The organism is Kitasatospora sp. NPDC094015 (genome assembly GCF_040304075.1).
Classification (GTDB): Bacteria; Actinomycetota; Actinomycetes; order Streptomycetales; family Streptomycetaceae; genus Kitasatospora.
In genome coordinates this window covers 1-55,899 of record NZ_JBEOUL010000034.1, presented here as the reverse complement: position 1 = coordinate 55,899, position 55,899 = coordinate 1, and the positions used below count along the sequence as shown (strand labels likewise).

Genomic DNA, 55,899 nt, shown 5'->3' with positions numbered 1-55,899 from the left:
TCCGCAAGGAGGCCCAGCAGATCATGGACGACCTGTGGGGCATCGGCGCCCGGGCCATCCTGGTGACCAACATCCACGCCTGCCGTCTCTGACCGCACCCGACCACCCGGGCGGGGGCCCCGACGGCCCCCGCCCGCCCCTCTGGAGCACCACGTGTCCACCGCCGCCGCCCCCCTCCCCGTCACCTGGGCCCCCCGCCGCACCCGGGCCGTGCTGCTGCCGATGTGCGCGGTCCTGGTCACCGTCTTCACCGTGATGGCCTTCGCCCTGCCGGCCAACTGGCACCTCAACGACCGGGTGGCCATGGTGGTGAGCGGCCTGCTGTTCGCCGGTGTCGCCCTGATGCTGGCCCGGCCCCGGGTGAGCGCCGACGCCGACGGCGTCACGGTGGTCAACTTCGTCCGCAGCCGCCGGCTGGCCTGGGCCGAGATCGTCCGGGTCAACTTCCGGGCCGGCGACCCCTGGGTGACGCTGGATCTGGCCGACGGAACCGCGCTGGCCGCGGTCGGCATCCAGGCCGGCGGCGGCCGCGAGCGCGCCATCGCGGCCGCCCGCACGCTGCGCGACCTGGTGGAGCAGCGGCACGCCGGCTGACCGTTCGGCGTGCCGTCCCGGGCGGCCGTAACAAGATCCCTACACTCGTTCGGGTATCGTCTACGCTGGTAAAGCCGGGGCAAAGCCACCGGCGCCACGAGCCCATCCCGACCAGAGGAGTGACACCTCCCCTCGATGGACGATCCGTCCGGTAGTCCCAGCGCCGCCTCTCTCCCGACCCACGGCAGGAAGGCGGCGGCCCAGTGACCTCCGCCTGGCTCATGCTCGGCGCCGCCGTGCTGCTCATCCTCGCCAACGGCCTGTTCGTCGCCGCCGAGTTCGCCTTCGTCACCGTGGAACGCAGTGAGGTCGAGCGGGCCGCGGCCGACGGCGACCGCCGCGCGGCCGGCCTGCTCAAGGCCCTGCGCCGGCTCTCCTTCGAGCTCTCCGGCGCCCAGCTCGGCATCACCGTCACCTCCCTGGTGGTCGGCATGCTCGCCGAGCCCGCGCTCTCCGAACTGCTCACCCCGGTGCTGACCGCCGTCGGCATCCCCGACTCCGCCGCCCGCGGGGTCGCGCTGATCTCCGGCCTGGTGCTCGCCACCGTGGTCCAGATGGTGATCGGCGAGCTGGTCCCGAAGAACTGGGCGATCGCCCGCCCGATCCAGGTCGCGTACGCCGTGGTCGGCCCCCAGCGGGTCTTCTCGACCGTCTGCCGCCCCCTGATCACCGTGCTCAACGGCGCGGCCGACAAGGTGGTCCGGGCGATCGGCCTGGAGCCCCAGGAGGAGCTGGGCCACGCCCGCACCCCGGCCGAACTGGTCGCGCTCGCCCGGCACTCGGCCCGGGCCGGGGCGATAGACGAGGAGTCGGCGACCCTGTTCGTCAAGACCCTCGGCCTCGGCCAGCTGACCGCGGAGAGCGTGATGACCCCCCGGGTCGCCGTCTCCGCACTCCAGCGCGACGCCACCGCCGCCGACGTGGTCAACCTGACCCGCGCCACCGGCCTGTCCCGCTTCCCGGTCTACGGCGACAGCCTGGACGAGGTGATCAGCACCGTCACGCTCAAGGACGCGCTCGCCGTCCCGGCCGAGCACCGCGCCGCCACCCGGGTCGCCGGCATCGGCGTCCCGCCGCTGCTGGTGCCCGAGACGCTCCCCGCCGAGCGGCTGCTCGACCTGCTGCGCCGCCAGCAGCCGATGGCCATCGTGGTCGACGAGTACGGCGGCACCGCCGGCGTCGTCACCATCGAGGACATCGTCGAGGAGGTGGTCGGCGAGGTGCAGGACGAGCACGACCCGGCCGACGTCCCCGAGCTGCGCCCGCTGCCCGCCGTCGGCGGCCTGCCGGTCTGGGAGGCCGACGGCCGGGCCCGGACCGACCAGCTGGAGAGCATCGGCCTGCACGCCCCCGAGGGCCCGTACGAGACCCTCGGCGGCCTGCTCGCCGATCTGCTCGGCAAGCTTCCCGAGGTCGGTGAGCAGGCCACCCTGCCGGGCTGGCGGCTGACCGTGCTCGCGGTCGAACGCCACCGCACCAGCCGGGTGGAGATCCGGCGCACCCGAGACGACCGGTACGACGAGGACCAGACCCGATGACCGTGCTCCTGCTGGCCGCCTCGCTCCTGCTGCTGCTCGGCAACGCCTTCTTCGTCGGCGCCGAGTTCGCCGTCATCTCGGTCCGGCGCAGCCAGATCGAGCCGCTCGCCGAGGCCGGCGACCGGCGCGCCCGGACGGTGCTGCACGCGCTGTCCAACGTCTCCGCCATGCTCGCCGCCGCCCAACTGGGCATCACGGTCTGCTCGCTGCTGCTCGGCGCGCTCGCCGAGCCGACCATCGCCGACCTGGTCGAGGGCCCGTTCCACGCGATCGGCGTGCCGGAGTCGCTGATGCACCCGCTCAGCTACGCGCTGGCGCTGGCGCTGGTGGTCTTCCTGCACATGGTGCTGGGCGAGATGGTGCCCAAGAACATCGCCCTGGCCGGCCCGGAGAAGGCCGCGCTCTGGCTGGGCCCGCCGCTGGACCGGCTGGCCCGGCTGCTGGGCCCGGTGATCCGCTTCCTGAACGCCTTCGCCAACGGGGTGCTGCGGCTGTTCAAGGTGCAGGGCCGTGATGAGGTGGCCTCGGTGTACACCACCGAGCAGCTGCTCCTGCTGCTCACCGACTCCCAGGAGGCGGGTCTGCTCGACCGCAGCCGTCAGGAGCGGCTGGAGGACGCCCTGGAGCTCGGCCACCGGCCGATCACCGAGGTCCTGCTCGCGCCCGACCAGCTGGTCACGGTCGCCACCGGGGTCACCGCCCGGGAGATCGAGCGGCTCGCCGTCCGCACCGGCTTCTCCCGCTTCCCGCTGGTGGACCCGGACGGGACGGTCCGCGGCTACCTGCACGTCAAGGACGTCCTGGAGGTCGAGGACCCGGACCTCCCGGTGCCGGCCCGGCTCTGGCGCCCGGTCACCGTGCTGCGCGGCGGGCTCCCGCTGGACGACGCCCTGGGCGCGATGCGGCGGGCCGCCACCCACCTGGCCGTGGTGGTCGACGCCGACGGCCGCCAGCTCGGCCTGGTCGCCCTGGAGGACGTCCTGGAGGAGCTGGTCGGCGAGGTCCACGACCCGGACCACCGCCGCCCGGCGGCACCCCGCTCCTGAACGTTGCCTCCCCCCGGGGTTCGAACCCCGGGGGGAGGCAACGCCTGCCACGGCGGGCCCGGCGCTACTCGCCCCGCCCGTCGATCAGCTCCCCGTACGCCTGCAGCAGGTCCGGCAGCCGCAGCGCCGCCAGGTCCTCCCGGCTCGGCGGCTCGCCCTGCGCGGAGAGCCGCAGGTCGCGGTAGGCGCAGGACTTCTCGTACAGCGTCCGCACGAACCGCCCGTTGCCCAGCTCGTCGATCCAGCCCTCGCCGACCACGTGGCCGCAGATCGAGGCGAGCTCCTCGGCCGCGTCCTGGTCCCAGCTGTCGCCGTCGGCGGCGGCCAGCGTGCGGCCGATCTCGGTCAGCTCGGCCGGCCGGTAGCTGGGGAAGTCCACCCGGCTGGTGAAGCGGGAGTTGAGCCCGGGGTTGGCGGCCAGCAGCCGGTTCATCCCGGCCGGGTAGCCGGCCAGGATCACCACCAGCCGGTCCCGGTTGTCCTCGGCCCGCTTGAGCAGCACCTGGAGCGCCTCGTCGCCGTACGCGTCGCCCTTGGTGTACCCGGAGTTGGAGAGGCTGTAGGCCTCGTCGATGAAGAGCACCCCGTCCAGTGCGGAGTCGATCAGCTCGTTCGCCTTCACCGCCGTCTGGCCCAGGAACTCGCCGACCAGGTCGGCCCGTTGGGCCTCCACCAGATGGTCGCCGGAGAGCAGCCCGAGCGCGTGGAAGACCCGGCCGAGGATCCTGGCCACCGTGGTCTTGCCGGTGCCGGAGGGGCCGGAGAAGACGAAGTGACGTTTCGGCGGCTGGACCGGCAGGCCCTGGTCGGCTCTCAGCCGGGCCATCCGCAACTGCGCCGACAGTGCCCGGACCTGGCGCTTGACCGGCTCCAGCCCCACCATCCGCTCCAGCGCCGCGAGCGCCTCGTCCAACTGGCCCTGGTCGCTCGGCAGCAGGCTCGCGGCCGGGGGGTAGGCCAGGCCCGCCGGTGCGGCCTGCGGCTCGGCGGCCGTGCGCGACGGCCGGTCGACCGGCTGCCCGCCGGCGCACTGCTCCCCGCCGGCGCCGCTGCCGCCGCCGAGGGGTGCGCCGGACCGCTCGATCAGCGGTCCGCCGGCCGGCTCCGGACCGACCTCGCCGCCCGGCCCGGTCGTGACCCCGTCCGCCGGCCCGGGGGCGGGGTCCGGACCGCGATCCGGGCCGGGGCCCGCGCCGAGGTCCGCGCGGAGGTCCGGCCCGCCGGCCGCCGGCCCCGGGGCGAACTCGGCGTCGGGCAGCGCCGGTTCGAGCACCGCCCGGTCCGCCTCGGTGACCAGCAGCGCGTCCAGCACCCCGTCCGAGGCGATCGCCGCCAGCCGCGCCGAGGTGTCCATGAACGCCGGATCGGCCCGGTGCACCGCCCGGTACAGCGGCAGCGCCGCGGCGCTGCGCCCGGCGCCCTCGTAGGCCCGCGCCAGCCAGTACCGCAGCTCCTTGCGCTGCGGCTGCTCGGAGCGGCAGCGGGCCAGCGAGGTGGCGAGCGGTGCCTGCGCCTGCGCGCACATGTCGAGCCGGACCCGGGCCATGCCGCCGAACAGCCCGGCCTCGATGCCGAGCACCGGATCGTCCAGCAGCCGGTCGGTGTCCCGGATCAGCTGCTCCCAGTCCTTCACCAGGTAGGACCGGCAGGCGTGCAGGAACCGTACCGAGGCGTCCAGCTCGGGCGGCGGGCACTCGGCCAGGGCCCGGTCCAGCTCGGTCAGGTGCCGGCCGTCCAGCCAGTGCGAGGCGTGCGCCAGCAGCAGGTCGCGGGTGTCCTCCAGGACCGGCTGCACCCACCAGCCCAGCCAGTACCAGGAGCTGAGCGGACGGCGGTGGAGCCGGCGCTGCTCGCCGAAGCGGTCCTGGTGCCGGTACATCGCGAGCAGCGCCCCGGAGGTGTCGCTGCGCAGCGCGTGCAGCCCGAGCCAGGCGTCCGCCATCGCCGGGTCGAGTTCGACGGCGGTGCGGAACTCCTCCTCGGCGCGGGCGTAGGAGCCGGCCGCGTAGGCGTCCGTGGCGCGCAGCCAGGCGCGGTCGGCCTGCCGGCCGGGTTCGGTACCGCCGGAACCGATGTCGGACGTCTCCACCGCCACTCACGCCCCCCGCCGAGTGCATCGAGGCCAAGTCGGTCGACGAGCGGCAGGCACCACCCGTCCGTCCGCAACCCCCTGGGCGCCTGCGCGCCTGACTGGAATCGTACCGGCGCAGCGCTGATCCGGAAGGGTGCGGCACCGCTTCAAATCCGCGCGGTGGCCGGGCCGTTGGCCGGTGCCACCGGCGGAGCGGGCGGCAGCGGCGGGGGAGTGGCCCGGCGTCGGCGGGGGAGTGGCCGGGCGGCGGCGGGCCCGCGGCGTTGCGCGGGCGGGGCGTGCTGGGACGGCGAACGGCACCTCCGGCTCACGGGGGAACAAGCCGGAGGTGCCGAGTCTGATGTTGCGGGCTCAACTATCTCCCGCGTGAAGTGAACCTAAGTCCTGGCGACACCCCAGGTCAAGGCCGCTGCGCGGGGTCACCGAGGGTGCCGCGGACGATCCGTCCGGTGACCCCGTCGACCAGCAGATCGGCGTACGGCCGGCTCGGATCGGCGGCGAAGTGCGCCTCCTCTGCGCGGGCCCAGCCGGCCCAGAAGCCGGCCAGTTCCGGGCCGTCCCGCAGCTCGCCGCGGGCCCGGGCGGCGGCCGCGTCCAGGTCCATCCAGATCAGCCGGCTCAGCACCGGGCGCACCTCGACGCGGCCCGCGCCGACGCCCTCCAGCAGCACCACCGGCGCCGGCTCCACCCGGCGGACGGTCGCGAACCGGCGCAGCGTCCAGTCGTAGACCCGGTACTCGGCCGTCCGGCCGGCCGCCAGCGGCTCCAGCACCTGTCGGCGCAGCCGTCCGACCCAGCCGAACGGCTCCTCGTGGGTGGCCAGGTCGTCCAGGTGCACCACGGGGGCGCCGCCGAGGGCGCCCGCCAGGCGGCCCGCGAAGGTGGTCTTGCCGGAGCCCGCGTGCCCGTCCACGGCGACCAGCCGCACCGGCCCGAGCGAGGGCGCCCGTGCCCGAAGCACGGCCGCCAGGTCCGCCGGCCCGGCGGCGTCCTGCTCGTCCGGGGTGCGCGGAAGGTCGGTCACCAGCTCACTCTAGGTCCCCGTCCGGGCGGTGACCGAGCCGTAACAGTGACTGGTCAGGCCGATATCGGGCATACTCGCTTCGCCGCGCCTGTGTGAACGACCGTTCACATCGGTCGGTGACGGTCCACCCGACCCGTCAGCCCCGTACCGGGCCCGCCACACCTGGGCCCGCCCGATCGAGGAGACGCAGCCATGAGCGCCGTATCCGCCAAGCCCGTGGACCGTCAGCTGCCCAGCGAGGAGGCCCGCGAGCTGCTCGGGCTGACCCGGGAGCTGGTGCACAACGAGGTCGCCCCGCACGCCGCCGCCGACGAGGCCGGCGACCGCTTCCCGCGCGAGGTGTTCCGCACCCTCGGCCGGGCCGGCCTGCTCTCCCTCCCGTACGGCGAGCAGTACGGCGGCGGCGACCAGCCGTACGAGGTCTACCTCCAGGTGCTGGAGGAGCTGGCGGCGGGCTGGCTGGCGGTCGGCCTCGGCGTCAGCGTGCACACGCTCTCCTGCCACGCGCTGGCCGTGTTCGGCACCGACGAGCAGCGCGACCGCTGGCTGCCGGGGATGCTGAGCGGCGAGCAGCTCGGCGCCTACTGCCTCTCCGAGCCGCAGTCCGGCTCCGACGCGGCCTCGCTGCGCACCCGGGCGGTGCTCGACGGCGAGGAGTACGTGGTCAGCGGCACCAAGGCGTGGATCACCCACGGCGGGCACGCCGACTTCTACAGCTCGATGGTGCGCACCGGTGAGGACGGCGCCCGCGGGATCAGCTGCCTGCTGGTGCCGGGCGGCGCGGCCGGCCTGTCGGCGGCCCCGCCGGAGCACAAGATGGGCATGCGCTCCTCGCCGACCGCGCAGCTGCACTTCGACGGCGTCCGGGTGGCCCGCGAGCGGCTGATCGGCGAGCTGGGGCAGGGCTTCCAGATCGCGCTGGCCGCCCTCGACTCGGGCCGGCTGGGCATCGCCGCCTGCGCGATCGGCGTCGCCCAGGCGGCGCTGGACCTGGCGGTGGACTACGCGGGCACCCGGCAGCAGTTCGGCCGGCCGATCGCGGACTTCCAGGGGCTGTCCTTCATGCTCGCCGACATGGCGACCCAGATCGAGGCCGGTCGGGCGCTGTACCTGTCGGCCGCCCGCCTCAAGGACGCCGGCCGGGCCTTCTCGAAGGAGGCGGCGATGGCGAAGCTGTTCTGCACCGACGCCGCCATGCGGGTCACCACCGACGCCGTGCAGGTGCTCGGCGGCTACGGCTACACCCAGGACTACCCGGCCGAGCGCTACATGCGCGAGGCCAAGGTGCTGCAGATCGTCGAGGGCACCAACCAGGTCCAGCGCCTGGTGATCGGCCGGCACCTGACCGGTCGCTGACGCGCCGCCGCGGGGCGGCGCGGGCCCTTCGACCGGGTCAGCGCCGCCCCGAGGTCCGCTGCGCGGGGACCGGCGGGGTGTGCTCGGCGGTGCGCCGGGGGCCGGCGTGCGAGAACGGCTGGGTGCGCCAGTCCAGCTCGGCGGGCAGGGCGAGCAGCGCGGCCAGGTCGGGCCCGCCGTGCTCGGGGGTGTCGCACTCCGCCAGGTCGTCGGCCGGGGCGCCGGAGCCGGCGCAGACCGCGGGCGAGAACGGGTGCCAGGCGGTCGGCAGCACGGCGTGCAGCGGCAGCCGCTCCTCGTCGCCCACCAGGGCGATCGGACGGTCGCAGGACGGGCAGTGCACCCGGACGATCTCCCAGGTCTCCGCGTCGCCCGGGTCCGCCCCCGGGGTGGGGCCGAACTCGGCGTAGCCGTCCTCCTCGGTGCGTTCGTCCGCGGCGCTGTGCGAGCGCTGGTCAGTAGCAGGCATCGGGATCCCCCTCGGATCGGGCCGGCCGCGGGTGAAGCCCGGGCCAACAGCAGCACTTCCCGCCGACGGGCCGTCATAACCCTGCAGGTCGGCGCACGATGATGCACGCGGTGTGTCCTTCGCCACATTCGCCCGGCATGTGCCTCCCGCACCGCGCCGGTTCGGTACGGGCGCCCGCCCGCGCGCCGCAGGTGGGGCGCCGGCGGGCCGTCCGCGGGGCGCGTGAGCTGCGGGCTCGGCGGGAGCCGCCCCGGGGCGCTAGGTTTGCGCCTTGTGGAGGATCTCGACCAGCGCATCGTCCAGCTGCTTCTCGAAGACGGCCGGATGAGCTACACGGACCTGGGCAAGGCCACCGGCCTGTCCACCTCGGCGGTGCACCAGCGGGTGCGCCGGCTCGAGCAGCGGGGGGTGATCCGCGGCTACACGGCGATCGTCGACGCCCAGGCCGTCGACCTGGCGTTGACCGCGTTCATCTCGGTCAAACCGTTCGACCCCAGCGCCCCGGACGACACCCCGGACCGCCTGATCGGGCTGCCCGAGATCGAGGCCTGCCACAGCGTGGCGGGCGACGAGAACTACATCCTCAAGGTCAGGGTGCCCGGCCCGGGCGACCTGGAGGACCTGCTGGCCAGGATCAGGTCGGCGGCCGGCGTCTCCACCCGCACCACGGTGGTCCTGTCCACCCCGTACGAGGCCCGCCCCCCGAAGCTCTGAGCCGGATCGGTCGGGTGCAGACTTGGGCCATGACCGAACGCACCAACCGCACCGTCCTGCTCCGCGGCGGCAACGTCTACAGCCCCGCCGACCCGTTCGCCACCGCGATGCTGGTGGAGGGCGAGCAGATCGCCTGGGTGGGCAGCGACGGCGCCGCCGAGGCGTACGCGGGCACCGCCGACGAGGTGGTGGAGCTGGCGGGTGCGCTGGTCACCCCGGCCTTCGTCGACGCCCACGTGCACGCCACCTCGGCCGGCCTCGCGCTCACCGGACTGGACCTGACCGGCTGCGGGAGCCTGGCCGAGGCGCTGGCGCGGATCGCCGCCTTCGCCGCCGGCTCGCCCGCCGGCGTGCTGATCGGCCACGGCTGGGACGAGACCGGCTGGCCCGAGGGCCGGCCGCCGACGCTCGCCGAGCTGGACGGCGCCGCCGGCGGCGCCGCGCTCTACCTGTCGCGCACCGACGTGCACTCGGCGCTGGCCACCAGCGCCCTGCGCGGGCTCACCGAGGGCCTGGGGCAGCTCCCCGGGTACCACCCCGAGGCGCCGCTCAGCCGCGACGCCCACCACGCCGTGCGGGCCGCCGCGCTCGCCCACCTGTCGGCCGAGCAGCGCCGCACCGCGCAGCGGGCCACCCTGGCCCGGGCCGCCGAGCTGGGCATCGGCGCCCTGCACGAGTGCGCCGGCCCGCAGATCTCCTCCGAGCAGGACCTGACCGCCCTGCTGGAGCTGGCCGCCACGACCGAGGGCCCCGAGGTCTTCGGCTACTGGGGCGAGCTGGGCGGCATCGAGACCGCCCGCCGGCTGGGCGCGGTCGGCGCCGGCGGCGACCTGTTCGTGGACGGCGCCCTCGGGTCGCACACCGCCTGCCTGCACACCCCCTACGCCGACGCGGCGCACACCGGCGCCGCCTACCTGACGGCCGAGCAGATCGCCGACCACGTCGCCGCCTGCACCGAGGCCGGCCTGCAGGCCGGCTTCCACGCCATCGGGGACGCCGCCGTCGCCGCCGTGCTGGAGGGCGTCCGGGCCGCCGCCGACCGGGTCGGCACGGCCCGGGTGAAGGCCGCCCGGCACCGCGTCGAGCACGCCGAGTCGCTGGACGACAAGGCCGTCGCCGCCTTCGTCGAGCTCGGCCTCACCGCCTCCGTCCAGCCCGCCTTCGACGCCGCCTGGGGCGGCCCGGACGGCATGTACGCCCAGCGCCTGGGCGCCGAGCGGGCGGCCGGCCTCAACCCGTTCGCCGCGCTGCTGCGGGCCGGCGTGCCGCTGGCCTTCGGCTCGGACGCGCCGGTCACCGCGCTCGACCCCTGGGGCACCGTCCGGGCCGCCGCCTTCCACCGCACCCCCGGGCACCGGATCTCGGTCCGGGCCGCCTTCACCGCGCACACCCGCGGCGGCTGGCGGGCGCTCGGCCGCGACCAGGACGGCGTGCTGGTGCCCGGCGCGGTCGCCAGCTTCGCGGTCTGGGACGCCGCCGAACTCGTCGTCCAGGCCCCCGACGACCGGGTGGCCGGCTGGTCCACCGACCCCCGCTCCGGCACCCCCGGCCTGCCCGACCTCACCCCCGGCCGGCCGCTGCCGGTCTGCCTGCGCACGGTGGTGCGCGGCCGCACGGTGCACCTGGCCTGAGCCGGGGCGCGGGCGCCGCGCGTGACCTGGGACACCCCGTGAGCCGGGCGGATACTGATGCGAGGTACCTTCGTCGGACGGCTCTCGATCGTGGGCGGCCGGATCGAGCGGACGGACCGACCAGAGAGGTGGTGCGCAGGTGGCACTGCCCGTGCAGCAGGAGCAGCCGGTGGACGAGACGGCGGACGAAGGCCCGAGGCGCCCCGAGCGCCCGGGGCGCCTCGCCCGGATCCGCGCCGGCCTGCCCCGGACCGGCCTGGCGGTGCTCGCCGGCCTGCTGCTGGCCGCCTCCTTCCCGCCGTACGACCTGTGGCCGCTGTCGATCCTCGCGGTGGCGGCCCTCTCGCTGCTCACCCGCGGCCGGACGTTCCGTCAGGGCGCCTGGACCGGGTTCGCGCTCGGGCTGCCGTTCTTCCTGACCCTGCTCTCCTGGCTGCGGGTGATCGGCTGGGACGCCACCGTCGGCCTCTCGGTCGTCGAGGCGCTCTTCGTCGCCCTGCTGGGCGGCGCGCTCGCGCTCACCTCCCGGCTGCCGCTGTGGCCGCTCTGGGCGGCCTGCCTGTGGGTGACCCAGGAGTGGGCCCGCGACCGGCTGCCGCTCGGCGGCTTCCCCTGGGGCCGGCTGGCCTTCGCCAACACCGCCAGCCCGTTCACCCCGGTGGCCGCGCTCGGCGGGGCCCCGCTGGTGACCTTCGTGGTGGCGCTCTGCGGCGCCCTGCTGGCCTGGGCGGCGCTGCGGCTGCGCCGCGGCCCGCACCGCTCGTTCCCGGTCGCGGCGATGGGCGCCGGCGCCGCGCTGGTGGCCCTGCTCGCCGGCTACCTGGTCCCGGTGCCGACCGCCGCCGACGACACCGTCAAGGTGGCCCTGGTGCAGGGCAACGTCGCCCAGCCGGGCATGGACTTCCTCGGCCGCCCGATGATGGTGCTCAACAACCACGCCGCCGAGACCGAGAAGCTCGCCGCCGACATCGCGGCCGGCAAGGTCCCGCGCCCCGACGTGGTGATCTGGCCGGAGAACTCCTCCGACCTGGACCCGTACACCGACCCGGCCGCCTACGCCCGGATCGACGAGGCCGTCCGCAGCGTGGGCGTGCCCACCCTGGTCGGCGCGCTGGTGGACGGCCCGGACGCGCAGCACGTGCAGAACAACGGGATCGTCTGGGACCCGGCGCTCGGGCCCGGTGCCTCGTACACCAAGCAGCACCCGGTCCCGTTCGGCGAGTACGTGCCCTTCCGGGCCGAGCTGTCCAAGGTGATCGCCCGGCTCCAGCGGGTCGCCCGGGACTTCTACCCCGGCACCCACAACGGCGTGATGCAGCTCGGCCCGGCCCGGATCGGCGACGTGATCTGCTTCGAGGTGGCCTACGACGAGATCGTCCGCGACACCGTGAACGACGGCGGCCGGGTGCTGGTGGTGCAGACCAACAACGCCACCTACGCCCGCAGCGGGCAGCCCGAGCAGCAGCTCGCGATGTCCAGGCTGCGCGCGGTCGAGCACGGCCGCGCGGTGCTGATCGCCGCCACCAGCGGGATCAGCGCGGTGATCGCCCCGGACGGTTCGGTGGTCTCGCGCACCGAGGAGCTCACCCCGGCCGTGCTCAACGCGGTGGTGCCGCTGCGCGACGGGACGACGGTGGCCGACCGGCTCGGTGCCGCGCCCGAGTGGACGCTGGCCGTCGCCGGCCTGCTGGCCTGCGGCTTCGCGGCCGCCGGCGGGCTGCGGCGGCGGCGCTCGGGCGGCGGGTCCGGAACATCCCCCGCGTCCGAGCCGTTGACCACACAGGTGCCGTAGCCGCGGCCGGAGTCCGCCGGCGGTGCACAGCAGAGCACCCCGATGGAGTGGATTCGTACCGTGGCCCAGACAACCGACCAGGTCCGCCCGGCCCGCCGGGGCCGAGTGCGGCGCCTGCTGCCGCTCGCCGTCGTCGCCTGGCTGCTGCTGGAGATCTGGCTGCTGACCGTGGTGGCCGGCCTGGTGGGCTGGTTCGCCGTGCTGGTGCTGCTGGTCGCCGGGGTCTTCCTCGGCGGCTCGCTGATCAAGCGGGCCGGCCGCAAGGCCTTCTCGGCGGCCGTCGAGCAGAGCCGCGACCCGCGCCCCGCGCAGGCGCAGACCGGCACCAGCCTGACCGTGCTGGCCGGCGTGCTGCTGATCCTGCCCGGCTTCCTGTCCGACCTGTTCGGGCTGAGCCTGCTGTTCCCGCCGACCAGGGCGCTCTGGCGGGCGCTCGGCCGCCGCACGGCCGGCCGGGTGCTGAACTCCACCGCTCCGGCGGGCGCCGCCCCGTTCGCGGACGCGCTGCGGCTGCAGGAGCAGCTGCGCATCCACCGGCCCGACGGCAAGGTGATCCAGGGCGAGGTGGTCGACCACCCGCAGCCCGGCGCCGACGGCCCGGACACCGCCTACCGCCCGCCGCTGGCACACTGACGCGCCGGGACGACCGGCCTTGAGGCAGCACCGTGGCCTCCCGCTGGGCGCCGTCCGGCCGGGGGCCTCTGCGCGCCGACCGGCCGGGGGCAGCCGCAGACATCATGAGGAAGGGCCCCGGGCTGGTAGCCCGGGGCCCTTCCTCATGGCCCTTCCGCCGTGGCGGAGAACCGGTTATGCACTCTTGCGGGTGTCTCGCGGGTGGATCGCGAGGTTCATCCCGCCGGACCGCAGGACGGCCAGCCGCTCGGCCAGCACCTCCTCCAGCTCCTCCCTGGTCCGACGCTCCATCAGCATGTCCCAATGGGTGCGCGTCGGCTTGGTCTTCTTCTCCTCCGGCTCATCACCGTCGAGAAGCATGGCTTCCTGGCCGCAGAACCGGCACTCCCAGATCGAGGGGATCTCCGCCTCGACGGAGAAGGGAACCTCGAACCGGTGTCCGTTCTGACATGCATACTCGACGGTCTGGCGGGGAGCCAGATCGATGCCGCGGTCGGTCTCGTAGCTGGTCGCCCCGAGTCGCGTGCCGCGGAGAGCTCGCTCGCTCATGAATCGTGCCTCCCGGGCTTCTGGCCCACAGGACTAGTGGTCGCTGTCTTCGTCGTTCGGTCCAACGCTCGGCCGCCGACGAAGATTCCCGTCCCGGGACGGGCGTCGCCTGTCGTGCCGCCCCTGTTTGTACCCATCGCCGCCCGATTTGTCACATCTGAGCGGTGATATCACCCTGTGTGTCACATCTTGTACACATTGCGACCGCATGGTCGATGCGCGGACAGCCTACCGTCATGCGCTTGATGCTCGCTTGGTCATGACGCTCCGACCCGGTCGAACCGGCCCTTCCACGGGCCGGTTCACCAGGCCGGACCGGGCTGGAGCGGCTGCGGTTCCTTGGTCAGCTCGACCGCTGCGGCGGTCGCCACCGGCTCGGCCGCGGCCACCGGCGTCACCGGCACCACCACCGGCTGCACGGCCGACTCACCGGCCATCGACCGGTCCGCCCCGGGAGGCTCCGCCACGAGGTCCGCCACGAGGTCCGGTACGGGCTGCGCCGGGGCCGGCGCCTCCGTCCGGGTGTCGCGGTGCGGCAGCAGGGCGATCACCGCGTCCCGCAGCTGCGGGGCGGCCTCCTCGTCCAGCGGGTCCACGGTGGTCGGCACCTGGAGCCGGACCGGTGCGCCGGCGCCGATCCGGGCGTAGCCGCGGCCGGGCGGGGTCTGTGCGGCCGGCGCGATGTCCAGCGGTCCGCCCAGCGCGGCCGCGGCCGCGTCGGGGGTGGTCGGGCCGAGCACCACCCGGGCCCGGCAGGTCGAGCGGACGGTCGTCGAGACCCGGTCCCGCGCCTCGACGTCATCGGCGAAGACCACCGTGATCCGGGCCGCCCGGCCGTGCCGCAGCGGGATCTCCAGCAGGTCCTGGGGGTCGGTCCGGCCCTCGGCCTGGGCCAGCTCGGACAGCTCGGTGGGGTGGTCCAGCATCAGCCACAGCGGCCGGGTGACGTCCTCCGGCGCGGCGATGCCGTGGTGCCGGGAGGCGTTCAGCACGGTCAGCCGGCGCTCGGTCTCCTTCGCCACCCACTCCAGCGCGGCCTGCGCGCCGTGCAGGCTGGTCTCCACCGTGTGCACGCCCGGCCGGTTGACCAGGCAGGCGTGCTCGCCGGTGCCGGCGCCGTCGATCACCACCAGGTCGCCGTGCGGGAGTGCCTGCAGGGCGATCGACCGCAGCAGCGAGGAGGTGCCGGTGCCGGCCGCGCCGAGCACCAGCAGGTGCGGTTCGGCGGAGCGCGGGCCGGTGCGCCAGACCACCGGCGGCTGCTGGGCCGCGGCGCCGCCCTGGACCACCGGGATGGCGAGGTGGCTGCTGTCGCTGTCGGTGAAGCCGAGCACGATCTCGCCGGGGGAGGTGACGAAGCGCTGCGCCGCGATGTCGGTGGCCAGCGGGGCGAGGGCGGTGACCTTGAGCCGGTTGGACTCCTCGTCCCAGTCGAACCGGTACTCGCGGGCCCGCCCGGCCTTGCCCTGCAGCACCTGCTCGATCCGGGCCCGGGCGGCCGGCTCGGTGTCGGTGAAGTACACCGGGTAGGACAGCTCCAGCGAGGTCAGCCGGCCCTCGGTGTCGAACTCCCAGGCGTGGAAGGCGTCCTTGGGCTCGCCCTCGGGCCGGTAGAGCGAGCCCAGCTCCTCGGGGCCGGCCAGGTAGGGGGTGAGCGCCGCGTACAGTGCGGCGAGCTTGAGCTCGGCGACGTCCGGGGCGGGCGCGGCGCCGGCGGCCTTGGGCTGGCGGCCGACCCAGGCGGCGCTGGCCATCAGCGCGGCCACCGCGAGCAGCACGCCGTGCGGCAGCAGTGCGATGCCGAGCAGGGCGGCCGCGGTGAGGAAGAGGGTGGGCCCGCGGCGGTCCTTCGGGGTGGCCGCCCAGCGGGCCTTGGCCCAGTCGGCGTGGCGGCGCAGCCCGCGCCCGATCAGGGCGAGCGGGGCGAACATGTCGGCGGCGTGGTCGCCGGCCGTGCGGGCGAGATCGCGACCCCGGCTGAGGTGGCGGGTGACTGGCATGGTGGGACTCCCCGGGCGGTGGGACGGCGGGTGGCGGTTGGCAGCAGGCCCGGGGCGGTGGGATCCGCGCCCGGGCCGTCCCTGAAGGAGCTGCGGCTCAGAACTTCAGGCCGCCGATGAGGCTGGCCAGGCTCGCGCCGCCGGCCTGGATGCTCGGGGCGATCGAGGAGCCGGCGATGTAGAAGCCGAGGAGCGCGCACACGATGGCGTGCGAGACCTTCAGGCCGTCCCGTCGGAAGAAGAGGAAGGCGATGGTGCCGAACAGGACGATGCCGGAGATGGAGAGGATCACGGGTCTGCTCCTCGGAGAGGGGGGACAGGTGGTTGCAGAAAGTGCCCTAATCGTGACAAAAAGTAATAGATGATGGTGCGTGGCAAACGGGTGGATCTTGCCGGGGCGGGCCGGTCGACTGTGTACGTCCTGGGTCCGCGGACCGTGCAAAAGGCCTCCCCGCCCGGCCCGGCCCGGTTCCGCCGCGTGCGGAAATTCGCTCGAACGGATGCGTGACCGCTCGGCCCCCGGCTCGTCCGCTACGGTGCCTGGTGCAGCCCCACGCGCCCATCCGCAGGTCCTCCACGAAAGGTCCCTCATGGCCGACTCCGCACCCCAGCCGCCCGACGCGCCCGACGCCGAGGTGATCGCGCTGGCCGGGAAGCTGTTCGACGCGGCCCGTACCGGCGACAGCGCGCTGCTGGCCGCCTACCTCGACGCGGGCGCCCCGGCCGACCTCGGCAACGACCGGGGCGACACCCTGGTGATGCTGGCCGCCTACCACGGCCACGCCGACACCGTCCGGGTGCTGCTCGAGCGCGGCGCCGACCCGAACCGCGCCAACGACCGCGGCCAGACCCCGCTGGCCGGCGCCGTCTTCAAGGGCGAGGCCGCGGTGATCGACGCCCTGCTGGCCGGCGCAGCCGACCCGCTGGCCGGTGCGCCGTCCGCACTGGAGACCGCCCGGATGTTCGGCAAGGACGACCTGGTGGCCCGCTTCGACCCGCGCTGACCGGCTCCGCTTAGGCTTGGTCACCATGGAGATACGCACCACCGGGTACGGCCATCCGGACGCCGTGAGGCTGTCGGCGGAGGTCCAGCAGGAGTACGTGCGCCGCTACGGCGACATGGACCAGACCTCGATCCACCCCGACCACTTCGACCCGCCGTTCGGCCTGTTCGTGGTCGCCTACCTGGACGGGGAGCCGGCCGCCTGCGGCGGCTGGCGGGTGAACGAGAAGGACGAGGAGGGGCTCGGCGAGGGCGACGCCGAGCTCAAGCGGATGTACGTGGTGCCCACCGCGCGCGGCCGCGGGCTGGCCCGGGGCGTGCTGCGCCATCTGGAGCAGGCCGCGCTCTCCGCCGGGCGGACCAGGCTGGTGCTGGAGACCGGCAACAAGCAGCCCGAGGCGATCGCGCTCTACGCCTCCGAGGGCTACCTGCCGATCGTCAAGTTCGGCTACTACAAGGACCACCCGGACAGCATCTGCCTGGGCAAGTCCCTGGTCCCGGCCGGGTCCTGACACCGTTCGGCGGCCGGCCGGGCACCCGCTGCGGGGCCCGGCCGGCCGCCGCCGTCACGTCAGGGGGCGTCCGCCGGGGCGGCCCCGACCGGCTGCCGCGGCGGGCCGGGGCGGGAGAGCGCGCTCGGCCACCACATGTGCCGGTCGAGGTCGATGGTCAGTGCGGTGACCAGCACCGACCGCACCACCAGGGTGTCCAGCAGGACGCCGAGCGCCACCGCGAAGCCGATCTCGGCGAACCCGACCACCGGCAGCGTGCCCAGCACCGCGAAGGTGCTGGCCAGGATCAGGCCGGCCGAGGTGATCACCCCGCCGGTGGCGGCCAGCCCGGCGATCGCCCCCTGCCGGGTGCCGCGGTGCGCCGACTCCTCGCGCACCCGGGTCATCAGGAAGATGTTGTAGTCGATGCCCAGCGCGACCAGGAAGACGAACACGAACAGCGGGAACGCGTTGTCCTGGCCGTCGAAGTGGAAGACGTGCGCGAAGAAGAAGGCGCTGATGCCCATCGCCGCCGCGTAGGACAGCACCACCGTCGCGATCAGCACCAGCGGGGCGGTCACCGCCCGCAGCAGCAGGGCCAGGATCACCAGCACCACGCCCAGCACCAGCGGGATGATCGTCCGGTTGTCGGCCGAGGCGGCCCGGCCGGCGTCCAGGATGACGGCGGTGCTGCCGCCGACCTTGGCGTCGGCGCCCGGCACCGCGTGGACCGCGTCGCGGACCCGGTCCACGGTGTCCTTGGCGGCCTGGCTGTCCGGTGGATCGGCCAGGGTGGCCTGGAAGGTGGCCAGGGCGTCGTGCACCGTCACCGGGGTGGTTCCGGCGATCCCCGGGGTGGCGGCGGCGACCACCCGGACGGCCTCCGCCCGGTCGGCCGCGCTGATCACGGTGAGCGGCGCACCGGTGCCGCCCGGGAAGTGCTCGGTGAGCACCTGCTGCCCGACCACCGAGTCCGGTGTGCCGGTGAAGGTGCCGGCCGTGGACAGGCCGCTGGCGTTCAGCGAGACCAGCCCGATGCAGCAGGCGCCGAGCGCCAGCGCGGTGCCGATCCAGACCTTGCGGGGCTTGCGGTCGATCCAGGCGCCGACATGCGCCCAGCGGCCGGTCCTGGTCGGCTCCGGCGTCCCGTACCCGGGCTTGACCGGCCAGAACACCCAGCGGCCGCAGATCACCAGCAGCGCCGGCAGCAGGGTCAGCATCGCGACCAGGGCGATCAGGACGCCGATCGCGCAGACCGGGCCGAGGCCCCGGGTGGAGTTCATCTCCGCCACCAGCAGGCAGAGCATCGAGGCGACCACCGTGGCGGAGCTGGCCAGGATGGCCGGCCCGGCGCGGTGCAGGGCGTACGCCATCGCCTCGTGCCGGTCCTCGTGCCGGCGCAGCTCCTCGCGGTAGCGCGCGGTGAGCAGCAGTGCGTAGTCGGTGCCGGCGCCCAGCACCAGCACGATCAGGATGCCGGCGCTCTGCGCGTTCACGGTCAGGCCCGCGTGGTCGGCCAGCAGGTAGATCACCGCCTGGGCGACGAACAGCGCCACGCCGGCCGACAGCAGCGGCAGCAGCCACAGGGTGGGGCTGCGGTAGGTGAGCAGCAGCAGGATGATCACCACCGCCACGGTGGCGAACAGCAGCGTGCCGTCGATCCCGGCGAACGCCTCGGCCTGGTCGGCGCCGATCCCGGCCGGGCCGGTGACGTGGGTGGCCATGCCGTTGCTACCGTCGGCGGCGGTCGTCCGCATGTCGTCCACCGCGTCGCGCAGGTCGTTCCAGCCGGTGCTGCCGACCTCGACCGGCACCACGGTCTGCATCGCCTCACCGTCGGCGGACAGCTGAGGCCCGATCACCCGGCCGGCCACGTGCGGCAGGGTGGCGAACGAGGCGGCGTCCCGGGCGGCCTTGGCCTGGTCGGCGGCGCTCACCCCGCCCGGACGCTCGTAGACCACCACCGCCTGGGCGGTGTCGACCGGTTGGAAGGTCCGCTGCTCGACCAGCACCTGGGTGGACTCGGCGCTCCCGGGCAGCCAGCTGGAGGCCTCGTTATCCTCGGCGTCCGTCAGCTTGCCGGCGAGCGGACCGGCCACCACCAGCAGGATCACCCACAGCCCCAGCACGATCCACTTGCTGCGGCGCCCGCACGGCAGCGCCGCCAGCCTTCCGGTCGGACTCATCGGGCGCTCCCACGGGATCCGGCGACGGGCATCCGTCTCAGCGTGCCATCGGGCCCCGCAGGCGGCAGCTCGAGCCGGCGGGCTCCGTGACGGGGTGGGGGCACGTCGCCGCAGGCGGGCCGGGCTCCGGTGGCGGGAACCGGTGGCGGCCGGGAGGGTGAGCGGCGGGAGGGCCACCACCAGGAAGGACGAAGATGCCCGAGATCACCACCGCGTACGCGACCGGCACGCCGTGCTGGATCGACCTGACCGCCGCCGACCAGCAGGCGGCACTCGACTTCTACCGCGACCTCTTCGGCTGGCAGGGGGAGATCGGGCCGCCGGAGCTCGGCGGCTACGCCGTGTGCAGCCTGAACGGCCGTGCGGTGGGCGGGATCGGTCCGCAGATGGCGCCCGAGGGCATGCCCGAGCCGCCCGTCGCCTGGACCACCTACCTGGCCTGCACCGACGCGGACGCGGTCGCGAGCGCGGTCGCCGCGGCCGGCGGCACGGTGCTGATGCCGGTGATGGACATCCCCGGCACCGGCCGGATGCTGATGGCGGCCGATCCCGCCGGAGCGGTGTTCGGGGTCTGGCAGCCGGCCGACTTCATCGGCGCCCAGGTGACCGGCGAGCACGGCGCGCTGGTCTGGAACGAGCTGCACACCGCCGACCCGACGGCCGTCGCGCCCTTCTACCGGGCCGTGTTCGGCGCCGAGATCGGGCTGATGGAGGGCATGGACGACTACTTCGCGGTCAACGTCGGCGGCCGCGCGGTCGGCGGGGCGACCCGGCTGGACAACGACCCGCCCGGCACCCCCGCGCACTGGCTGACCTACTTCGCCGTGGACGACGTCGACTCCACGGTCGACGCCCTGGTCAAGCGGCAGGGCTCGGTGCTGGCGCCGCCGTTCGACATGCCGGCCGGGCGGATGGCGGTGGTCGCCGACCCGCAGGGCGCGGCCTTCGCGGTGCTCAAGCCGCAGCCGATGTAACCGGGCCCGCGCCGCCCGGCGCCGACCGGGCGCACGTCGACCGCGACGCGCGCCCGGTCGGCGCTCATGTCCGACCGTCCGTGTGCCGACAACGCCAGGAGAAGGTGAAGGAGGATCATGCTCTGGCTCTACATCGGTCTCGGCCTCTCCGGCGGTGCACTCGCCGTCTTTCTCCTGGCCGCCCGGGCGGGCAGCCGCAGTGAGGAGGACGGGGGCTGATCCGGCCCGGCCGGCGGCGGGGCGGGCCCGCCGCCGGCCCCTTCCCCTGGCGGATGGCCAGGAGTCTCGTGCACCAGGGGAGTTCGGCGCAGCTCGGTCGCCCGTCCTCCCCTCCCGCCCCTCGGAGGGGAGAACTCATGTCCGGGACACCGCGTTCCACCCGATGCGCCGCCGTCGTCGGTCCGGTCCGCCGGGTCGCCGCGGTGGCTGCGGTGCTGTCGGTGTTCGCGCTCGCCGGGTGCGGGGGCGGCTCCGATGCGGGATCGGGTGCCACGGCCGGTACGGCGGGGTCGACCACCGACCTCGGCGCGTCACCGCAGGCGGAGGGATCCGGGGGCGGGCCGCAGGAGCAGCGGAGCGAGGCGGGCGGCAACCCGGGCGGGTTCAAGGCGGCGGGCCAGGTCTCGGCGACCGGCAGCGGGCTGTGGCCGGAGGTGCGAATCGAGCTGTCGAGTTCGACGGGGGCGAGCTTCACGGCGACCGTCCAGGAGGTCCGGGACTGTGCCACCGGGAGGTACTCGTCAGGGGATGTACGGAGGGTCGCTGTGGTGAACGGGCACAGCCCGGAGGCCGCCAGCTTCCAGCTGGGCGGTTCGCCGGCGCCGAGCGGCACGCTCGGCCCGTTCTGCATCAGCGTCACGATCGCGGGTGAGACGCACGCCCTCACCGCCCCGGGCTCGGTCGTCGTTTCCGGGACGCCGACGGACGGCGGGGGCCCGTCCCGCTCCGGCAGCAGCTCCCCGGACAGCCCGGCCCCGGGCGGGGGCAGCTCCGGGAGCGCCGGCGCCGGCAGCCGATCGCCCGCCCGGTCCGAGCCGGCGAGTCCCCGCTGACCACGGACGCCCCGGAGCCGGACGCCGCTGCTGCGGACCCCGAGCCGCCGGGGCCACCAGGACCGCCGCCCGGCCGGAGCTGGAGCGGCTGGATCGGCCTGCTCGCGTCCTGGATCGCGCCGACCACGTTCCTCACGGCCCTGCTGTTCTTCTTCGGCTACGCGTACACCGACTCGCTCTACCACTACTTCGGCGTGGACGCCGCGACCCTCGGCTTCTCCACCCAGGAACTGCTGCTGCGCAGTTCGCCCGTCCTCTACCTGCCCGCCGGCGTGCTGCTCTGCGTGGGCCTGCTGGTCGTCGCCGGGTACCACCTGATGGCCCGGACGGTGTGCGGGCGCCCGGAGGGCTGTCGGGCCGTGCGGCGGGCCTGCCGGCTGGCGGTGGTACCGGCGGTGCTGCTGCTGGTGCTGGGCCTCCTGGCCGGCTTCGAGGTGATCGACGCCGGCCCGACGGGCACACCGCTGCTGATCGGCGGGGCGCTGCTGCTCGTGGTGCTGGCCAGGCTGCTGGCGGTCCGGGCGGCCGGTGCGCCGTACCCGCTGACGGGGGAGCGGGCGGCGCTGGGCATCGGCGTGGCGCTGATCGTGCTCTGCTCGTTCTGGGCCGCCGCCGGCATCGCCCACCGCAAGGGGACGGCCGACGCCCGATGGCTGGCGGGCCACCTCACCCTGCGTCCGGCGGTGGTGCTCGACACCACGGAACGGCTGTACCTCCAGTGGCCCGGCGTCGAGGAGCGAGCCCTCCCGGACGCCGGCGCGGGCCAGCGCTTCCGCTACCGCTACCGCGGCGTACGCCTGCTGGCCCAGGCCGGCGACCGGATGTTCCTCATCCCCCGCGACTGGACCTGGGAGGACGGCAACGTCCTGGTCCTCCCGATGGACACCGCCGTCCGGATCACCTTCCACCCGGGCTGACGGCCCGCCGAGGGTCCGGCAGCCCGACGGCTCCCGCCCGCAGCAGCGCGGGTGGGAGCCGTCGGGAGCACCGATCAGAGCAGGGTGGACCAGTAGTACCAGAAGCGGTTCAGTACCAGGAGGGCGATGCCCAGGTACCAGAGGGCCGGGACCACCCAGTGCCAGCGGGCCACCGCGGGCCACCAGCGGGGGGCCGGGAGGATGCCGGTGCGCATGGTGTGCAGGGTGGTGTACCAGAACAGCGGGAGCACCACGGCCCAGACCACCATGCAGTACGGGCAGAGCGCGCCGATCTCGTACAGGGCCTGGTCGATCAGCCAGACCACGAAGCCGAGGCCGAACAGGGTGCCGGCCTGCAGGCCGAGCCAGAACCAGCGGCGGTAGGCCGCTCCCGCCAGCAGGCCCGCGCCGACCGCCGCCAGGGCGGCGAACGCGGCCAGGCCGATCAGCGAGTTGGGGAAGCCGAAGGCCTCGGCCTGCCCGGTGCGCATGATCGAACCGCAGCTGATGATCGGGTTGATGTTGCAGCTGGGCCGGTAGTCCGGGTTTTTCAGCAGCCGGATCTTGTCGATGGTCAGCACGGCCGAGGCGGCCAGTCCGAGCAGGCCGCCGACGAGCAGCAGCCAGCCGTACCGGCGCCCCGCGCCGACCGGGGCGGGAGCGGTCATCGGGTCAGCCGCCGATCGACTGCTTGACCAGCGCCTTGAACTGGTCGCCGGTCAGCGGTCCGCTCTGGTTGAAGACGTTGAGCGCCTTGTCGTCCAGCTTCAGGGTCGGCGTGCCCTGCACCCCGCTGCTGTTGAACGCGCTCGCCACCTTGGCCGCCCACGGCCGGTAGGTGCCCTCGGTGACGGCCTTGGTGAAGGCCTCGGTCTTCAGGCCCGGCACCTGGTCGGCGAGCTGGAGGATCCGGTTGACGTCGCCGAAGCCGTCCTCGCGCTCGTCCGGCTGGTTGGCGTACAGCACGTCGTGGAACTGCTTGAACTTGTCGACGCCCTCGTTCAGCGCCGCCCCGGCCGCGGCCAGCGCCGTCTTCGAGCCCTTGCCGCCGAGGTTGTTGTCCAGGAACGCGGCCAGGTGGTACTCGATCTTGTAGGTGCCGTCGTCGGCCAGCTGCTGCACGGTGCTGCCGGCCGAGGTCTCCAGGTTCTTGCAGATCGGGCAGCGGAAGTCCTCGTACACCTTCAGGGTGTGCGGGGCGTCGGCCTTGCCGTACACCACCACGGTGCCGTCCGGGCCGGAGGCGTTGGCCGGCACCACCAGCGCGCCGCCGGCGCCCGGCGCGGCGCCGTCCGCGGCGCTCTTGCCGGTGCCGACGGCGAGGGCCACGGCGCCGCCGACCACGGCGAGGGCGCCGACGACCGAGACGCCGACGATCACGCGGCGGCGGACGGCGGCGCTGCGGGCCTCCTGCAGCTTCGCCTGCTTCATGCGGTCACGGGGGGAGAGGGGGGTCTGCTGGTTGCTGCTCATGATGGTCCGTCGACTCCTGGTGCACGGCATGCCGCGCGGACACGCGCCGGGCATGCGGGAAGGGTGGGGTGGCCTGCGGGCCGGCCGGACCCTCCGGGGGAGGAGTCGTCAGCCGGCGAGCACCAGGGCCGGCGGACCGCGCCGCGGCGCGGGGGTGAGTACCAGCTGGGCCGTCCGCACCAAGGGGCGCTCGGCCTGCGGGGCGGGTACCAGGGCGGGCGGGCAGCCGGGCAGCGGGCTGCCGGCCAGCAGCGCCCGCCACGGGGCGGGCAGCAGGGCGCGCACGGCGCGCAGCGCCTCGCCGAGGCCGGTCAGCGCCCGGTCGCCGAGCCGCAGCCAGGCGGCGGCGGCCAGCGCGAGGCCGACGTGGACCAGCAGCACCAGCAGCTTGACCCAGCCGCCGGAGTGGCCCGACCAGTCGGTCAGCAGCGAACTGCCGCCGACCGAGCCGCCGCCGCAGACCAGCAGGTCCATGCTGTGCCCGGGGGCGGCGGTGGCACAGGTGTCCTGGCCCAGGTTGAACGCGGTGTTCAGCAGCAGTTCGACCGGGACCAGCACGGCCGCGATCTGCGGGAAGCTCCGCCGGGTGCCCGTCAGGACGATCGCCAGCAGGAAGACGGCCGCGGAGGCGGCCAGGACCAGGCTGAGCGGAAGCGCCCGCCCGGTCAGGACGACCTGGCCCAGGGCGGCGAGCGGCACGGCGAGCGCGGTGAACACCGCTGCCCGCAGGGCCCTGCTCGCCTGGTTCTGGGTCATGGTTCCGGAGTATGTCATGGGTGACGGGCCCGCCGGGAGGGTGTTGCGGACCCGGTCCGGCCACCCCGCGCCACCCGGGGCGGGACGGCCGGGGAGGCCCGGAGCCGTACGGGCGCAAGGGCGGGCGGCCGGTCCGTACGGGCCTGCCGGGTGGCACGGACGGGGTGCGCCCGGCCGGGCGGCTGTGTCGAGCCTCACCGGCCGCGGGCGGCGGCCGTCACCCGTGGGAGTGGCTCCCGGCGGAACCCCCGGCCGGGGGTGCGGACCGCTCGGGACAATCGGCCGATGGACACGTTGCCGGTGACCGGGTGGCTGCCACTGCCGCAGCCGCCGGATCTGTCGCAGCTGGTGCACCGGCTGCACCTGCCGCACTTACCGTGGCCACCGCACGGCCGTCCCCCGGCACCGCCGCCGGGCACGGACCGGCCCTGCCCACCGGTCGTACCCCCGCCGACCGCATCACCACCCCCGCCGCCCGCCTCGCCGTCGCCCGATGCCTCGCCCGCGCCCCCGACGGCGGAGAGCCACGCCGCCGACCCGGGTGCGCCCGGAGCCACCCCACCGGCCCGTACGGCGACCCCGGCCCACCCGGCCGCCCCCGCCGCCCCGCCCGCTCGCGGGAGCGCCACGGCCGTACCGGTCGGGTCCTCCCAGCCCCCGCCCCAGCCCCCGCCCCCGCCGCCCGGCCCGCTGCCGCCCGTCGCGGCGGCCGCCCCCGGGAGCACCGCCGTGGCCGTGCTGCCGCCCCCGGCCGCCCCGGGCCAGGCGCCCGCCCTCGACCCGGGGCTGTGGGCCGCCGTCCTCCTGATCACCGTGCTCATCCCGGCGGCGATCGCCGCCCTCGCCCTCCCCCTGCACGCACCCCGGAGCCGCAGTTGAACCTGTTCGCCTTCGTCGGCGCCGCCGCCGCGATGATCGTCGCCCTCGCCGCCCTGGCCGTCGGCCACCGGCTGCGCCCCGTGATCGCCGAGGGCGAGGTGCCGCCCGACCCGCATCCCGTGCTGTCCACCATCGGCTCCGGCCTGCTCTCCGGGTTCGTGCTGCTCACCGGCTTCCTGGTGGCCACCGGCTGGGCGGCCCGCAGCACCCACGTCCTGCCGCCGGTGGGCCTGTACGCCGCGGACATCTGCGCCGGCATCGCCGTCCTGCTGTACCCGGCGCTGGCCGGGCTGCCGGTGACCGCCCGGCACATCACCGCGGTCTGCTTCTTCGGAGCCCTGGTCGGTTACACCCTCGCGGCGGCCATCCAGCTCCGGCCCTGAGCGCCCCCGCGGGCATACCCTGGACGCTCCCGGACGGACGGACGGAGGGAGCGCAGGCCGTGCCGCACCCCGCAGGACCGGCGGACCGGACCATCGGCGCCGTGCTGACGGCCCGGATCACCGAGCAGCGCGCCCGGTTGGTGGCGCTCGCGGCCGACGCCCGCGCCGAGCAGCCCGACGCGGTGCACCAGCTGCGGATCACCTGCCGGCGGCTGCGGGCCACCCTGCGGGTCTTCCGGGCGGCCCTCCCCGAGGACGCGGCCGAGGTGGCCGCCGAGCTGGCCTGGCTGGGCGGCGCGCTCGCCCGGGCCAGGGACGTCGAGGTGCTCGCCGACCGGCTGCTCGGCCAGGCCCGCGGGAGCTCCCGGCGGACGCCGGGCGACGCGAGGTGGTGGCAGATCTGGCCGAGTGGGCGCACGAGCAGGGGCTGCTCGGCGGCATCGAGGTGCGCGCTGCCCTCGACGGCCCGCGCTTCGCCGCGCTGCCCGTCGCTCTCGCCGACCTCGTCGCCCTCGCAGCCGCCGCACCGGCCGGCCGGGCGGGCCGCCCCGCCGGCCCGGAGCTGGACCGGGCGGTGCGGCGGGAGTACCGCCGCACCGCCCGCCGGGTGCGGGCCGCCGAGTCCGCGGCCCCCGGAGCCGCGACCGAGCACGCCCTGCACGAGGCCCGCAAGGCCGCGAAACGCGCGCGCTACACCGGCGAGACGGCCGGCCCCGGCGCGGCCCGGTTCACCGCCCGGATGAAGTCCGTCCAGGACGTGCTCGGCCGCCACCAGGACGCGGTCGTCACCGGCCACGCCGTCCGCGCGCTCTCCGACGGCGGCTTCGGCTACGGGGTGCTGTACGGACGGCAGTTCGCCGCGGCCGAGCGGGCCCGTGAGGAGTTCCCCGCGGTCTGGCGGCGGGTGGCCGGGGCGGCCTGAGGCCGCGTCACCGCAGACCCACCCGTCACACCAGCGGCGGTAGCGGCTGCGCCTCGGCGCCGGACGCCGGCGCCTCCGCCGCGCTACGCCGCGGATACTTTGCGCACCTAGCGTCGCGGCCGGTGCCGAACTCCTACTCGAATCCGGGGGACTTCAAGTGATGAGTGTGCACGAAACCACCGTCCAGGACGCGCTGAGCCTGCTGCGCACCGCAGCCGGCCGGATCGGCCTGCTGAGCCACCGGCAGCGCGAGGTACTCGCCCTGCTGCTGGGCGACCTGTCGAACCGTCAGGTCGCCGAACGGCTCAGCATCACCGAGCGGACCGCCAAGGCGCACGTCGCGGCGCTGATGGAGCGCCTCGGGGTGGACTCCCGGCTCCAGCTCGCCCAGGTGGCCCTGGTCGACCGGCTGGCGGTGCCGTCCGGGGCCCCGGTGCGGGAACTGTCCCCGCGGACAATGTCGCCCACCCTCGACGCCGCCTAGATTTGGCCTCGGCCGACCTGGCCCGGTGGCCGAGCAACCGACCGCCGGGCCTTTCAGGGCGGGGAGTTGAGACCCCCGCCGGGGCCATCCCATCGATGCCAGTCGACGGACAACCCGGAGGATACCTCGTGAACCTCAAGCGTGCTTTCGCCACCGTCGCCCTTCTCGCCACCACCGCCGGCGTGGGTCTCGCCACGGCCGGCACTGCCTCGGCCGACGGCCGGGTCACCTGTGGCGTCGGGAACGCCTGCCTGTACTACAACTCGCCGTCGTACGGCTACGGGGCGCACTTCACCCAGAACGGCAGCATCTCCAACTACCAGAACAGCTACTTCAGCGGTGGCGGCGCGGGCAACGGTCTCGTGGTGAAGAACCACACCGCGTACGTGGACAACTGGAACCAGAGCTGCGGGATCACCGAGTACGAGTTCAGCACCGGCAACGGCGGCCGCTCGGACTACATCCCGGTCTACGGCGACGGCGTCCTGACCGTGACCAAGAACAACAACGCCGCCGGTCACTTCTGCTGACACCGGCACCCGAGGCCGGGGGCGGCCGTCGACCGCCGCCCCCGGCCCCGCCAGCCGTGCCCGGCCGCATCCGCGCGCCGGATCGAACCCCAGGCCGGAGGGAGTTCCCAGCTGTGTCAACTCGTCGACGTACCAAGGGTGGTGCGGTGGCGGCCGCCGCCGTCCTGCTGGCGGTGGGCGCGCTCGCCGCCTGCTCCGCCGACCGGCAGGACGCCGGGGCGGACGCCCGGGCCGCCGGCTCGGCCGCACCCCTGCCGCCGCCGCCGATCGGCGCCGTCCCGGTGCTCGCCGCGGACGTGGCGAACCGGGCGCTGCCGATCGACCCGTACCTGCTCAACCGTGACCAGCGCGGCCAACTGGAGGCCGCGGTACGGATGGTGACCGAGCACTGCATGGCCGGGTTCGGCTTCGGCTACCACGTGCCGGCCGGCATCGACACCGGGTTCACGCCCGCCACCCGGACGGCCAACCGCTACCTGGTCAGCGATCCGGCGTTCGCCGCCCAGTACGGCTACCACGCCAAGGCGCAGCCGCCCGTGCCGCCCCGGGCCGATCCGCCCACCGGCGCGATGGCCGTGGCGCTGAGCGGCAGCACCGACCCGGGCGTCAAGCCCGGCTCCCAGGGCGCCCCCGGCGGGCAGGACATCAACGGCCGGACCGTCCCGCGCGGCGGCTGCGTCGGCGAGGCGCTGGACCGGACCGGGGCGTCCGCGCAGAACGGCAACGGCGGTGACGACCGGCTCGCCCGCGACCTCGACGCGCAGGCCTGGGAGGCCTCGAAGACCGACGGTCGGGTGCTGGCCGCCTTCCGGTCCTGGTCGGACTGCATGAAGGCGCAGGGCTACACGTACGGCACACCGATCGAGGCCAACGCCGATCCGCAGTGGGCCGCCGGCGCCGTCGCCTCGGCGCAGGAGCGCGCCACCGCGACCGCCGACGCGCGGTGCAAGGTGCAGGCCAACGTGGTGGGGGTCTGGTTCACCGTCGAGTCGGCGTACGAGTCGGTGCTGATCGAGCAGCACGCCGAGGCCCTGGCCGCGGTGAAGCAGGACATCGACAAGCGGATGCGGATGGCGGCGCAGGCGGTCGCGTCCTGACCGGCGGTCACTCGGGCAAGGATCGGAGCGGGGTCGTGGCGCAGTTCGAGCAGGAGCCCTTCGAGCAGCAGCTGCTCGGGCAAGGGCCGGGAACGGCGGTCGAGTTGGCCGCCGAGGTCATGGCGGGCCCGGCGGCCGCCGCACCCGAGGGGCGGTACGGGCCGCGCCGCCGGCGCCGGCTGCTGCTCGTGGTGATGGCCTGCGCCGTCGTGCTGTCCGCCGGCGGTCTGGCGTCCGCCCTGGTGATCAAATCGCCCGCGCAGGCCGCGGCCGAGGCCGGTCCGCCGGTCGCGGACGTGCTCACCGCGCCGGTGGAGAAGCGGGTGCTGACCGCCACCGTCGTGGTCCGCGGCCAGGTCACCGCGGCCCAGTCGGTGGACGTCGCGCCGGTGGCACCGGGCGGGCAGGCGGGCGGCCGGGCGGTGGTCACCAAGCTGCCGCTGAAGGCGGGCGACCCGATCCTCGCCGGTCAGTCGGTGCTGGAGGTCTCCGGCCGGCCGGTCTTCGCCCTGCCGGGCGAGCTGCCGGTCTACCGGGACCTGCGCCCCGGCACCACCGGACAGGACGTCGCACAGCTCCAACGGGCGCTGGGCGCCCTCGGGTTCGGCAGCGCGGGGGACCGTCCGGGCACCTTCGGCGAGGCCACCAAGGCGGCGGTCGAGGCGTTCTACGCCGCCCGTGGCTACGACCCGCTCCCGGCCGCGCCGGACGGGGACGCCCAGCTGTCGGCCGCGCGGGACGCCGTCACCGCGGCCGACCGGGCCGCCTCGGACGCCCGGGACGCGCTCGCCGAGGCGGCCCGGTCGGGCGGCGCGGGCACGGCACCGGACGCGAAGGGCACAGCGACGGACGCGAAGGGCACGACGCCGGACGCCAAGGGCGCAGCGCCGTCGTCCGGCGCCGCCCGCAAGCAGGTGGACCGCACCGCGCAGGACCTGGCGCTGGCCCGCCAGCGGCTCGCCGCCGTCGAGGCCGCCAACGGGGCGATGGTCCCGGCCGCCGAGCTGCTCTTCCTCTCCGGCTTCCCGGCCCGGGTGGACGGGATCGCCGCCCAGGTCGGCAGCGAGGTGACCGGCCGGGTGCTGACCGTCTCGGCCGGGGCGCTGGTCGTCCACGGCACCCTGAGCCCCTCGGACCAGGGCCTGGTGCACCCGGGCCAGCAGGTGCAGATCCTCTCCGAGCTGACCGGGACCACCGCGGCCGGGACCGTCGACGCGGTGGCCGACACCATGGACGACGGCCGGGGGCAGAGCGGGCAGCCCGGCACCGGCGGCGCGCCGGGAACCACCCCGCAGCAGGGCGCCGGCAGCGGGCAGCCCGGCTACCGGATGACGGTGCGACCGACCGATCCGCTGCGTGCCGAACTCGCGGGCCAGGACGTCCGGTTGAGCGTGCAGTCCGCCTCCTCGGCCGGCCCGGTGCTGGTGGTCCCGCTCTCCGCGGTCTCCGCGGGTGCGGACGGCCGGACCGTGGTGACGGTCTACCAGGACGGCCGGCGCCGCCCGGTCGAGGTGACCCCGGGGACGGTCGGCGGCGGCAGCGTCGAGGTCCGTCCGGCCGGGGCGGACCAGCTCCGCGAGGGCGACCAGGTGATCGTCGGGGTCGGCGCCGCCGGTGGCCGGGAGGGCGCCCGATGACCGCCCCCGTCATCGAGTTCCGCGGGGTCGCGCTCGACTACCCGGGTCCGCCGCCGGTCACCGCCCTGAAGCCGTGCGACCTGGAGATCCGGCAGGGCGAGTACGTCACCGTGGTCGGGCCCTCCGGCTCGGGCAAGTCGACCTTCCTCAACCTCGCCGGCCTGCTCGACCTGCCGAGCCGCGGACGCTACCTGCTGGACGGGATCGACACCGCCGAGCTGGCCGACGGCGCGCGCACCGCGCTGCGCGGGCGGCGGATCGGCTTCGTCTTCCAGTCCTTCCACCTGCTCCCGCACCGCTCGGCCGCCGAGAACGTGGCCCTGGCGATGCTCTACGCCCCGGCCCAGGGCCACCTCGGCGCCGCCGACCGGCGGGCCCGGGCCGAGGCCGCGCTGGCCGAGGTCGGGCTGGCCCATCGGGCCGGGGCGCTGCCGAGCCGGATGTCGGGCGGGGAGCGCCAGCGGGTGGCGATCGCCCGGGCCCTGGTCAACCGGCCGTCCCTGCTGCTGTGCGACGAGCCCACCGGCAACCTGGACAGCGCCACCGCGGAGTCGGTGCTCGCCCTGCTGGAGACCCTGCACGCCGGTGGCCTGACCATCGTCCTGATCACCCACGACCAGCAGGTGGCCGCCCGGGCCGGGCGGACCGTGCTGATCCGGGACGGCGTCCTGCGGGAGGTGGCCGCGGTATGAGGGGCACGACGAAGGGCATCCCACGGCTCGGCCGGCGGGCGCCGCGCGGCCCCGTCGAACCTTCCCGGCTGCCGCTGCGCGAGCTGGTGTCCGAGGCGCTGGCCGGGGTGCTGCAACGCCCGGCCCGCTCGGCGCTGACCGCCCTGGGTACCGTCCTCGGGGTGGGGACGCTGGTCGCGGTGCTCGGCCTGGCGGCCACCGCCTCGGCGCAGATCGACTCCCGGTTCAGCGTGCTGAGCGCGACCGAGGTGACGGTGGAGGACACCGGCGGCGCCCGTCCGGACCTGACCCCGCTCTCCTTCCCCGCCGACGCCGATGCCCGGGTGGAGCGGCTGCACGGGGTGGAGGCGGCCGGGGTCTCCTGGCCGGTCCGGCTCGACGATCCCACCGTCCGGTCCTCGCCGGTCGGCGATGCGGCTGCGGGCGGCGCCGTGCCGGTGCTCGCGGCCTCGGCCGGCGTCCTGGCCGCGGCGCAGCCGCACCTGGCGCAGGGGAGGGTCTTCGACCGCTGGCACGAGGCCACCGGCCAGCGGGTCGCGGTGATCGGCTCCGCCCTCGCGGCCCGGCTCGGCATCACCACGCTGGACACCGCACCCGCCGTGTTCATCGGGCAGCACGCGTTCACCGTGATCGGCATCGTGGACGGGGTACGGCGCAAGTCCGACCTGCTGCTCTCGGTGACCGTCCCGAGCAGCACCGCCGAGCGGTTGTGGGGCGCGCCCACCGGCGACCGCGCCACCATGTTGATCTCCACCCGGATCGGCGCGGCCCGGCAGGTCGCGGCCGAGGCGGCGGTCGCCCTGGACCCGGCGCACCCCGAGAACTTCAAGCCCGTCCCGCCGCCGGACCCGCGCACCCTGCGCTCGGGGGTCACCTCCGACCTGGACCAGCTGTTCCTGCTGCTGGCCGGGATCTGCCTGGCGATCGGCTCGGTCGGGATCGCCAACACCACCCTGGTGGCGGTGCTGGAACGGACCGGCGAGATCGGACTGCGCCGTGCGCTCGGCGCCCGCGGCCGGCACATCACCGGGCAGTTCCTCGCCGAGTCGGCCACCCTGGGCCTGCTGGGCGGTCTGGTCGGGACCTCGCTCGGGGTGCTGACCGTGCTCGCGGTGGTGCTGGCCCGGGACTGGACGCCGGTGGTCGACCCGGCCACCGTGCTCGCCGCCCCGGCGCTCGGCCTGGTCACCGGGCTGGTCGCGGGCCTCTACCCGGCCTGGCGGGCGGCCCGGATCGAGCCGGCCGAGGCGCTGCGGCGCTGAGCGGGGCCGAGCCGCCGGTCAGGACTGCGGGGGCGAGGCGGGCCGCAGGCCGGCCGCCGTGGCGGCGGTGGCGAGCAGGTCGCGGAGCATCTGCGGGGTGAGCCGGCCGGTGTACGTGTTGCGCGGGCTGGCGTGGTAGCAGCCGAACAGGTCGAGCGGCGCCCCGCCGTCGGCCGCCGGCAGCACCGCCCGCGCCCCGTGGCCGAAGACCGGCCGCGGCCGGGGAACGATCCAGCCGGCCGCCGCCAGCACGGGCAGCACCGCCTGCCAGGCGAACCCGCCGAGCGCCACCACGGCCCGTACGGTCGGGCGCATCAGCTGCAGCTCCTTGGTGATCCACGGCCGGCAGGTGTCCCGCTCCTCGGTGGTCGGCTTGTTCTCCGGCGGTGCGCAGCGCACCGGGTCGGTGATCCGCACCCCGTGCAGCGCCATCCCGTCGTCCCGGCCGACCGAGTGCGGCTGGGAGGCCAGCCCGAGTTCGTACAGCGCCCGGTAGAGCAGGTCGCCGGACGGGTCGCCGGTGAAGATCCGCCCGGTGCGGTTCCCGCCGTGCGCGGCGGGGGCGAGCCCGACCAGCACCAGCGCGGCGTCCGGCGGGCCGAAACCCGGGATCGGGCGGGCCCAGTAGTCCCACTCCAGGTACGCCCGGCGCTTGACCCGGGCGGCCTCCTCGCGCCACTGCACCAGGCGCGGGCAGGCCCGGCAGCCGGTCACCCGCGCGTCCAGCTCGGCGAGCCCGCGGACGTCGTCGCAAGGGTGGTGCCGGGACGTGTCCATGGGGGTGATCCTACGGAGTAGCGTGGGGAGCGGGTCCGTCGAATCCTGCCCGAGGTGACGCGATGCTCGTAGTGGACGTACTCGTGGGGGTGATCCTGGCGCTGGCCGTGCTGGCCGGGCTGAGTTTCCGGACGGTGCAGCAGTACCAGCGCGGGGTGGTCTTCCGGTTCGGCCGGGTGGTCGACCGGGTGCGGCAGCCGGGGCTGGTGATGATCATGCCGGTGGCGGACCGGCTGCGGAAGGTGAACGTCCAGATCGTGACCATGCCGGTGCCCGCCCAGGAGGGCATCACCAAGGACAACGTCACGGTGCGGGTCGACGCCGTCGTCTACTTCAAGGTCGATGACCCGGTGAAGGCCATCGTCGGCGTGCAGGACTACGGCTTCGCGATCTCGCAGGTGGCGCAGACCTCGCTGCGGTCGATCATCGGCAAGAGCGAGCTGGACGAGCTGCTGGCCAACCGGGAGCCGATCAACCAGGGGCTGGAACTGATGCTCGACAGCCCGGCGCTGGGCTGGGGCGTGCAGATCGACCGGGTGGAGATCAAGGACGTGGCGCTGCCCGAGTCGATGAAGCGCTCGATGTCCCGGCAGGCCGAGGCGGAGCGGGAACGGCGCGCCCGGATCATCACCGCGGACGGCGAGTTCCAGGCCTCGGCCCGGCTCTCGGAGGCCGCCGCGGTCATGAGCGCCACCCCGGCCGCCCTCCAACTGCGGCTGCTGCAGACCGTGGTGGAGGTGGCCGCGGAGAAGAACTCGACGCTGGTGCTGCCGTTCCCGGTCGAACTGCTGCGCTTCCTGGAGAGCGTCACCAAGCCCGCCGAGCCGGACGGCCGGAGCGCCGCCGCCGCACCGCCGGCGTCCGCCGCGCCGGGCCCGCGGCCGGTGGAGCAGCTCGAACTGCCGGACCTGGACGGGGTGCTGGCCGAGGAGATGCCGGCCGAGGAGGTGCTCGCCCGGGAGGTGCCGGCGGACCAGGTGCTGGCCGCCGAGGTGCCGGCCGAGCAGGTGCTGAAGTCGGCCCGGGGTTGAGTGCGGCCCGGTGGCGTGAGGCGGTCCGGCGCGGTGGAGCGGGCGGCCCGGCCCGGTGGCGTGGGCGCCGGGGCCGTCCCAGGATGGAGTAACGGGGCTGTTCACCCACGTCGGGAGGCCTGACCATGACCACAGCCAGAGAGATCATGCATCCGGGGGCCGAGTGCGTGGGGGAGACCGAGACCCTCGCGGACGCGGCGCGGATCATGCGGGACCGGGGCGTGGGCGCGCTGCCGATCTGCGGGGAGAACCAGAAGCTGCTGGGGATCCTGACCGATCGCGACATCGTCCTGAAGTGCGTCGCCGAAGGCCGTGACCCGAGCACCGTGCTGGCCACCGAACTCGCCGTCGGGCGGCCGATGGTGATCGAGGAGGACGAGGACGCCGACCAGGTGCTGCGGATCATGGAACAGCACCTGGTGCGCCGGCTCCCGGTGATCAACCACCCCGACCACAAGCTGGTCGGCATGATCAGCGAGGCCGACATCGCCCGGAACATGCCGCAGGGGCGGCTGGCCGAGTTCGTCGGTGCCATCTGCGCGGAGCGGTAGCCGGGCGGCCGGTGGGCAGCGGGCCCGGGACGGAGGGCTCCCGTCCCGGGCCCGGGTGTGCCCGGCGCCGTCAGATCCTGGTCAGGAAGGTGTCCGCGATCACCTGGTAGCCGGCGTCGTTGGCGTGCACGTCGCCGCGGGCCATGTTGGTCCAGCGCAGGATCCGGGCCACGTTCGACGGCAGCCGGGTGCCGTTCACCGGCACCGTCGGCAGGAAGGCGTCGGTGCCGAACGCCCGCGCCACGTCGACGGTGGGCACGCCGTGGGCCGCGTCCACCCCGGCGATGGTGAGGTTGAGCAGGCCGGCCAGCGGCACCGAGAGCACCGCCGTGGCCCGCCCCTGGTCACCGGTGGTCCAGGCGGCCAGGTACGGGTCGTACAGGTTCATCCCGATGATCCGGGTCTGCGGGCCGGCCGCCGCGCGCAGCCGGGTGAGCACGGTGTCCAGGCCGTGCCCGGCGGTGCGGATGCCCGCCAGGGTGCACGGCAGGTCGATCGACCCGCCCGCGGTGCAGCCGCCGATGTCGTTGGCGCCGATGTCCAGGGTGACCAGGACCTGGTCCCGGTGGTGCGCGGCGAGGAACTTCTCCGCCTCGGCCAGCTGCGAGCCGGGGTACGGATGCGGGTACGGGCAGCCGCCGCCGACCATCGTGGTGGTGGACTCGCCCGGGCAGCCCAGGTCGGTGAAGCCGAACGGCTGCCCGGCGGAGGCGGCCCGGGCGCCGAGGACCTGGGCGATGTCCTGGGCGTAGCCGCGGCCGACCACGTGCCCGCCGTCGGGGGTGGTCTGGTAGCCGGCCGCCAGCGAGTCGCCCAGCGCGAGGTAGTAGCGCGGCGTCGAACCGGCCGGCGCGGCCGAGGCGGTGGCCGGGAGACCGAGCACGGAGGCGGCGAGCAGCGCGACCGGGACGAGCAGCCGCAGACCCGCGGACCGGCGCCGGCCGTGCGTGCCGGACCGGCCGGACAGCAGTCTTGCGGGGCGCAGCAGCCGTGCGGACCGGAGCCGGGCGGACAGGACTGGGCGCATGCGGACCTCCCGTGTGGGCCGGCCGAGGTGAGGGCTCGGCCCGGTGAGGCTACTGCTCGGTAGCGCCGCTGCACAGGGGTCGCGCGCCGCCGCGATCAGCCCGGGAACGCGTACACCGCGCTGGCCTGGGCCGCCGGTTCGGGATCGCCCTCGGCCGTGAGCGTGACGTCGACGAAGGCCAGCCGCCGGCCGAGCTTGGTCACCCGGGCGGTGACCAGGACGTCCGCGCCGAGCACCGCCCGCTGGAAGCTGGTCGACTGCTGGACGGTGGTCATCGGCCCGAAGCCGCCACGGGCCGCCGAGACGGCGACCGCCGCCGCCGTGTCCGCCGCCGCCATCAGCGCCTGCCCGGACATGGCGCCGCCCTCCCGGGCCAGTTCGTCGGACCACGGCAGGCGCAGCACCGCGTGCCGGTCGCCCGTGCCGGTCACCGACAGGCCGAGCGCCCGCACCCACGGGGCGAAGTTCTCGGCCAGGATCCGGTCCGCCTCGGCGGTGGGGAGAATCGTCATCCCGCGATGGTAGGGCGCCGGGCGTCCCCGCGTCCGCCCTGACGCGACATCACCACCGGTCGAGAGCGCGAGGGTTGCTCGCGCCGGGGCGCTGGTGGGCCGCCGGGCGGTGGCGTACCGTCGAGCGCCATGGGTCTCGATCAGGCGCAGGTGAACCGGATCTTCCTCCCCGCGACCTACGCCGAGGGCGTGCCGTACGAGCTGTACCGGGAGCTGCGGGCGGCCGCCCCGGTGTGGTGGGTGGAGGAACCCGCGGTGGGGGACTGGCCGGCCGGGCCCGGCTATTGGGCGGTCCTGCGGCACGCCGACGTCAAGTACGTGCTGCGCACGCCCGAGCTGTTCTCCTCGCACCTGGGCGGGACCCAGATCCGCGACCCCGACTCCGCGGCCGACCTGGACTTCGCCCGGACCATGATGCTCAACCAGGACCCGCCCGACCACGCCCGGCTGCGGCGCGCGGTCACGGCCGCCTTCACCCCGCGGGCGCTGCGCGAGCTGACCGCCGCCGTCGAGGCCCGCGCCGCCGAACTGATCGCCGCGGTAAGCCCGCTGGGCGAGGCCGACTTCGTACCGCTCGCCGCCGACCTGCCGGTCTGGACGCTGGCCCGGATGCTGGGCGTGCCGGAGCAGGACCGGCAGCTGCTGGTCGACTGGTCGAACCGGGTGATCGGCTACCAGGACCCGGACCACGCCCGGTCCAGCACCGCCGATCCGGCCGCCCTCACCGACCTCGGACGGGCCGCGCTGGCCCACCGCCCCGACCCGCCCCTCGCCCCCGACGGGCGCCCGGTCAACCCGCGTTCGCGGGCCGCGCTCGCCGACATGTTCGCCTACGCGCACGCCCTCGCCGAGCAGGCGCCGCCGGGCAGCATCGTCGCCCGGATGCGCGAATCCGGGCTGAGCGGAGCCGAGTTCGAGACGATGTTCTTCCTCTTCGCGGTCGCCGGCAACGAGACCCTGCGCAACGGGCTGCCGGGCGGCCTGTACTCCCTGCTCGACCGTCCCGACCAGTACCACCTGCTGCGCCGCCGGCCGGAGCTGCTCGGCACGGCCGTCCACGAGCTGCTCCGGTTCTGGCCCCCGGTGCTGGACTTCCGGCGCACGGCCACCCGCGACCTCGTGCTGGCCGGGCAGCGGATCCGCCGTGGCGACAAGGTGGTCGTCCACCACGCCAGCGCCAACCGCGACGAATCGGTGTTCCGCGACCCCGACCGGCTGGACCTCACCCGGACGCCCAACGACCACGTCAGCTTCGGCTACGGCCCGCACTTCTGCGTCGGGGCGCAGCTCGCCAGGATCCAGACGGCGGCCCTGCTCCGCCGGACCCTCACCGACCTCCCCGACCTCGAACTCGCCCCGGGCGCACCGCCGCCGCGCCTGGTCTCCAACTTCCAGAACGGGCTGAAGAGCCTGCGGATCCGTTGGAGTTGACGTCACCCGCCGAGCGGGCGGGCACCGCCGCGCCTGCGCCGCGCCCGCCGTGGTCCGCGACTACCGTACGGAGCATGGCCCATCCCGCCCGCGCGGTGCCGATCCCCGCCGACTCGCTGCTCCACGCCGCGCTCCCGCGGATCGACCACCGGGACGCGTTCGCGGTCCGCCTGCCGCCGGGCGCCGGCACCGACCCGGTCGAATGGACCCGCCGGCTGTTCACCCGCCCGCCCGGCTGGACCCGCCGGCTGATGCGGCTGCGCGACGCCCTGGTCCGCCCGTTCGGCCTCGGCACCCGGGACCGGAGCAGCCTCACGCCCTTCCCCCAACTGGCTACCACCGACCACGAGGTGGTGTTCGGCCGGGACGACCGGCACCTGGACTTCCGCAGCTCCGTCCACCTCGCCGACGGCGTGCTCACCCTCGGTACGGTGGTGCGCTACCGCAACCTGCTGGGCCGCGCCTACTTCCTGCCGGTCCGCCCGTTCCACCGGCGCGTGGTCCGCGCCCTGCTGCGCCGGGCCGCCGCCGGAGGGCTCAACCACCCTCCGCGGGACCGGGGTTGACCTCGCCCGCGCGCAGCGCCAGGCGGAGCACCTCGGCCAGGTGCAGGGCCCGCCGGCCGTCGCCGAGCTGGCCGATCTGGATCCGGCAGCTCAGCCCGTCGGCGAGCACCAGGGTGGCCGGGTCGGCGGCCCGGACGGCGGGCATCAGCACCCGCTCGGCGGCGGCCACCGACACCTCGTAGTGGCCGCGTTCGAAGCCGAAGTTGCCGGCCAGACCGCAGCACCCGGAGTCCAGCACCTGGTTGTCCAGGCCGATCCGGGCCTCGATCCGGCGGTCCGCCGCGGTGCCCAGCACGGCGTGCTGGTGGCAGTGCACCTGCGTCACCGCCGTGCCGCCGAGCCGCGGGAGGGCAACCCCGGCGGCGTCCAGGAACTCGGCCAGCGTGTGCACCCGACCCGGCACCCGGCCGGCCTCGGCGCCGAGCAGCCGCGGCCACTCCTCGCGCAGCGCCGCCGTGCAGCTGGGATCGATCCCGACCACCGGCAGCCCGGCCGGCAGCGCCCGCAGGCTGCGCCGCATCACCCGCCGGGCGAGCCCGAGTTGGCCGGTGGAGACCAGGGTCAGCCCGCAGCAGACCGGCCCGTCGGGCAGCCGGACGGCGAAGCCCAGCGCCTCCAGCACCTCGACCGCCGCCATCGCGGGCTCCGGGTCCAGCAGGTTGGCCATGGTGTCCGGCCAGAGCAGGACGGGCTGCGCCCGGGTGGGCTCCGGGTGCGCGGCCCGGTAGCGTCGGAACCGGTGCAGGAAGGTCCGGCCGGGCAGCGGCGGCAGCGCCCGCCGCGGGTCGATCCCGCCCAGCCGCCGGAGCAGGCCGCCGGTGGCCGGATGCGCCATCAGGCGGTTCGCCGCCCGCGGGGCGAGGGCCGCCCCGCGCAGCCACAGCGGCAGCCAGCCGAGCGACAGGTGTGCGGCGGGGCGCGGCCGGTGCCGGTAGTGCTGGTGCAGGAACTCGGCCTTGTAGGTGGCCATGTCGACGTGGACCGGGCAGTCGCTCGCGCAGCCCTTGCAGCCCAGGCAGAGGTCGAGCGCCTCGCGGACCTCCTCCGAGCGCCAGCCGTCGGTGACCAGCTCGCCGCGCAGCATCTCGGCGAGCAGCCGGGCCCGCCCCCGGGTGGAGTGCCGCTCCTCGCCGGTGACCATGTAGCTGGGGCACATCACCCCGCTGGTGGTGTCCACGCACTTGGCGACGCCGACGCAGCGGTGCACGGCCTTCAGCAGGCTGCCGTCGTCCTGCGGGTACGGCAGCGCGAGCGGCAGGTCCCGGCCGGGGAAGCGCAGGTCGGCGTCGAGCGGGCGGGGGTCGACCAACGAGCCGGGGTTGAGCAGGTTCTCCGGGTCCCAGATCCGCTTGAACCGGCCGAACAGCGCGATGATCTCCGGCGGGTACATCCGGGGCAGCAGCTCGGCCCTGGCCTGCCCGTCGCCGTGCTCGCCGGAGAGCGAACCGCCGTGCGCCACCACCAGGTCGGCCGCCTGCTCCAGGAAGGCCCGGAACCCGCCGAGCCGCCCCGGATCGGTCAGCGGCCAGTCCAGCCGCAGGTGCACGCAGCCCTCGCCGAAGTGCCCGTACGGGACGCCGCGCAGCCCGTGCCGGCCGAGCAGGGCGCGCAGCTCCCGCAGGTAGCCGCCGAGCCGTTCGACCGGCACCGCCGAGTCCTCCCAGCCGGGCCAGGCCTCGCCGCCGTCGGGCAGCCGGGTGACGATCCCGGCCCCCGCCTCGCGCACGCCCCACAGCTGCCGCTGCTCACCGGGGTCGGTGACCACGGTGACGGTGGCGCGCGGCTCCCGGCGCACGGCGGTGGCCAGCGCCCGGGCGGCGTCCAGCGCCTCGGCGGCGGTGGCGCCGCCGGCCTCCAGGAAGAGCCAGCAACCGCCCTCGGGCAGCCGGTCCAGCGCCGGTGGCCGCGGGCCGGCCGCGAGCAGCGCCGCGATCAGGTCGGCGGCCATCCCCTCGACGGTGAGCGGACCGAGCGGCAGCAGCGCCGGGACGGCGTCCGCGGCGGCCGTCTCGTCCGGGTAGCCGGCCACCACCAGCGCGCGGGCGGCGGGGGCCTCGACCAGCCGGACGGTGGCGCCGAGCACCACCGCGCAGCCGCCCTCCGTCCCGGTCAGCGCCCGGACCAGGTCGTAGCCGCGCTCGGGCAGCAGCGCGTCCAGCGGGTAGCCGGAGGTGCGGCGCGGCAGGTGCGGCATGCCCTGGCGCAGTGCGGCCAGGTGCCCGGCGGCCAGGTCCTGCAGCGCGCGGTGCAGTTCGCCCTCGCGGCCCGGGCGGTGGCGCAGCCGCTCGCGCTCCTCGGGCGGCAGCGGGCCGCCCACGGTGAGTTCGGTGCCGTCGGACAGCAGCAGGTCGAGCGAGTCGAGGTTGTCACAGGTGCGTCCCCAGGCGACCGAGTGCGAGCCGCAGGAGTTGTTCCCGATCATCCCGCCGAGCGTGCAGCGGGTGTGCGAGGACGGGTCCGGGCCGAACCGCAGGCCGTACGGGCGGGCGGCGCGCTGGAGGTCGTCCAGGACCACGCCGGGCTCCACCCGGGCGGTTCGGGCGTCCGGGTCGAGCGCGTGGATCCGGTTGACGTGCCGGCGCAGGTCCAGCACCACGGCGCCGGGGCCGATCGCCTGGCCGCCGATGCTGGTGCCGGCGCCGCGCGGCACCACCGGGACGCCGTGCGCGCGGCAGAGCGCCAGCGCGGCCCGGACGTCGTCGGTGTCGGCGGGCCGGACCACCCCGAGCGGCAGCTGCCGGTAGTTGGAGGCGTCGTAGGCGTACACCGCCCGCTCGGCGGTGGTGAACCGCACCTCGCCGCGGAGCTCGCCGCGCAGCGCGGCGGCCAGGGGATGGGCCGGCCCGGTGTCCATGGGGGCATCATCCCAGGGGCGGGCGCCCGGCGGGTCCCGTACGCGCCCCGCGGGGGCTGCTCAGCGCCGGCCGACGGCCCCGCGGGCCAGGTGGGACAGTTTGGCGACCTCGAAGGCGGCGTAGGCGCCGCTCGCCAGCAGCGAGAACTTGACCCCTTCGCGGCCGTCCGGGCGCCGGTAGCCCTGCGGCAGGAAGCGCCGGTAGTGGTCGGCCGCGCGGTGGAAGAACTGCGGGCGCTGGGCCCGGGGCACGCAGCCGGCCAGGTCGAAGACGAAGAGGTAGTGCCGGATCATCCGGGTGAACAGGTGCGGGCGCACCACCTCGTGCTCGGGCCGCTCCGCCAGCAGCTCGAAGCTCTGCTCGTACTGCTCGAAGACGTCGAAGTGGCTGCTGCCGGGGGAGCCGGCAGGGTGCAGGGTGTGCCGGCGCCGGATGGTCACGCACTCGCGGTCCAGCACGGCCACCCGGCGGGCGTCCAGCAGGGCCCGGTGCACGGCCGGGACCTCCTCGTAGTGCCCGTCCGGGAACGACGGCACGGTGCCCCGGCGCAGCAGCCGGTCCCAGACCAGCGGGGGCGCGCTGAGCAGCTCCGGGCGCTCCAGCGGGCCGAACACCTCGGGCCCGGCCGCCGCGAGCAGCCCGGCGGCGCCGCCGGGCCAGCTGCGGCCGCCGTGCTCCCGGCTGTGGCCGAACAGCAGCAGGTCCACCTCGCCGGTCGCGGCCAGCCGGTCGGCCATCGCCTGGAACGCGTCCGGGGCCACCACGTGGTCGCTGTCCAGGAACAGCAGGTACGAGCCGGTGCCGCGGGCGGCGCCGGCGTTGCGGGCGCGGCCGATGCCGACCGCCGCGTCCAGCCGCAGCACCGACACCCGCGGGTCCCGGATCTCGTACGCGTCGGCGACCCGCTCCGGGCACTGCGGGGAGCGGTCCACGACCAGCACGACCTCGAAGTCGCGGAACGACTGCGCGAGCAGTGCGTCCAGACAGTCCTTGAGCTGCTGGTTGTGGTCGAAGGCGGGGAGCACGACGGTGATCAGGGGCGGAGCCATGGCCCGGAGGCTAGGGCGCCGGAGACCCTGCGGCCAAGAACGGAACTCTGGCGAAACCGGGCAATCGGTGACATAGGTGCGCCGGACTCCGCCAAATCTTCACCGTGTGCTTACGGTCGGGACGCCGGAGGGCAACCGGCGCGCGCGGCCGGGCTCAGTACCAGTTGTGGGCCTGCCAGAACGTCCAGGCGGCGCAGGGGCTGCCGTAGGTCTCGTTCATGTAGTTCAGGCCCCACTTGATCTGGGTGACCGGGTTGGTCTTCCAGTCCGCGCCGACCGAGGCCATCTTCGAGCCGGGCAGCGCCTGCATCAGGCCGTAGGCGCCCGAGGACGGGTTGGTGGCGGTGACGTTCCAGCCGCTCTCGCGCTCCACGATGTTGCTGAAGCACTGGAGCTGGCCCGCCGGGACGAGCTGCGCGGCGATCTCCTTGGGGCTGCCGGTCGGCACCGGCGCGGCCAGCGGGCTGCGCGCCTGCGAGCGGGACGCGGCCTCGGCCTTGGCCCGGGCGTCGGCGTCCGCCTTGGCCTTGGCGGCGGCGGCCTTCGCCTTGGCGTCGGCGTCCGCCTTGGCCTTCGCGTCGGCGTCGGCCTTGGCGTCGGCCTGAGCCGCAGCCTGGGCGTCCGCCGCGGCCTTCGCCTGGGCGTCGGCGTCCGCCTGGGCCTGCGCCGAGGCGGCGTCGGCGGCGGCCTTGGCGTCCGCGTCGGCCTTCGCCTTGGCGGCGTCGGCGGCGGCCTGCTCGGCCAGCAGCTGCGCGGACGGGGTGGCCTGGGCGGCGGTGGGGCTGGGCGCAGCGGCCTCGGCGACCTTGGCGTCCTGCGGAAGCGCGAGCGCGAGCGTGGCCGAGCCGGCCACGGCGAGCGTGGCGACACCGGTGATCAGGGCGGTGCGGCGGTTCCGGGGGAGCCGGTGCTTGTGGGGCTGCATGGAGCGGAGGACCTCTTCTGTCGGGCCGCACCGGACACACGGGTACCGCGGAAGCGTGTTCGGGGAACAGGCCCGCGAGCCGGGTCGGACGGCCGTGGCACCCCGTCGGTGGGCCGGGGCGGGCGGCAGGCGCGGCCCTGGTCCGACCGCGCCGCCTGACGACTGGCATATTCTTCGCAGACCCGCGCGGCGGGGGCAACGAGCCCGAAACTACGGCCGGTAGTACACACGGCGGGGCGCCCCGGCGGCCCACGACCGCGACGGCGCGGTTTACCCGCTCCTTATGCTCAGCAAACGCCACCGCCCCGACCGATCGGTATTCCCGGGCTGACCAGCGACGATCGGCACCGCTCCGGTCGCACGCCGCGATCGCCCGGGCCGTCCGCCGCCGATCGCGCCCGGTCGTCAACTATCGGCGGCAGTAGAGCGGAGTGCCGGTGTGGGCGGCCTCACAGGAACCGGACGGCCGGGTCGGCTGTGTGCGACCGACCGGCTACCGGGAGCGAAGGCGCTGCGCCGGTATCCGGGGTCCGCCACCCTGCGGCGGGGGCCGGCAGGGCGGGGCCGATACTGGCCCGATGGTGATCATTCTCGTCCTGCTGCTCGGGCTCGGCGGCGTAGGACTCGCACAGTGGTACCTCTGGCGGCGGTTGGTGCGGGACGTCTCCGCCCCGGGCGGGTGGTACCGGCGGATCGGCACCGTGCTCGCGGTGCTGCTGCCGCTGCTCAGCCTCGGTGCGCTGGTGGGCGGGCGGCTGCTGCCGCTGGCGGTGGAGCGGTGGTTCGCGTGGCCGGGGTACCTGTGGCTGGCGCTGATGCTGGACCTGGTGCTCGCCCTGGTGGTGGGGGAGGCCCTGCGCCCGCTGCTGCTGCGGCTGCCGGGGCGCCGCGCGCCGCTGCCGGAGCGGCCGGTCGGGGTTGGACAGCAGCCGGTCGGGGTCGAGCAGGAGCCGGTCGGGGTCGAGCACGAGGCACAGGAGCCCGCGACCGCCGGTGGTCCGCCCGCCGGCGGTCCGGCCGACCCGGCGCGCCGCCTGCTGGTGGCCCGTACGGTGGCCCTCGCCGCGGGCGGTGCGGCGGCCGCGGTGGTCGGCACCGGGATGTACGGGGTGCTGCGCGGTCCGGCCGTCAAGCAGGTGACGGTGCCGCTGGCGAAGCTGCCGCGCCGGGCGCACGGCTACCGGATCGCGGTGGTCAGCGACATCCACCTCGGCCCGATCCTGGGCCGCTCGCACACCCGCCGGATCGTCGACACCATCAACCGCACCCAGCCGGACCTGATCGCCGTGGTGGGCGACCTGGTCGACGGATCGGTGCCCGAACTCGGCCGGGCCGCCGAGCCGTTGGCCGATCTGCGGGCCCGCGACGGGGCGTTCTTCGTGACCGGCAACCACGAGTACTTCTCCGGCGCCGCACCCTGGGTGGAGTTCGTCCGCGAGCTCGGCGTGCACCCGCTGGAGAACGCCCGCACCGAACTGCCCTGGTTCGACCTGGCCGGGGTCAACGACATCCAGGGCACCGCCGAGGGCCAGGGGCCGGACTACGAGAAGGCGCTCGGCGACCGCGACCGCACCCGCACCGCCGTCCTGCTCGCGCACCAGCCGGTCACCATCCACCAGACCGTGCGCCACGGTGTCGACCTCCAGCTCTCCGGCCACACCCACGGCGGTCAGCTCTGGCCCGGCAACTACCTGGCCGAGCTGGCCAATCCGACCGTGGCCGGGCTGGAGCGCTACGGCGACACCCAGCTGTACGTGACCCGGGGCGCGGGTGCCTGGGGCCCGCCGGTCCGGGTCGGCGCGCCGTCCGACATCACGGTGGTCACGCTGGCCTCGCTGCAGACCTGACGGGCCGCCGGACCGGGCGGACCCTTCTCGCGGCGTCTCAACATACAGAACAGTTCGTCTCACATTGCGGCGGCGCTGTTAGGGTCCCGGCATGAACCAGCACCGGACGCACCGCAGTTGGCTGATGCTCGGGATCGGGACGGCGGGCCAGACCGCCAGCACCACCGTGCTCTACGGCCTGCCGTTCCTGCTCCCGGCCCTCCGGGAGGAGTTCGGCCTGTCTCTGCCCGCCGCCGGGCTGCTGGTCTCCTGCCCGATCCTCGGCATCCTGCTCTCGCTGCTGGGCTGGGGGATGGTGGCGGACCGGTACGGCGAGCGGCTCGCGCTGGCAGCCGGGCTGCTGCCGGCCGCGGTGGTGCTGGCCGTCGCCTCGCAGGTGCACGGGGTCCGGACGCTCGGGGTGCTGCTGGTGCTCGCGGGGGCGACCGGGTCCTCGGTGATCTCGGCCTCCGGGCGGCTGGTGATCGGCTGGTTCCCGCCCGACCGGCGGGGCGTCGCGATGGGGGTCCGGCAGGCCTCGCAGCCGCTCGGCACCGGGTTGGCGGCGGCCGCGCTGCCGCCGATCGCGGCGGCGGCCGGACCGGGCGCCGCGCTGCTGTTCTGCGCCGGCCTGTGCGCCGTGGCCGGGCTGGCGGTCGCCGTGCTGGCGGCCGATCCGCCGCGGCCGGCCCGTACCGTCCGGGCGGCGGCGCCGTACCGCGGCGACTACCTGTGGCGGCTGCACCTGGTGGCAGCGCTGCTGTGCGTCCCGCAGTTCGTGGTGACGGGCTTCGCGCTGGTGTTCCTGATCGAGTCCCGGGGCTGGTCGCCCGGGACCGCCGGGACGGTGCTGGCCGTGGCCAACCTGGCCGGTGCGGGCGTCCGGCTGCTGGCGGGCTGGTGGTCCGACCGGGTCGGCAGCCGGGTCCGGCCGATGCGGCTGCTGGCGCTGGCCACCGCCGTCGACCTCGCCCTGCTGGCCCTGGGCGCGGCCCGGCACTCGCCGGTCGGCACCGCCGCACTGCTGCTGGCCGCCGGACTGACCGTCAGCACCAACGGCCTGCACAACACCGCCGTCGCCGAGTTCGCCGGCCCGCAGTGGGCCGGCCGGGTGCTGGGCGTGCACGGGGTCGGCCAGCACAGCGCGATCGTGCTGGTGCCGCCCCTGGTCGGCGGCCTGATCGCCCGGCACGGCTACCCGCTCGCCTTCGCGGTCGCGGCGGCCGTCCCGCTGCTGGCGGCAGCGGTCATCCCGGCGCAACGCCCGGCGGCCGGCTGGACCCCGGAACCGGCCTGAGCCGGTCACCGGCCCCGGTCAGGCCAGGCGGGCGGCCGGGAGGAGGTCGGTGGCCGGCGGGTCGGCGGCCGGGCCGCCGTGGAGCAGGTCCAGGTACTCCTGGCGGGGCATCGGCAGCGCGCCCAGGCTGCGGATGTGCGCGCTGTCCCACTGGGCGTCCAGCAGCAGGCCGCCGGCCGCCCCGAAGCGGCTCGCCAGGTCGGCCACCGCGACCCGGGAGGCGTCCGGCCGGCGGTGGAACATCGAGTCCAGGCTGAGCACCGGCCCGACCCGGATCCCGAACGCGCCGCCGACCAGCTCCGGCCCCTGCCAGACCTCGACGCTGTGCGCCCGGCCGCGCTCGTGCAGGTCGAGCAGCCCGCGCCGGAGCTCCTCGGTGAGCCAGCGCGGTTCCCGGTCGGCCGCGCACTGGGCGACCACCCGGCCGAAGTCGCGGTCGACGCTGGTCCACCAGTCCAGCCGGTTGCGCAGCCGCTGCCCGAGCCGGCGGCCGAGCCGGACCTGGTCCGGCCGGATCACCGGCCGCGGGTCGGGCGACCACCAGGAGACCTGGTACGGGTGTTCGCCGTCCCCGCCGGGCACGGCTATCGCGCCGCCGGCCACCCGGTCCTCGTACAGCGCCTCGTTCATCCAGCGGGCGTACTCGTCGGGCGCGGGCATCGGGAACATCCCGGCCCGGTACGCGGCGAGCAGGCTGTCCGCGCCGAGGTCGGCGCAGAACGCGGCGGGGGCGTCCGCCGGTGCCCCGCTGACCCGGACGGTGTCCCACCAGTCGGTGGTGCGGCTGGTCATGCGGCCTGCTCCAGGAAGCCGGTGGCCGCCATCCGGTCCAGGTAGAAGTCCAGCAGCCGGTCGTCGACGGGCGGGATCTCGATGCCGCTGCCGGCCAGTTCGGCCTCGGCACGGGTGCTGGTGAACAGCGGGAAGGTCGGCCGGAAGTACATCTCGCTGATCGACATCTCGGTGCCCGCGCCGCGGTCCACGAACAGCGGGACGAACGGCGTGATCGGGTGCTCGGGATGGGCCGCCGCGTACGCCACCAGCCGCCGCACCCAGCGCTCGTACGGGAGCCGCTCGACCCGTCCGCCGCGGTGCGCGATCCGGTCGGCGAGCGCGGAGAGCATCGCCGGGCGGGGGTTGGTGAGGTGGTACACCCGGCCGGTGGCGGGGGAGTGCCCGGCCAGGTGGGCGAGCGCCCGGGTGAAGGAGTCGGCGGGCACGAAGTCGAGTTGCAGCTCGACGTCGGGGACCTCGCCGGTGTCGGTGAAGTACCGGATCAGGGCGCAGAGTTCGGTGCCGAGGTTCATCGTGCCGGTGGTCAGGTCGCCGGTGACGTCGTTGACCCGGTAGATGGAGACCGGCAGCCCGGCGGCGGCCGCGTTGTGCAGCAGCGCCTCGGCCACCCACTTGCTCTCCACGTACCCGACCGACAGGTGCTCGGGGTGGTCGAGCGGGGTGTCCTCGGTGACCTCGGGGACACCGGCCACGCCGAAGCCGGCGAGCACCGCCATGGTGGACAGGTAGTGCACCGGCACGGCCCGGGAGTGCCCGGCCAGCCGGATCACCTCCCGGGTGCCGGCCACGTTCGCCGCTCTCAACTGGTGGTACGGATAGAGGAAGTTGACCTGCCCGCCGAGGTGGTGGACGGCGTCCACGGTGTCCGCGAGCTGCTCGAACCTGGTACGTCCGAGACCGAGCAGCGGCTCCGCCAGGTCACCGACCAGCGGGCGGACCCTGGCCGGGTCCAGGCCCCGGCGCAGGAAGCGCTGCTGGGCGGCGTGCAGCCGCTCCAGCGCGTGCTCCGGGTCGGGTGCGCGCACCAGGCAGTGCACGGTGGCGTCGGTGGTGGCGAGCAGCGCCTGCAGCAGGTGGGCGCCGCAGAAGCCGGTGGCGCCGGTGAGCAGGATCTCCCGGGGGCGGTCCGGCGGGTTGGTGAGCGGCGCCGTCCGCCGGACCGGGAAGCCGAGTTCGGCCTCGCCGGTGAAGTCGATCCGGCGGTCGGCCGGGCGCCGGGCCGGGGTGGTGGGGCTCTGGCGGGCGGCGTGCAGGGCGGCGGTGAAGGCGCCCAGGGTCGGGTCGGTGAGCAGGGCGCGGGTCAGTTCGCGGATCCGGTCGACGCCTATCCCGAACATGATCCGGGCCCGGGCCAGCATCTCCATCGCCAGCAGCGAGTTGCCGCCCAGCTCGAAGAAGTCGTCCTGGGCGGCCACCGTGTCCACGTCCAGCAACTGCGCCCACAGGTAGGCGAGTCCGTGCTCGGCCACCCGCTCGGCGCCGCCGGTGACCCGCCCGCCGTCGCCGTCACCGTTGGAGCCGTTGGAGCCGGAGGAGCCGGAGCCGCGCGGCCCGACCCGGGCCGTCGGCCGGCCGGTGGCGGCCAGCTCCTGCCGGTCGATCTTCCCGCCGGGGGTGACGGGCATCTGCTCGACCGGGACGAACGAGGTCGGCACCAGGTAGTCCGGCAGCCGTCCGGCCAGGAACTCGCGGAAGTCCGGCCCGTTGCCCTCGCCGGGCGTGTAGTACGCGGTCAGCGCCCGCGCACCGCCGCCGCCCTCGGGGGCCAGCACCTTGACCAGGCCGATCGCCGGGTGCTCGGTCAGATGGGCCTCCACCTCGGCCGGGTCGACCCGGAATCCCCGGACCTTGACCTGCTCGTCGGTCCGGCCGAGCAGTTCCAGGTTGCCGTCCGGCCGCCACCGCGCCGAATCCCCGGTGCGGTACATCCGGCTGCCGGCCCGGCCGGCGTACGGCTCGGGCAGGAAGCGTTCGGCGGTCAGGCCCGGCTGGCGCCAGTAGCCGCGGGCCAGGCCGCGGCCGCCGAGGAAGACCTCGCCGCGCCGGCCCGGCGGCACCGGGCGCAGCGTCGGGTCCAGCACGTGCACGAAGGTGCCCAGCAGCGGCCGGCCGACCGGTACCGGGGCGTGCGCGGGGGCCGCCAGCATGCCGGGGAGGATCTCGCAGACGGTCGAGGTGATCCCGGCCTCGGTGAGGCCGTAGGCGTTCAGCAGCCGGGTGGCGGGCAGCCGGCGCAGGCTGGCCCGGGCGTCCTCGGCGTGCACGGTGTCGCCGCCGACGATCATCAGCCGGAGCGAGGCCGGCGGCCGGGCGCCCTCGGTCAGCAGGTCGAGGAAGCGGTGCCAGTAGGTGGGCGTCAGGTCGGCCACGGTGATCCCGAGCTCCAGGATCCGGTGCGCGAGCTCGATCGGCGCCCAGGTGTTGCGGCCGCCGAGCACCACGGCCGAGCCGCTGAGCAGCGGGGCGAAGATCTGCTCCAGCGAGGTGTCGAAGCCCAGGGCGCCCAGTTGCAGCACCCGGTCGCGGTCGGACAGCTCGTACGCCTCGGCGGCCCGCGAGACGGTGAGCGCCATGGTCCGGTGGCTGACCGGGACGCCCTTCGGGGTCCCGGTGGTGCCGGAGGTGTAGACCAGGTAGGCCAGGTCGTCCGGGACGGTGCTGTCGCCGGGCGCCGAGACGGTGCCGCCCGGGCCGCGGTAGTCCGCCGCCAGGATGCCCGGCAGGCCGGTCCTGGCGAGGTGCTCGGCGCTGGTCACGGCGAGCGCGGCGCCCGAGTCCGCGGCCAGCTGGCGCAGCCGGTGGGTCGGGTGCTCCGGGTCCAGCGGCAGGAAGGCGCCGCCGGCCTTGAGCACCGCGAGCATCGCGGTGACCATGTCCGCGGTCCGCTCCAGGCAGATCGGCACCACCTGGTCGGCGACCACCCCGGCGTCCCGCAGCGCGTGCGCCAGCCGGTCGCTGCGGCGGTCCAGCTCGCGGTAGGTGAGCTGCTCACCCTCGGCGACCACCGCGACCGCGTCCGGGGTGCGGCCCGCCTGGCGGCGGAACAGGCCGTGCACGGTGACCCCGCCGGAGCGGCGCCCGGTCGGGCGCAGGTCGGTCCAGCGTTCGGTCACCTCGTGCAGGCAGGTCGCCAGCGGGGCCGGGCCGGCGACGCTCCGCCAGCCGGCCGGGACGGGATGGTCGTCGGGCCACAGGGCGTGCAGGGCCTCGTCGTTGATGAGCACCCGGAACGGCCCCGACTGGGGCGACTGGGAGCGGTTCGGCTGATCCACCGGCCATGACCTCGGGTGTGCGGTGACAGGGAGGGACGGCGGCTGCGGGCTCCGCCCGGGCGCCGGCGCGCCTGCGCCGGCCGGTCCGGCCCTTGCCCGCGCGGCGACGGCGGGCCGGACTTCGATTGGCCTGCTGCTTTCCGGCCGGTCCGATGCGGACCAGGGCCGGCCCCGATACCTTCGACTATAGGCACCCGAGTGGCCGTGGGTATCATTGAGACGCATTTGCCGGGAGGTCACACGGCTCTCCCGCCACCGCGTCGCCGGTGGTCATCACTGGTGCATCGACCCTCCAGCATCCGCCTCGGGGCGAAGGAGGTAGCTCGGTTGACGCGTCGTAGGCAACGCCTGACGGCCTGTTACCTCGGTTGGATGGCCATACTCATCCTCGTGTACTACCAGAATCCGGACGAACGGATCATCTGGTGGACGGGCATCGGCCTCACCGGTGTCACCGCGATCGTGGTCGGCACCCGGCTCAACCGCCCGGCACACCCGCAGTACTGGTACCTGCTCGCGGCGGCGAACCTCAGCTTCACCGCCGGCGAGGTGGTGCAGGTCATCCAGACCGAGTACCTCGACCAGTTCGGGTTCCCCTCCGCGGCCGACGGCTTCTACCTCGCCGAGTACCTGCTCACCGCGGTCGGCGTGTACGGCTTCATCCGCTGGCGGACCGCCCAGCAGGACCGCGGCAGCATGATCGACGCGCTGATCCTGACGGTCGGCCTGGCCCTGCTGTCCTGGATCTACCTGATCGTCCCGTACGAGCGCGACCCCGATCTGACCTGGTTCCAGAAGGCGGTCTCGATCGCGTACCCGCTGGGCGACGTGCTGATGCTGGCGATGCTGATGAGGCTGCTGGTGCCACGCGGCGGCAAGAGCAAAGCGCTCTGGCTGCTGGCCCTGGGCACCCTCGGCATGCTCGTCTCCGACGTCGCCTACGGGCTGATCCAGCTGCACGGCAACTGGCGCATCGGAAGCCCGGTCGACCTCGGCTGGGCGGTGTTCTACTGCGCCTGGGGCGCGGCCGCGCTGCACCCCTCGATGGTCGAGCTGACCAGACCGATCCCGACCCAGCAGCCGGACATCTCGGGCGGCCGGCTGGCGCTGCTGGCCGGTGCCTCGATGATCGCCCCCGCGATGCTGCTGGTGGACCTCTCCCGCGGCGACACCAGCCACGCCGGCGTGATCGGCGCCTTCTCCGCGGTGCTGTTCCTGCTGGTGCTGGCCCGGCTGGGATCGATCGTCCTGGTGCACCGGCACGCGGTCGCCCGCGAACGGACACTACGGGTGACCGGAGCGTCGCTCACCGGCGCGGTGACCTTCGAGGACGTCTCCGACGCGGTGCAGACCGCCGCCGCCTCGCTGATGCCGCACCCCGCCACCCACACCGCCCTGCTCGGGGTGCGCGCCGACGGCGGCCTGCGGATCCGCCTGGGCGACCACGAGACCGTGCTGCGGATCCCCCCGGACAGCGAGCTCCAGGGCAGCCGGATGATCCCGGTGGAGGAGCTCGGCGACGAGCTGGAGCGGTACTTCAGCGGGGTCCCGCACGCCCTGATCTGCCCGCTCGCCCTGGAGAACCGCCCGATGGGCGAGCCGCTGATCGGCGTGCTGATCGTGGGCGGCACCGAGCACCAGCTGACCTCGCTCTGGGGCACCCTGGACATCCTGGCCGCGCAGTCCGCGCTGGCGGTCGAGCGGGTCATGCTCAGCCGCGAGATCAGCCAGCGCAACAGCGAGGCGTACTTCCGCACCCTGGTGCAGAGCGCCTCCGACGTGATCCTGATCCTCAACGCCGACGACGGCATCCGGTACGCCAGCTCCTCCGCCCAGCGGGTGCTCGGCTACGCCAGCCTGGAGGGCGTGCGGCTGAGCGAGCTGATCCCGCCCGAGGAGAGCCGCCAGCTCAACGAGGCGCTGGTCCGGATGCGCACCAGGGAGCAGGCCGAGCAGCGCGAGCACTGGCGGCTGCTGCGCAGCGACCGCAGCGCGATCGAGGTCGAGGTGCGCTGGAACGACCTGCGCGAGGACCCGACCGTCGGCGGCCTGGTGCTGACCCTGCGCGACGTCACCGACCAGCGGCAGATGGAGCGCGAGCTGACCCACCGGGCCTTCCACGACTCGCTGACCGGGCTGGCCAACCGGGTGCTCTTCCAGGACCGGGTCGGGCACGCGCTGACCCGCAGCGAGCGGCGCGGCACCGTGATGGGCGTGCTCTTCGTCGACCTCGACGACTTCAAGGTGGTCAACGACACCCAGGGCCACGCGGTCGGCGACGAGCTGCTGGTGGCGGTCTCGCTCCGGGTCTCCACCGCGCTGCGCACCTCCGACACCGCGGCCCGGCTCGGCGGCGACGAGTTCGCCGTACTGGTCGAGGACGCGCTCTCGCCGGCCGACGTGGGCGCCACCGCCGACGCCGTGCTGAACGCCTTCGACGAGCCGTTCCGGCTGAGCTCCGGCACCGTCCGGGTGGCCGCCAGCGTCGGGGTCGCCACCACCGAGGACAGCGTGGACGCGGCCGAGCTGCTCACCCACGCCGACCTCGCGCTGTACTCCGCCAAGGCCGCCGGCAAGCGCCAGTGGTGCCAGTACCAGCCCGCCCTGCAGGCCGGTCTGGTCGAGCGCCACGAGCTGAACGAGAGCCTGGACTCGGCCATCGCCGAGTCGGCCTTCGCGATCTACTACCAGCCGATCGTCGACCTCGCCGACGGCGGCCTGGTCGCCTTCGAGGCGCTGGTCCGCTGGCCGCACGAGCGGCGCGGCATGGTGCTGCCGGAGGAGTTCATCTCGCTGGCCGAGGAGAGCGGGCAGATCGTCCCGCTGGGCGCCTGGGTGCTGGAGCGGGCCGTCGCCGAGGCCGCCTCCTGGCAGCGGATGACCTCCGACCACCGGGCCGGGCTCGGGCGGCGCCCGCTGCGGGTGAGCGTCAACGTCTCGGCCCGGCAGTTCCGCGACGCCGGGTTCGTGGACATCGTGCGCCAGGTGGTCCGCAGCAGCGGGATCCAGCCCGGCACGCTGATCCTGGAGCTGACCGAGAGCGTGCTGATGCGGCGCGACGAGCGGGTGCGCACCGACATGGAGGCGCTGCGCGAGCTGGGGGTGCGGATCGCCATCGACGACTTCGGCACCGGCTACTCCTCGCTGAGCTACCTGCGCGAGTTCCCGATCTCCGTACTCAAGATCGACAAGTCCTTCATCGACGGCCTGGGGCTCTCCCAGCAGCAGTACGCGCTGGTCGAGGGCATCACCCGGATCGCCGACACGCTCGGCGTGCAGGTGATCGCCGAGGGGATCGAGAACGGGGTCCAGCGCGACCTGCTGGCCGAGATGGGCTGCCCGCTCGGCCAGGGCTACCTGTTCGCCCGGCCGCTCACCGCGGAGCAGGCGGTCCGGCTGGTCCGGGACGACGCCGAGCCGGTACGGCTGCGGGCGGGCGGGGCCTGAGCCCCGCCCGCCCGCCGTCCGTCACTCCAGCCCGAGCGCCGCGGCGATCCGCAGCGGGCCGGCGGCCTGCTCGGCGCGCCCCTGTCGCTGGAGGGTGCGGCCCAGCATCAGGTACGCGTACGGCTCGACCGGGTCGAGCGCGATCACCTCGCGCAGCTCGGCCTCGGCCCGGCCGAGCTGGGCGGAGTGGTAGTAGGCGCGGGCCAGCAGCAGGCGCGGGGCCACCTGGCCGGGGGTCTCGGCCACCACCTCGGCGAGGATCGGTGCGGCGTCCGCGTACTGCTTGGCGTCGAAGAACAGCTCGGCGCGGGCCCAGCGCTGCGCCGTGGTCTCCTCGCGGTGTGCGGTGTTCACTTCGGCTCCTCTCGGATCGGTGCGTTTTGTTGAACGTTCACCTGTCCGAGGGCATTCCCCGCCGCCGGCCCTCGGCCGGGTGGGTGGTCGCCGCCCGTCCGGCGAGATCCGCCGATGATCCCGATTGTGCTCCAACAGTCGTGTGCCGGGAGCGAGTTGGGCCAGGGTGCGGAGACGGTCCGGGTCGACACGCCCGCCGGAGAGGTCCCTGGCGGCCGGGACGGCGAACCCTACTGTCGCCGTGACACTGTCGAGGAAGGGAACACCATGAACCGCGTCATCAAGCTGGCTCTGGTCCTGGCCGCCGCCGCGGCGGGTGCGGCGAGCCTGCAGGGGGTCGCCGCCGCCGACATCAACTACGACGCCTCGAACGGCCCGTGGGCGATCGTCCTGGGCGACGGCAACCAGCTGGCCGGGGACGACATCTTCAACGTCGGCCGCGACAACACGGTGGGCTCGTACAACGCCGCCGGCAGCGCGGTCGACGCGGGCTGAGACCCGTTCGCCGGGGCCGCGCTACGCGGACGGGCAGAGCCGGAAGGTGAGGATCCGCCCGTCGTCGTCCCAGGCGGCGAGCTGCACCCGGGCGCCGATCGGTACGGCGCCCGGGAGGCCCCCGATCACCCCGGCCTGGACGGTGAACCCCTCGTCCAGCGCCACCAGGTACGGCCGGCCCGGGTAGAGCCCGCGGCGGGTGGGGCGCAGCAGCCGGCGGACCGTCCCGGTGCCGGCGCTGCGCTCCTCGGCCAGGTCGCTGGAGCCGCAGACCGTGCAGAGCAGGCAGCCGGCCGGCATCGCCGAGCGGCACCAGTGGCAGCGGTGGTAGCGCAGTGCGGTGCCGGCCTCGGCGGGGGCGCCGGTGAGCGGCCCCGCGGGGGTGGGGGCGAGGGCGGTGGGTGCGGTCATCGCGCACCTCCGCCGGCCACGGCCGACCAGTTCCCGATCCCGTTCACGTCCGGCTCCCTCCCTGCGGATGCTGCACAGGAACATATGGCACTCAGTGCCCCGTGTAAAGGCACTGAGTTCCCCGGACAGACCCGCCGGACGGGTCAGCCGTCGAGGGCCGACTCGATCCCCTGCACCACCCGCCACATCGGGGTTCCGCGCCGGGCCACCAGGACGACCACGTCCTCGGCCGGCTCCTGCTCCTCGGCGCCGGTGCGGGGCTGCTCGCTCCAGGTGTCGATGACGAAGCCCAGGGCCAGGTCGACGGCCTCCCCGACGTCGCCCGCACCGCCCGAGCGCAGCCAGGTTCGCAGCGCGTGGTTGTGCGCCGCGACCACCGCGGCGGCCACCACGTCGGCCCGCAGCGCGCCGTCGGCCCGGGCCGAGTAGCGGGCCCGCAGGTGGGCGGCGAGGGTCCGCTCGTAGCGCCAGACCACCGACAGCTCGTGGATCCGCAGGGTGGGCACCTTCCGGGTGAGCAGGTAGCGCTCGACCGAGAAGGTCGGGTTGGCGGCGTACATCCGCAGCACCAGCCGGGCCGCGTCGCAGACCTGGGCCACCGGGTCGCCACCGTCGCCGCAGGACTCCAGGAAGGCGGTCATCTCGGCCAGCGCGCCCTCGTGGTCGGGGAAGACCACGTCCTCCTTGGAGGGGAAGTAGCGGAAGAAGGAGCGCCGCCCCACCCCGGCCCGACCGGTGATGTCGTCGATGGTGGTCTGCTCGAACCCGCGGTCGAGGAACAGCTGGAAGGCCGCCTCGATCAGGGCGTCCCGGGTGGTCGGCTTCCCGCCGGCCGCACCGTTGCCCGCAGTGCCGCCCTGTTCCTGCCCCTGCTCCTCGCTCATGAGGGGGACGGTAGCACCGCCGGGGCACGATCAGGGCGCTCCGAGGGTGCCGGGACGGCACTGAGTGTGCATAATCAGGGGTACTGAGTGCCATACCTTAAGGAGCTGTCCCATCATGAGTCAGGACTTCGATCTCTTCCGGCTCAGCGAGGAGCACGAGATGCTCCGTGCGGCGGTGCGGTCGTTGGCGGAGGCGAAGATCGCTCCGTTCGCGGCGG

The 55,899-nt window shown here is 75.0% G+C and carries 51 protein-coding genes and 1 pseudogene (1 of these 52 only partly in view); 31 read left to right on the top strand and 21 right to left on the bottom strand.

Annotation, left to right across the window (positions count from 1 at the left end; all coding sequences use genetic code 11):
- The 4 genes from hisG to ABT014_RS29365 form a co-directional block, all read left to right on the top strand.
- On the top strand, window positions 1-92 hold the 3' portion of the coding sequence (hisG, locus tag ABT014_RS29380; RefSeq protein ID WP_350642255.1) for an ATP phosphoribosyltransferase. 757 nt of this gene lie to the left of the window's left edge; 92 of the gene's 849 nt are visible here — the last part of the coding sequence; its start codon lies beyond the left edge, outside the window; the stop codon is at window positions 90-92.
- 61 nt (window positions 93-153) lie between these two features.
- Window positions 154-594: a PH domain-containing protein gene (locus ABT014_RS29375; RefSeq protein WP_350642254.1), complete on the top strand. Its 441-nt coding sequence runs from the start codon at window positions 154-156 to the stop codon at window positions 592-594.
- Between the two features lie 203 nt (window positions 595-797).
- Complete coding sequence (locus tag ABT014_RS29370) at window positions 798-2,132, top strand: hemolysin family protein (RefSeq protein ID WP_350642253.1); 1,335 nt, start codon at window positions 798-800, stop codon at window positions 2,130-2,132.
- Window positions 2,129-3,178 carry a hemolysin family protein gene (locus ABT014_RS29365; protein ID WP_350642252.1) on the top strand — a complete coding sequence of 350 codons (1,050 nt, stop codon included), beginning with the start codon at window positions 2,129-2,131 and terminating at the stop codon, window positions 3,176-3,178. Before ABT014_RS29370 ends, ABT014_RS29365 begins: the two co-directional genes overlap by 4 nt.
- A 64-nt stretch (window positions 3,179-3,242) precedes the next feature.
- Here the strand turns inward: ABT014_RS29365 and ABT014_RS29360 are convergent, their stop codons facing one another.
- Together ABT014_RS29360 and ABT014_RS29355 are read right to left on the bottom strand one after the other, a co-directional pair.
- A complete protein-coding gene (locus ABT014_RS29360) occupies window positions 3,243-5,267 on the bottom strand; it encodes an AAA family ATPase (protein WP_350642251.1) in 2,025 nt (674 codons plus the stop codon).
- Window positions 5,268-5,670: 403 nt separating this feature from the next.
- Entirely contained in the window at window positions 5,671-6,294 is a 624-nt protein-coding gene (locus tag ABT014_RS29355; RefSeq protein WP_350642250.1) for a uridine kinase family protein, read from the bottom strand.
- Between the two features lie 192 nt (window positions 6,295-6,486).
- On the opposite strand from ABT014_RS29355, the gene ABT014_RS29350 reads away from it, so the two are divergent.
- Window positions 6,487-7,650 (top strand): acyl-CoA dehydrogenase family protein, encoded by a 1,164-nt coding sequence (locus ABT014_RS29350; protein ID WP_350642249.1) that lies wholly within the window; start codon window positions 6,487-6,489, stop codon window positions 7,648-7,650.
- A gap of 37 nt (window positions 7,651-7,687) precedes the next feature.
- Here ABT014_RS29350 and ABT014_RS29345 read toward each other — a convergent pair whose 3' ends face one another.
- On the bottom strand, window positions 7,688-8,119 hold the full coding sequence (locus ABT014_RS29345) for a hypothetical protein (RefSeq protein ID WP_350642248.1): 432 nt from the start codon (window positions 8,117-8,119) through the stop codon (window positions 7,688-7,690).
- A gap of 273 nt (window positions 8,120-8,392) precedes the next feature.
- On the opposite strand from ABT014_RS29345, the gene ABT014_RS29340 reads away from it, so the two are divergent.
- The 4 genes from ABT014_RS29340 (at window position 8,393) to fxsA (ending at window position 12,889) form a co-directional block, all read left to right on the top strand.
- The gene (locus ABT014_RS29340) at window positions 8,393-8,833 is read left to right on the top strand and encodes an Lrp/AsnC family transcriptional regulator (RefSeq protein WP_350642247.1); all 441 of its coding nucleotides are present in this window, start codon (window positions 8,393-8,395) and stop codon (window positions 8,831-8,833) included.
- 29 nt (window positions 8,834-8,862) lie between these two features.
- Window positions 8,863-10,464: an amidohydrolase gene (locus ABT014_RS29335; RefSeq protein WP_350642245.1), complete on the top strand. Its 1,602-nt coding sequence runs from the start codon at window positions 8,863-8,865 to the stop codon at window positions 10,462-10,464.
- Between the two features lie 139 nt (window positions 10,465-10,603).
- A complete protein-coding gene (gene lnt / locus ABT014_RS29330; protein WP_350642244.1) occupies window positions 10,604-12,256 on the top strand; it encodes an apolipoprotein N-acyltransferase in 1,653 nt (550 codons plus the stop codon).
- Between the two features lie 60 nt (window positions 12,257-12,316).
- Window positions 12,317-12,889: an FxsA family membrane protein gene (fxsA, locus tag ABT014_RS29325; protein ID WP_350642242.1), complete on the top strand. Its 573-nt coding sequence runs from the start codon at window positions 12,317-12,319 to the stop codon at window positions 12,887-12,889.
- Between the two features lie 174 nt (window positions 12,890-13,063).
- Here the strand turns inward: fxsA and ABT014_RS29320 are convergent, their stop codons facing one another.
- The 3 genes from ABT014_RS29320 to ABT014_RS29310 form a co-directional block, all read right to left on the bottom strand.
- Window positions 13,064-13,438 (bottom strand): RNA polymerase-binding protein RbpA, encoded by a 375-nt coding sequence (locus ABT014_RS29320; protein WP_350642241.1) that lies wholly within the window; start codon window positions 13,436-13,438, stop codon window positions 13,064-13,066.
- 302 nt (window positions 13,439-13,740) lie between these two features.
- Window positions 13,741-15,438 (bottom strand): FtsK/SpoIIIE domain-containing protein, encoded by a 1,698-nt coding sequence (locus ABT014_RS29315; protein ID WP_350642240.1) that lies wholly within the window; start codon window positions 15,436-15,438, stop codon window positions 13,741-13,743.
- A gap of 97 nt (window positions 15,439-15,535) precedes the next feature.
- Window positions 15,536-15,730 carry a hypothetical protein gene (locus ABT014_RS29310; protein WP_350642239.1) on the bottom strand — a complete coding sequence of 65 codons (195 nt, stop codon included), beginning with the start codon at window positions 15,728-15,730 and terminating at the stop codon, window positions 15,536-15,538.
- A gap of 298 nt (window positions 15,731-16,028) precedes the next feature.
- On the opposite strand from ABT014_RS29310, the gene ABT014_RS29305 reads away from it, so the two are divergent.
- Together ABT014_RS29305 and ABT014_RS29300 are read left to right on the top strand one after the other, a co-directional pair.
- Window positions 16,029-16,442, top strand: a complete 414-nt coding sequence (locus ABT014_RS29305) for an ankyrin repeat domain-containing protein (protein WP_350642238.1) — start codon at window positions 16,029-16,031, stop codon at window positions 16,440-16,442.
- A gap of 25 nt (window positions 16,443-16,467) precedes the next feature.
- Window positions 16,468-16,953, top strand: coding sequence for a GNAT family N-acetyltransferase (locus ABT014_RS29300; protein ID WP_350642237.1), 486 nt, complete (start codon window positions 16,468-16,470; stop codon window positions 16,951-16,953).
- 59 nt (window positions 16,954-17,012) lie between these two features.
- On the opposite strand, the gene ABT014_RS29295 is transcribed toward ABT014_RS29300, so the two are convergent.
- Window positions 17,013-19,118 carry an MMPL family transporter gene (locus tag ABT014_RS29295; protein ID WP_350642236.1) on the bottom strand — a complete coding sequence of 702 codons (2,106 nt, stop codon included), beginning with the start codon at window positions 19,116-19,118 and terminating at the stop codon, window positions 17,013-17,015.
- Between the two features lie 194 nt (window positions 19,119-19,312).
- Here ABT014_RS29295 and ABT014_RS29290 point away from each other — a divergent pair, with 194 nt between their 5' ends.
- Together ABT014_RS29290 and ABT014_RS29285 are read left to right on the top strand one after the other, a co-directional pair.
- The gene (locus ABT014_RS29290) at window positions 19,313-20,092 is read left to right on the top strand and encodes a VOC family protein (RefSeq protein WP_350642235.1); all 780 of its coding nucleotides are present in this window, start codon (window positions 19,313-19,315) and stop codon (window positions 20,090-20,092) included.
- Between the two features lie 1,246 nt (window positions 20,093-21,338).
- On the top strand, window positions 21,339-22,061 hold the full coding sequence (locus ABT014_RS29285) for a hypothetical protein (RefSeq protein ID WP_350642234.1): 723 nt from the start codon (window positions 21,339-21,341) through the stop codon (window positions 22,059-22,061).
- 74 nt (window positions 22,062-22,135) lie between these two features.
- Here ABT014_RS29285 and ABT014_RS29280 read toward each other — a convergent pair whose 3' ends face one another.
- From ABT014_RS29280 to ABT014_RS29270, 3 genes are all read right to left on the bottom strand, one after another.
- Complete coding sequence (locus tag ABT014_RS29280; protein ID WP_350642233.1) at window positions 22,136-22,729, bottom strand: vitamin K epoxide reductase family protein; 594 nt, start codon at window positions 22,727-22,729, stop codon at window positions 22,136-22,138.
- A 4-nt stretch (window positions 22,730-22,733) separates the two neighbouring features.
- Window positions 22,734-23,534, bottom strand: coding sequence for a DsbA family protein (locus ABT014_RS29275; protein ID WP_350642232.1), 801 nt, complete (start codon window positions 23,532-23,534; stop codon window positions 22,734-22,736).
- A gap of 108 nt (window positions 23,535-23,642) precedes the next feature.
- Window positions 23,643-24,290, bottom strand: coding sequence for a hypothetical protein (locus ABT014_RS29270; protein ID WP_350642231.1), 648 nt, complete (start codon window positions 24,288-24,290; stop codon window positions 23,643-23,645).
- A 729-nt stretch (window positions 24,291-25,019) separates the two neighbouring features.
- Between ABT014_RS29270 and ABT014_RS29265 the strand changes: the two genes are divergently transcribed.
- From ABT014_RS29265 to ABT014_RS29220, 10 genes and pseudogenes are all read left to right on the top strand, one after another.
- Window positions 25,020-25,169: a hypothetical protein gene (locus ABT014_RS29265; protein ID WP_350642230.1), complete on the top strand. Its 150-nt coding sequence runs from the start codon at window positions 25,020-25,022 to the stop codon at window positions 25,167-25,169.
- Window positions 25,166-25,552: a hypothetical protein gene (locus tag ABT014_RS29260; protein WP_350642229.1), complete on the top strand. Its 387-nt coding sequence runs from the start codon at window positions 25,166-25,168 to the stop codon at window positions 25,550-25,552. The genes ABT014_RS29265 and ABT014_RS29260 overlap by 4 nt, the downstream gene beginning before the upstream one ends.
- A gap of 59 nt (window positions 25,553-25,611) precedes the next feature.
- Window positions 25,612-25,899: pseudogene (locus ABT014_RS29255) on the top strand (CHAD domain-containing protein); the annotation flags it as partial.
- Window positions 25,836-26,474 carry a CHAD domain-containing protein gene (locus ABT014_RS29250; RefSeq protein WP_502895124.1) on the top strand — a complete coding sequence of 213 codons (639 nt, stop codon included), beginning with the start codon at window positions 25,836-25,838 and terminating at the stop codon, window positions 26,472-26,474. The pseudogene ABT014_RS29255 and the gene ABT014_RS29250, both read left to right, overlap by 64 nt.
- 160 nt (window positions 26,475-26,634) lie before the next feature.
- Window positions 26,635-26,958 carry a helix-turn-helix domain-containing protein gene (locus tag ABT014_RS29245; protein WP_350642227.1) on the top strand — a complete coding sequence of 108 codons (324 nt, stop codon included), beginning with the start codon at window positions 26,635-26,637 and terminating at the stop codon, window positions 26,956-26,958.
- A 128-nt stretch (window positions 26,959-27,086) separates the two neighbouring features.
- Entirely contained in the window at window positions 27,087-27,488 is a 402-nt protein-coding gene (locus tag ABT014_RS29240) for a hypothetical protein (protein WP_350642226.1), read from the top strand.
- 113 nt (window positions 27,489-27,601) lie between these two features.
- Complete coding sequence (locus ABT014_RS29235) at window positions 27,602-28,585, top strand: hypothetical protein (protein ID WP_350642225.1); 984 nt, start codon at window positions 27,602-27,604, stop codon at window positions 28,583-28,585.
- A 35-nt stretch (window positions 28,586-28,620) separates the two neighbouring features.
- Window positions 28,621-30,222: a peptidoglycan-binding protein gene (locus tag ABT014_RS29230; protein ID WP_350642224.1), complete on the top strand. Its 1,602-nt coding sequence runs from the start codon at window positions 28,621-28,623 to the stop codon at window positions 30,220-30,222.
- Window positions 30,219-30,914 carry an ABC transporter ATP-binding protein gene (locus ABT014_RS29225; RefSeq protein ID WP_350642223.1) on the top strand — a complete coding sequence of 232 codons (696 nt, stop codon included), beginning with the start codon at window positions 30,219-30,221 and terminating at the stop codon, window positions 30,912-30,914. The genes ABT014_RS29230 and ABT014_RS29225 overlap by 4 nt, the downstream gene beginning before the upstream one ends.
- Window positions 30,911-32,176: an ABC transporter permease gene (locus ABT014_RS29220; protein WP_350642222.1), complete on the top strand. Its 1,266-nt coding sequence runs from the start codon at window positions 30,911-30,913 to the stop codon at window positions 32,174-32,176. Before ABT014_RS29225 ends, ABT014_RS29220 begins: the two co-directional genes overlap by 4 nt.
- A gap of 18 nt (window positions 32,177-32,194) precedes the next feature.
- Here ABT014_RS29220 and ABT014_RS29215 read toward each other — a convergent pair whose 3' ends face one another.
- The gene (locus ABT014_RS29215) at window positions 32,195-32,953 is read right to left on the bottom strand and encodes a uracil-DNA glycosylase (protein WP_350642221.1); all 759 of its coding nucleotides are present in this window, start codon (window positions 32,951-32,953) and stop codon (window positions 32,195-32,197) included.
- Window positions 32,954-33,015: 62 nt separating this feature from the next.
- Between ABT014_RS29215 and ABT014_RS29210 the strand changes: the two genes are divergently transcribed.
- Window positions 33,016-33,984 carry a slipin family protein gene (locus ABT014_RS29210; protein WP_350642220.1) on the top strand — a complete coding sequence of 323 codons (969 nt, stop codon included), beginning with the start codon at window positions 33,016-33,018 and terminating at the stop codon, window positions 33,982-33,984.
- A 125-nt stretch (window positions 33,985-34,109) separates the two neighbouring features.
- A complete protein-coding gene (locus ABT014_RS29205) occupies window positions 34,110-34,535 on the top strand; it encodes a CBS domain-containing protein (protein WP_350642219.1) in 426 nt (141 codons plus the stop codon).
- 70 nt (window positions 34,536-34,605) lie between these two features.
- Here ABT014_RS29205 and ABT014_RS29200 read toward each other — a convergent pair whose 3' ends face one another.
- Window positions 34,606-35,562: an SGNH/GDSL hydrolase family protein gene (locus tag ABT014_RS29200; RefSeq protein ID WP_350642218.1), complete on the bottom strand. Its 957-nt coding sequence runs from the start codon at window positions 35,560-35,562 to the stop codon at window positions 34,606-34,608.
- A gap of 95 nt (window positions 35,563-35,657) precedes the next feature.
- A complete protein-coding gene (locus tag ABT014_RS29195) occupies window positions 35,658-36,074 on the bottom strand; it encodes a PaaI family thioesterase (RefSeq protein ID WP_350642217.1) in 417 nt (138 codons plus the stop codon).
- Between the two features lie 129 nt (window positions 36,075-36,203).
- Between ABT014_RS29195 and ABT014_RS29190 the strand changes: the two genes are divergently transcribed.
- Complete coding sequence (locus ABT014_RS29190) at window positions 36,204-37,505, top strand: cytochrome P450 (protein ID WP_350642216.1); 1,302 nt, start codon at window positions 36,204-36,206, stop codon at window positions 37,503-37,505.
- A 74-nt stretch (window positions 37,506-37,579) separates the two neighbouring features.
- A complete protein-coding gene (locus tag ABT014_RS29185) occupies window positions 37,580-38,071 on the top strand; it encodes a DUF2867 domain-containing protein (protein WP_350642215.1) in 492 nt (163 codons plus the stop codon).
- On the opposite strand, the gene ABT014_RS29180 is transcribed toward ABT014_RS29185, so the two are convergent.
- The 3 genes from ABT014_RS29180 to ABT014_RS29170 form a co-directional block, all read right to left on the bottom strand.
- Window positions 38,043-40,925, bottom strand: coding sequence for an FAD-binding and (Fe-S)-binding domain-containing protein (locus ABT014_RS29180; protein WP_350642214.1), 2,883 nt, complete (start codon window positions 40,923-40,925; stop codon window positions 38,043-38,045). The two genes, ABT014_RS29185 and ABT014_RS29180, sit on opposite strands and share 29 nt — an antisense overlap.
- A gap of 60 nt (window positions 40,926-40,985) precedes the next feature.
- Window positions 40,986-41,975 carry a glycosyltransferase family 2 protein gene (locus ABT014_RS29175; RefSeq protein ID WP_350642213.1) on the bottom strand — a complete coding sequence of 330 codons (990 nt, stop codon included), beginning with the start codon at window positions 41,973-41,975 and terminating at the stop codon, window positions 40,986-40,988.
- 154 nt (window positions 41,976-42,129) lie between these two features.
- Window positions 42,130-42,900 (bottom strand): aggregation-promoting factor C-terminal-like domain-containing protein, encoded by a 771-nt coding sequence (locus ABT014_RS29170; RefSeq protein ID WP_350642212.1) that lies wholly within the window; start codon window positions 42,898-42,900, stop codon window positions 42,130-42,132.
- A 578-nt stretch (window positions 42,901-43,478) separates the two neighbouring features.
- Between ABT014_RS29170 and ABT014_RS29165 the strand changes: the two genes are divergently transcribed.
- Both ABT014_RS29165 and ABT014_RS29160 read left to right on the top strand, forming a co-directional pair.
- Entirely contained in the window at window positions 43,479-44,747 is a 1,269-nt protein-coding gene (locus ABT014_RS29165) for a metallophosphoesterase (RefSeq protein WP_350642211.1), read from the top strand.
- A gap of 91 nt (window positions 44,748-44,838) precedes the next feature.
- Window positions 44,839-46,023 carry an MFS transporter gene (locus ABT014_RS29160; RefSeq protein WP_350642210.1) on the top strand — a complete coding sequence of 395 codons (1,185 nt, stop codon included), beginning with the start codon at window positions 44,839-44,841 and terminating at the stop codon, window positions 46,021-46,023.
- Between the two features lie 18 nt (window positions 46,024-46,041).
- On the opposite strand, the gene ABT014_RS29155 is transcribed toward ABT014_RS29160, so the two are convergent.
- Window positions 46,042-46,815: a leucyl/phenylalanyl-tRNA--protein transferase gene (locus ABT014_RS29155; RefSeq protein WP_350642209.1), complete on the bottom strand. Its 774-nt coding sequence runs from the start codon at window positions 46,813-46,815 to the stop codon at window positions 46,042-46,044.
- Window positions 46,812-50,090 (bottom strand): amino acid adenylation domain-containing protein, encoded by a 3,279-nt coding sequence (locus ABT014_RS29150; RefSeq protein ID WP_350642208.1) that lies wholly within the window; start codon window positions 50,088-50,090, stop codon window positions 46,812-46,814. The genes ABT014_RS29155 and ABT014_RS29150 overlap by 4 nt, the downstream gene beginning before the upstream one ends.
- Window positions 50,091-50,462: 372 nt before the next feature.
- On the opposite strand from ABT014_RS29150, the gene ABT014_RS29145 reads away from it, so the two are divergent.
- The gene (locus tag ABT014_RS29145; RefSeq protein WP_350642207.1) at window positions 50,463-53,537 is read left to right on the top strand and encodes a putative bifunctional diguanylate cyclase/phosphodiesterase; all 3,075 of its coding nucleotides are present in this window, start codon (window positions 50,463-50,465) and stop codon (window positions 53,535-53,537) included.
- A 21-nt stretch (window positions 53,538-53,558) separates the two neighbouring features.
- Here ABT014_RS29145 and ABT014_RS29140 read toward each other — a convergent pair whose 3' ends face one another.
- On the bottom strand, window positions 53,559-53,891 hold the full coding sequence (locus ABT014_RS29140) for a tetratricopeptide repeat protein (protein WP_350642206.1): 333 nt from the start codon (window positions 53,889-53,891) through the stop codon (window positions 53,559-53,561).
- A 267-nt stretch (window positions 53,892-54,158) separates the two neighbouring features.
- Between ABT014_RS29140 and ABT014_RS29135 the strand changes: the two genes are divergently transcribed.
- Complete coding sequence (locus ABT014_RS29135) at window positions 54,159-54,386, top strand: hypothetical protein (protein WP_350642205.1); 228 nt, start codon at window positions 54,159-54,161, stop codon at window positions 54,384-54,386.
- 21 nt (window positions 54,387-54,407) lie between these two features.
- Here ABT014_RS29135 and ABT014_RS29130 read toward each other — a convergent pair whose 3' ends face one another.
- Complete coding sequence (locus tag ABT014_RS29130; RefSeq protein ID WP_350642204.1) at window positions 54,408-54,797, bottom strand: Zn-ribbon domain-containing OB-fold protein; 390 nt, start codon at window positions 54,795-54,797, stop codon at window positions 54,408-54,410.
- A 143-nt stretch (window positions 54,798-54,940) separates the two neighbouring features.
- Window positions 54,941-55,681, bottom strand: a complete 741-nt coding sequence (locus tag ABT014_RS29125) for a TetR family transcriptional regulator (RefSeq protein ID WP_350642203.1) — start codon at window positions 55,679-55,681, stop codon at window positions 54,941-54,943.
- Between the last annotated feature and the right edge of the window lie 218 nt (window positions 55,682-55,899).

Coding starts and splice junctions, on each gene's coding strand:
- ABT014_RS29365 (WP_350642252.1), top strand. CDS start 2,129: ATGACCGTGCTCCTGCTGGCCGCCTCGCTCCTGCTGCTGCTCGGCAAC.
- ABT014_RS29350 (WP_350642249.1), top strand. CDS start 6,487: ATGAGCGCCGTATCCGCCAAGCCCGTGGACCGTCAGCTGCCCAGCGAG.
- ABT014_RS29345 (WP_350642248.1), bottom strand. CDS start 8,119: ATGCCTGCTACTGACCAGCGCTCGCACAGCGCCGCGGACGAACGCACC.
- ABT014_RS29335 (WP_350642245.1), top strand. CDS start 8,863: ATGACCGAACGCACCAACCGCACCGTCCTGCTCCGCGGCGGCAACGTC.
- ABT014_RS29320 (WP_350642241.1), bottom strand. CDS start 13,438: ATGAGCGAGCGAGCTCTCCGCGGCACGCGACTCGGGGCGACCAGCTAC.
- ABT014_RS29315 (WP_350642240.1), bottom strand. CDS start 15,438: ATGCCAGTCACCCGCCACCTCAGCCGGGGTCGCGATCTCGCCCGCACG.
- ABT014_RS29305 (WP_350642238.1), top strand. CDS start 16,029: ATGGCCGACTCCGCACCCCAGCCGCCCGACGCGCCCGACGCCGAGGTG.
- ABT014_RS29300 (WP_350642237.1), top strand. CDS start 16,468: ATGGAGATACGCACCACCGGGTACGGCCATCCGGACGCCGTGAGGCTG.
- ABT014_RS29295 (WP_350642236.1), bottom strand. CDS start 19,118: ATGAGTCCGACCGGAAGGCTGGCGGCGCTGCCGTGCGGGCGCCGCAGC.
- ABT014_RS29290 (WP_350642235.1), top strand. CDS start 19,313: ATGCCCGAGATCACCACCGCGTACGCGACCGGCACGCCGTGCTGGATC.
- ABT014_RS29280 (WP_350642233.1), bottom strand. CDS start 22,729: ATGACCGCTCCCGCCCCGGTCGGCGCGGGGCGCCGGTACGGCTGGCTG.
- ABT014_RS29275 (WP_350642232.1), bottom strand. CDS start 23,534: ATGAGCAGCAACCAGCAGACCCCCCTCTCCCCCCGTGACCGCATGAAG.
- ABT014_RS29270 (WP_350642231.1), bottom strand. CDS start 24,290: ATGACCCAGAACCAGGCGAGCAGGGCCCTGCGGGCAGCGGTGTTCACC.
- ABT014_RS29245 (WP_350642227.1), top strand. CDS start 26,635: ATGAGTGTGCACGAAACCACCGTCCAGGACGCGCTGAGCCTGCTGCGC.
- ABT014_RS29225 (WP_350642223.1), top strand. CDS start 30,219: ATGACCGCCCCCGTCATCGAGTTCCGCGGGGTCGCGCTCGACTACCCG.
- ABT014_RS29220 (WP_350642222.1), top strand. CDS start 30,911: ATGAGGGGCACGACGAAGGGCATCCCACGGCTCGGCCGGCGGGCGCCG.
- ABT014_RS29215 (WP_350642221.1), bottom strand. CDS start 32,953: ATGGACACGTCCCGGCACCACCCTTGCGACGACGTCCGCGGGCTCGCC.
- ABT014_RS29210 (WP_350642220.1), top strand. CDS start 33,016: ATGCTCGTAGTGGACGTACTCGTGGGGGTGATCCTGGCGCTGGCCGTG.
- ABT014_RS29205 (WP_350642219.1), top strand. CDS start 34,110: ATGACCACAGCCAGAGAGATCATGCATCCGGGGGCCGAGTGCGTGGGG.
- ABT014_RS29200 (WP_350642218.1), bottom strand. CDS start 35,562: ATGCGCCCAGTCCTGTCCGCCCGGCTCCGGTCCGCACGGCTGCTGCGC.
- ABT014_RS29195 (WP_350642217.1), bottom strand. CDS start 36,074: ATGACGATTCTCCCCACCGCCGAGGCGGACCGGATCCTGGCCGAGAAC.
- ABT014_RS29190 (WP_350642216.1), top strand. CDS start 36,204: ATGGGTCTCGATCAGGCGCAGGTGAACCGGATCTTCCTCCCCGCGACC.
- ABT014_RS29185 (WP_350642215.1), top strand. CDS start 37,580: ATGGCCCATCCCGCCCGCGCGGTGCCGATCCCCGCCGACTCGCTGCTC.
- ABT014_RS29180 (WP_350642214.1), bottom strand. CDS start 40,925: ATGGACACCGGGCCGGCCCATCCCCTGGCCGCCGCGCTGCGCGGCGAG.
- ABT014_RS29175 (WP_350642213.1), bottom strand. CDS start 41,975: ATGGCTCCGCCCCTGATCACCGTCGTGCTCCCCGCCTTCGACCACAAC.
- ABT014_RS29170 (WP_350642212.1), bottom strand. CDS start 42,900: ATGCAGCCCCACAAGCACCGGCTCCCCCGGAACCGCCGCACCGCCCTG.
- ABT014_RS29165 (WP_350642211.1), top strand. CDS start 43,479: ATGGTGATCATTCTCGTCCTGCTGCTCGGGCTCGGCGGCGTAGGACTC.
- ABT014_RS29160 (WP_350642210.1), top strand. CDS start 44,839: ATGAACCAGCACCGGACGCACCGCAGTTGGCTGATGCTCGGGATCGGG.
- ABT014_RS29155 (WP_350642209.1), bottom strand. CDS start 46,815: ATGACCAGCCGCACCACCGACTGGTGGGACACCGTCCGGGTCAGCGGG.
- ABT014_RS29145 (WP_350642207.1), top strand. CDS start 50,463: ATGGCCATACTCATCCTCGTGTACTACCAGAATCCGGACGAACGGATC.
- ABT014_RS29135 (WP_350642205.1), top strand. CDS start 54,159: ATGAACCGCGTCATCAAGCTGGCTCTGGTCCTGGCCGCCGCCGCGGCG.
- ABT014_RS29130 (WP_350642204.1), bottom strand. CDS start 54,797: ATGACCGCACCCACCGCCCTCGCCCCCACCCCCGCGGGGCCGCTCACC.
- ABT014_RS29125 (WP_350642203.1), bottom strand. CDS start 55,681: ATGAGCGAGGAGCAGGGGCAGGAACAGGGCGGCACTGCGGGCAACGGT.